The organism is Niallia circulans, assembly GCF_007273535.1.
Lineage (GTDB): Bacteria > Bacillota > Bacilli > Bacillales > Cytobacillaceae > Niallia > Niallia circulans_B.
In genome coordinates, this window is sequence record NZ_RIBP01000004.1 from 2,469,304 (window position 1) to 2,526,974 (window position 57,671).

Here is a 57,671-nt window from a genome sequence, read left to right on the forward strand (position 1 = left end):
TACAAAAGGAGCGTGATTCCTGTGAAGCCACCCTCTGCCAAGTTATTTTGCATATTAAAATGTACAATTCCAAAAGAAAAGATAGCCGAACCGAGCATAATGAAGAAAATATTTTTGAGCTTTAACGTCTTAAACATCTTTTCGCCTGCTTTCTATGTATAGCTGTCATTAATATAGCCTTAGTATGGACCATTTATGTTGGAGCCTATCCATTATATCGAATAGGTGTTGTATGAGCAATCTCCTATTGCTAAAAAGCAAGATTGCTGATAGCTTCATATAAAAGGTATTTTTCCCGTAAATAATAATCAAAAACATTTGTAAAAAAAGAAAATGTTAGCTAACATGAAGGGGAATAGGAAGAATAATGCAACTTTGAGGTGAAAAGGTTTGAAAACAATGCAAGAGCTTCAAAAAGAAGTGGATGACTATATCGGACAATTTAAAGAAGGCTATTTCAGCCCACTAGCCATGATGGCAAGGCTCACAGAAGAGCTTGGAGAGCTGGCCCGTGAAATAAATCATTATTATGGCGAAAAGCCTAAAAAAGCTTCTGAAAATGAAAAGGAAATTGCTGACGAGCTTGGTGACATGATGTTTGTGCTTATTTGCTTGGCAAACAGTCTAAACATCGATCTCGAAGAATCTCATAATAAAGTGATGCATAAGTTTAACACGAGAGATAAAGACCGCTGGACTAAAAAAGACGAATAGGTATGGCGGAAACAAAACTTTTATTGATATAAATATAAAATACATATAAGAAAAGCTATAAAGGAGCGTACGAATAGTGGAAAAAGTAAAAGTAGTCATTGCAGGACCAAGAGGAAGAATGGGCAAGGAAGCGGTTTACCTGACAGGACGTACTGATCATTTCGAATTAGTTGGCGTTTTGGATTATAAGCATGAGGGGAAAAGATTAAATGAATTAGAGGATTTCACATCACCTGCTTATGATGTACCAATTTATACAGATATCGAAAAATGCCTGCAGGAAGTTAAGCCAGATGTATTGATTGATTTGACAACTCCGGAGTTTGGCATGTTTCATGCTAAGACAGCTCTTCAATATGGAGTCAGACCGGTTGTTGGGACAACGGGCTTCACGAATGAAAACCTAGCAGAGCTTGAGGCGTTATGTGAAGAGATGGATAGAGGCTGCATTATTGCACCGAACTTCGCGTTAGGCGCTGTTTTGATGATGAAGTTTTCAAAGCTTGCCGCTAAATATTTTGATGATGTGGAAATTATCGAACTGCATCATGACCGCAAGCTAGATGCACCGAGTGGCACAGCTGTTAAAACGGCTGAATTAATTGCAGAAGTAAGAAAGCCGAAAAAACAAGGGCATCCTGAGGAAAAGGAAACGATTCCAGGTGCTAGAGGAGCAGACTTTGACGGTATGCGCATTCACTCGGTCAGACTTCCAGGATTAATTGCCCACCAGCAGGTAATGTTCGGTGCTGATGGTGAAACTCTTACATTAAAGCATGATTCATACAACCGTGCCTCCTTTATGTCGGGTGTTAGGTTTGCTGTTGACGAAGTACTTAAAGCAAATGTGCTTATATATGGTCTTGAAAATATAATGGAGTAGAGGTGTAATTAATGAATATTGCATTAATAGCTCATGATAAGAAGAAAGATGATATGATTCGTTTTGTTGTTGCTTATAAAAAGATTTTTGAAAAGCATTCCTTGTTTGCTACAGGTACTACTGGAACAAAGATACAAGAGGCAACTGGATTGGATGTACATCGCTTTTGTTCAGGGCCATTAGGAGGAGACCAGGAAATAGGTGCATATATCGCCAACAATAATATGGACATGGTCTTTTTCTTTCGCGATCCATTAACTGCACAGCCTCATGAACCAGACGTGACAGCACTTCTCCGCTTATGTGATGTTTATTCTGTGCCATTGGCAACAAATATGGGAACAGGAGAAGTGCTTATAAGAGGTCTGGAACAAGGGGATATAGATTGGAGAAACATTGTACATGGAGATACAGACAGAGTTACAGACATTTAATATACAAAATGTAGATATATTGGCAATTGGCGCCCATGCGGATGATGTTGAAATCGGCATGGGTGCAACCCTTGCTAAATATGCAGCTGCAGGCAAAAACATTGTTATATGTGATTTAACACATAGTGAGCTTTCTTCCAACGGCACAGTTGAAATCAGACAGAAAGAGGCACACGCTGCGGCAGAGCTGCTTGGCATTAAGGCTCGTCTTACCCTTGACATAAAAGACAGAGGGCTTTGGAATGTAGACGATAATATTGCAAGCATAGTGGAGGTTATCAGAACAGTTAAGCCGAAAATCGTTTTCGCTCCATACTGGGAGGATCGCCATCCTGATCACGGTAACAGTTCCAAATTAATTGAAGAAGCTGTATTTTCGGCAGGTGTTCGCAACTTTATTGTAAAAGACACGGAGTCTCATCGGGCAAGCAGCCTGTATTTTTATATGATAAATGGGTTTCATAAGCCTGATTTTGTGATTGATGTCAGCGAATATATGGAAGTGAAAAAACAAAGCTTAAATTGTTATGCAAGTCAGTTTACAAAAGCAGAAGGCAGTGTGGAGACACCGCTAGTCAACGGCTATATTGAAACCGTTGAAGCAAGGGAACGGCTTTTTGGAAAAGAAGTCGGAACGAGCTATGCGGAAGGCTTTAAGACAAAGAAGCCGATAGTTATACATAATGATTTATTGGGTGGTAGTTTATGAAAAAGCTGAAGATAGGAATAACTTGTTACCCGACTGTTGGGGGATCTGGCGTCGTCGCGACAGAATTAGGGAAGCTGCTTGCCGAAAAAGGACATGAAATACATTTTATTTCCTCAAGTATGCCTTTCCGCTTGAATAAAATGTACCATAATATATTTTTTCATCAAGTAGAAGTCAGTCAATATTCTGTTTTTCAATATCCACCATATGATATTGCCTTAAGCAGTAAAATGGCGGAAGTGATAAACAGAGAGGAACTCGATCTTCTGCATGTTCACTATGCAATTCCACATGCTGTTTGTGCCATTTTGGCAAAACAGATGAGCGGAAGAGATGTTAAGATTGTGACAACACTGCATGGAACAGACATCACTGTTTTGGGCTATGATTCATCACTTGCTGACAGCATCCGTTTTGGTATTGAAAAGTCGGATGTAGTAACAGCAGTGTCAGAATCTCTTGTTAAGCAAACTTATGATGTAATTGGTCCGACAAAAGACATAAAAACTGTTTATAACTTCATTGATGAACGTGTATATCGCAAGGTTGATTCCTCTCATTTGAAAAAGGAATTTGCCATTCATCCAGACGATAAAGTCATCATTCATGTCTCTAATTTCCGCCCGGTGAAGCGTGTTACAGATGTTGTGAAAGCATTTAAAGGGATAGCTGACAAGATGTCTGCAACCCTTCTGTTAGTTGGAGATGGACCTGAAATGTCGAATGTATGCAAGCTTGTCGACGAGCTCGGCTTAAAAGGGCAGGTTCGCTTTTTAGGAAAGCAGGAAAACCTTGAGGAGCTTTACAGTATAAGTGACTTGATGCTGCTTCTATCAGAAAAGGAAAGCTTTGGTCTTGTTGCACTTGAAGCAATGGCTTGTGGCGTACCTTGTGTCGGCACAAATGTTGGTGGAATTCCTGAGGTGATTGTTGATGGTGAGACAGGTTTGATTTGTGAGCTGGGCAATATTAACGAAATAGCGGAAAAGTCGGCAGCACTTCTTCTTGATGAGCATAAGCATAGGCAGTTTGCTGCTAACTCAGTTGTAAGAGTGAGAGATCATTTCCGCGGTGAAACGATTGTCAGTCAGTATGAGAAGATTTATGAGGAATTAATTCTCTCTGGAGAGTATATATGAAACAGCCATTTCTATCTGCCATCCCGATCATTGAGGCAATCGAAAAAGCAGGTTTTAAGGCCTATTTTGTCGGCGGAGCGGTAAGAGACTATTTGCTGAAGAAACCAATTCATGATATTGATATTGCGACATCTGCAACACCAGATGAGGTAAAGAAAATCTTTCCAACAACAGTGGATATCGGGATAGAGCATGGTACGGTTATGGTAATATTTGAGAATGAGACATATGAAGTAACAACTTTTCGTACTGAAAGCGAATATGAAGATTTCAGGCGGCCAAAGGATGTAGCATTTGTCCGAAATCTGCGCGAAGATTTACAAAGAAGAGACTTTACAATGAACAGCTTGGCCATGGATAAAAATGGCACCATCATTGATTATTTTGATGGGAAAACAGCTATGTCCAAGAAATTGATTGAAACGGTCGGATCAGCTGATGAGCGGTTTAGAGAAGATGCACTACGCATAATGCGTGCGATTCGGTTTGTCAGCACACTTGGCTTTAAGCTAGAAGACCGAACGAGACTCGCAATTGAGGGTAACAGGCATCTCCTTGAAAAGATTGCAGTAGAAAGAATTACAGCAGAATTTGAGAAATTACTGCTTGGAAAAGCAAGGGATGAAGCAATTTTGTTGATGGTTCAAGCGGGCATTTACGAACACCTGCCAATGCTGAAATCACACCGAGATGGCTTGATGCTGTTGTCATCCTTTCCCTTGGAGAACTTGAATATCGAAGAAATGTGGTCTGCCCTCTTAATTGCCTGTAATGTCTCAGCAAAAGAAGCAGACGCTTTTCTGCGTAAATGGAAACTTCCTGTTAAGCGGATTAAAACAGTTCAACATATTATGAAGAGTGTGCTTCTTCTTAAAGAGCAAGGGCACTGGACAAGCTTGCATTTATTTCATTCTGGCTTAAGTGTGGCGATAAGCGCAGAAAAGGTGTTCAGCGTTATAACAGCAAAACAGCAGGATGTTGCTTCAGTAAAGAATGCCTTCGCTGCACTTCCGATTAAAGGAAGAGACGAGCTGCAAGCAACAGGACGTGATCTTTTACAGTGGAGCGCAAAGCCTGCCGGTCCATGGATGAAGGAAACTATTGCTACAATTGAAAATGCTGTTGTGGAAAAGAAGCTTACTAATGATAAACAGGCTATAAAGGAGTGGCTTAAGCAGTGGGAAATGATTTAAGAACAAAGCTGTTGCAGGCCTTTGCCGACAGGCCAAATGAATATATATCTGGCCAAGAACTGGCCGAGGTTCTCGGCTGTTCAAGAACGGCTATATGGAAACATATTGAAGAGCTGCGTAAGGACGGTTTTGTGCTTGAGGCAGTAAGGAAAAAGGGCTATCGAATTGTTGAGGTGCCTCATAAAATGATACCAGATGAAATTAGATTTGGTTTAGAAACAAAACAATTAGGAAGAAGCATCCATTACGAGGAAACAGTCGATTCTACCCAACGAATTGCTCAAAGACTCGCATATGATGGAGCTGCAGAAGGAACGATTGTCATTGCCGAGGAGCAGCTTGGCGGAAGAGGGAGATTAGAGCGATCTTGGCATTCCCCAAAGTACAAGGGGATATGGATGAGCATCCTTTTGCGCCCTCGCATTCCCATTATGCAAACGCCACAGCTGACATTATTGATGGCTGTTGCTGCAGTTAAAGGAATAGAGCAGGCAACTGGATGTGAGCCTGGTATAAAATGGCCGAATGATTTACTGCTGAATGGAAAAAAAATCAGTGGGATTTTAACAGAGCTCCAAGCTGACAGCGACCGCATTCATTCTTTAATTATTGGAATTGGCATTAATGTTAATCTTGAATTAGAGGATTACCCAGAAGAGCTCCGTCATACAGCTTCCTCGCTGTTCATTGAAACAGGAAAGGAATGGGACAGGGCGACAATTGTGCAAAGCATTTTACTGGAGCTTGAGAAGCTGTACAGCCTGTACCTAGAAAACGGATTTTATCCGATAAAGCTTCTTTGGGAAAGCTATGCAGTCAGTATTGGCAAACGAGTGAAGGCGACAACCTTGAATGGCAGCTATACAGGGATTGCTAAAGGGATAACAGATGAAGGAGTTCTGCTTCTTGAAGATGACGATGGCAAAGTCCACCACATTTATTCTGCCGACATACTGATCGAATCTTAATGTTTTTAGTAGTAAGACATTTAGGAGTCTGCTATAATGCTATTGCTGGGCGGTATCATAAGAACCGCACCATAAAAGGCAAGCAAAAAAAGTTAGATATTATAATGATGTATCTGCCTAGATCCAAACAAATTAGGACAAGGACAGAGGGATAAAAAATAAACAAGTAACAGTATCCTTCTATATTTTTTTAGAGGGATTTTTTTGCTTTTTTTACGATTCCCCTCTTCCAATCAAAGGAGGAAAAAGAATTGAAAACAACAAGCGATTTCATCAAGATGAAAAATACAGAGAAAATTAGCATGGTGACCGCATATGATTATCCGTCTGCCAAGCAGGCAGAGCTTGCAGGTTGCGACATGCTGCTTGTCGGTGACTCTCTTGGCATGGTAGTGCTCGGCTATGAGTCTACTATTAATGTGACAATGGAGGATATGATTCATCATGGAAAAGCGGTCAGACGCGGGGCGAAAAATAGCTTTATCGTCATTGACATGCCCTTTATGAGCTATCATCTTTCAGACAGAGACACTTTACTAAATGCAGCAAGGCTTATCCAGGAAACAGGTGCAAATGCTGTCAAACTGGAAGGCGCAAATGATGTTTTTGATAAAATTCGATTGCTAACAAATGCAGGAATTCCGGTGATGGCACATCTTGGCTTAACACCCCAGTCTGTCGGTGTATTAGGTGGCTATAAAGTTCAAGGGAAAAGCAGGAAAGACGCTTTAGAATTGCTTGAGAATGTGAAGAAATGCGAAGAGGCAGGAGCATTCTCCGTCGTTTTAGAATGTATTCCAATGCAGCTTGCAAGAGAAGCAGCAAAAGCAATTGATATTCCTACTATAGGCATTGGAGCAGGTGCCGACACAGACGGTCAGGTTCTCGTCTACCATGACATTCTCACATATGGTGTCGACCGGGTTGCGAAATTTGTTAAGCAATACACAAATATAGATGAGCCGATTGCACAGGCGCTTATAAAATATGTGCAAGAAGTAAAAACAGGGACATTTCCGGAAATAAAGCACAGCTATACAATGAATGAAGGCGTATTGGATGGCCTGTATGGAGGAAAACGATGAAAGTTATTACAACGAAGGCAGAACTGCAGGAATTAACATTAAGTTTTAAGCAACAGCAAAAAACAATCGGATTCGTACCAACGATGGGATTCTTACATGAAGGTCATCGTGCATTATTAAAGGAAGCGAGAAAAGAAAATGACATTCTAATCTTAAGTGTCTTTGTCAATCCGCTACAATTTGGTCCAAATGAAGACTTGGACTCGTATCCAAGAGATATAGAGCAGGATAAGCTTACAGCAAAGAATGAGGGTGTAGACTTTTTGTTTATGCCAGCAACAGAAGAAATGTATCCAAGCTCTCCTTCTGTCACAGTCCATGTGCAAAAAAGAGCAGATGTATTATGTGGCAGAACAAGACCGGGCCATTTTGACGGTGTTGCGACCGTTTTAACTAAGCTGTTCCATCTTGTTCAGCCCGATAATGTTTACTTTGGAAAAAAAGATGCACAGCAAGTTGCTGTAGTTGATGGCTTAATACAGGATTTTCATTTTCCAATTACTCTTCATGCCGTTCAAACGGTCAGGGAAGAGGATGGACTTGCGAAGAGCTCAAGAAATGTGAAGCTGTCCCTTAATGAAAGGCAAGAAGCAGGCATCCTCTATCAAACACTATCCATGGCAAGAGAAGAGCTAATAAAGGGCAATCACGATGCCCAGGCTATTACGGATTCGTTAAGTAAAAGGATTGAGTCAAGTACGAGCGGTAAGGTTGATTATCTGGAAATCTTGACATATCCTGAGCTGCAAGAACCGAGCCAGTGGGAAGGTTCGTTTATCATTGCGGTGGCTGTCCGTTTTAATAACGCCAGATTAATTGATAATATTATCTTTGATTTAAACGAAATGGTTAGTGGAAAAGGAGCAAGCACATGTTCCGAACAATGATGAATGGGAAAATCCATCGAGCTATAGTGACAGAAGCAAATTTGAATTATGTTGGCAGTATTACAATTGATGAGGACATCCTAGATGCAGTGGATATGCTTCCAAATGAAAAGGTACAGATTGTTAACAATAATAATGGCGCTCGCCTGGAAACATATATCATTCCAGGAAAAAGGGGCAGTGGAACGATCTGCCTGAATGGTGCAGCGGCAAGATTAGTGCATGTTGGTGATACAGTTATCATCATTTCCTATGCAGTTATGACAAATGAAGAAGCACATCATCATAAACCAAAGGTTGCTATCATGGGCAAGAACAACCAGATTGCAGAACTGCTGAGCCAGGAGCCAGAAAAGACAATCATGTAAAGATAAGAGGCTTTTTGTTATAATTCTGCGCATTAGTAAAAGCTATTAATGCGTGAGAAGAGGAACAAAAAGCCTTTTTGCTGCTTGTGTTAGCATTTCAAGTGGAAATGCACGCGGTGCAATACCGGATATAACACTTTTAAAGGTATTATTGGAGAATAAATATGCAGTATTTTCTTTTCCTTTTCTTGATTTTATGATACCGTTTGAATGACTGAAAGTTAGAGGTGGATGTAATGGGGAATAAATATGTGGTGGTCGATTTGGAAACAAACGGGAATTCACCAAAAAAAGGAGATCGAATCATTCAGTTCGCGGCAGTCGTGATCGAGGATGGGAAAATAGTAGAGGAGTATTCCTCCCTGTTGAATCCTCTGCAGCCAATTTCTCCCTTTATAGAGGAACTGACTGGCATAAATGATGAGATGGTGGAGTCGGCGCCATTATTTGATGAAATTGCAGAAAAGGTACATACCTTACTTAAGGATGCCTACTTTGTTGCACATAATGTAATGTTTGATCTGTCATTTTTGTCAGATGAATTGGAACAGGCCGGTTTTGAAGCGTTTTATGGACCGATCATTGACACGGTCGAAATGGCCAGAATTTTGTTTCCAACAGCGGACAGCTATAAGCTGACAGATTTGGCAATTCAGGAAAACATCGAGCATGACCGTCCACATCAGGCTGATAGTGATGCGTATGTAACAGCAGAGCTGCTGCTTATTATGTTAAATAAAATAGAACAACTGCCTCTGCAAACAATTAGACAATTAGAAAGCTTAAGCGGTGCATTAAAAAGCGATCTTGACCAGCTGCTTGATCAAATAGCTACTAAACAGCAGAAAAAGAATTCTTTTCTGCGTGAAGGGCTGGAGATATACAGAGGGTTGGCGCTCAAACTAGAAGACACGGAAAAAGCTGCAAGAAAAGATCGGCAAGATTACATAGAGCTTAACGAACAAGACATTGAAAATAGAATGAGGCAAGTGTTGCCGAATTATGTGACAAGAGCTGGGCAGCAGGAAATGATTCAAGACGTTATCCATTGTTTTAATGGAAACACGCATGGGCTTATCGAGGCTGGAACGGGTATTGGCAAATCATTGGCCTATCTGCTTGGAGCAGCCTATTTTGCTAAAAAGGAAAAGAAGCAGATTGTTGTCAGCACCTTCACAACACAGCTGCAGGAACAGCTTACTCACAAGGATTTACCAATTCTTGAAAGTATTCTTCCTTTTCCTATCATGTCTACTGTGCTGAAGGGAAGAAACCACTATATCAGCTTAGATAAGTTTGAGGTTTCTTTAATGGAGCAGGATGACAACTACGATATCGTGTTAACGAAAATGCAAATTTTAATTTGGCTGACAGAAACGCAGACAGGCGATAAAGATGAACTGAATCTGTCGAGCGGGGGACTTAAGTTTTGGCATAAGATAAAAAACGACGGCAACTTTTCCTTGCCCTTTTCGAAAGAATGGGCGCCAAAGGATTTTTACAGACGGACAAGAAATGCGGCACAAAAGGCAGATATTATCATCACAAATCATGCATTAATGCTTAATAATCTTACAGCAGACAAGGGGCTTCTGCCTAATTATGAATATGCGATCATTGATGAAGGACATCATTTTGAAAAAAATGCCATAAAGCATTTTGGGCATCAGTTTTCCTATGTCAGCGCAAAGCTTAGCTTCCAAGCTATTGGAACATACGAGCAGAAACAGCTGCTTTATAAGCTGCTCTCCAATTTTGATGTGGTTCATGACGAAAAAAACAAGCTGAACAGATTGATAGCAGATTTGCTATTGGAGCTTGATGAGCTGTTTAGAACGATCTTAAGATATGTGAAAAGGACCGCAAATAAGTCCTCTAGTAAAGCAAGCATTCGGATTAAAAGAGATGGGTCTATTCAGTGGAATCAAATCGAAATTGTCGCAGAGCGATTTATTTTTTTACTGAAGGATTGTAAAAACGCGCTTGTACAATCACTTGAAGCCTTTTATGGAAGTACAGATATCTCTTCACTTCCTACGAATCAAGTGATGGCAGCGGACAGAATCAAAGGAATTCTTGACGAGTGGGATAAATTATTGCTGACATTGCGCCATATTTTTCTGCGAGAGGAAGAAAATATAACTTGGCTTGAGCTAGATTGGAAGAGCTTTCCTCATCAAGCAGTGCTTTACGCCCAGCCCCATTCCGTGTCAGAGCTGCTGTTACAGCATTTGTTCGCAAAAAAGAAAAGTGTTGTGTTTGCGTCTGCAACATTAACTGTAAATAACAGTTTTGATTATTATGTTAAGGCATTAGGGCTTGCTGAAATAAACCATGTAGAAAAGCAGATTCCTTCTCCGTTTCAATATGATAAGCAGGTCAGGCTGATCGTACCAGATGATGTGCCGGAGATTAATAATGTGCCGCTTGATGAGTATATAAAGGCAGTCACAGGACATATTGTGTCAATCGCCCAGGCAACCAGCGGACGTATGTTGATTTTGTTCACATCAAATGAAATGCTGAAGAAAACATATGAGCTTATAAAAGAAAAAGGAAGCCTTCCTGATTATGCTATTCTTGCACAAGGCATTACGACTGGAAGCAGAATGAGGCTGACAAGAAACTTTCAGCGATACGATAAAGCCATCCTTCTTGGCACGAACAGCTTTTGGGAGGGTATAGATATTCCAGGTGAAGATTTGACCTGTTTAATTATTGTCAGGCTGCCATTCTCTTCACCGGATGAGCCTTTGAATGAAGCCAAAAACGAACGCATCAAAGCATTGGGAGGCAATCCGTTCCTTGAAAACAGCTTGCCTGAAGCGGTACTGCGCTTCAAGCAAGGCTTCGGCAGACTGATTCGGACTGAAACAGATAAAGGATTCATTGTGATACTTGATAGAAGGATTTTGACAACAACTTATGGGGAGACGTTTTTGAAATCAATTCCCCATGTGCCGTTGATTAGAAAGAAACTCAATGATATTGAATTTTTTATTAAGGAATGGATTTAATGCTTTTCGTCTTGTGTTAAAATAATAGACGAAATATACAAGTAGTCCGTATACTAAGGATTAGAAAGTCTTAGTAACTAAAAAAACATAAACAAAGAAGTGATAAAATGAAAAAGTGGATTTGGTCTTTTGCCGGTCTTGTCGTGATTGTGCTGAGCTTTGTCGTCTATACATATGTAACAGCATATAAGCCTGTATCAAAGGCGGAAGTGACCGCAGAAAAAATCGCAAAAGAAGAAGCTGGGGTTGTAAGTATTGATAAATTTTCGCTTTATAACGGTAATGATAGCTACTATGTTGTAGAGGGGAAAAACAAGGATAAAGAAGATGTAATTGTTTGGATTGAAGAGAAGACCCATGGTGTTACGGTTGAGAACAAAAAAGATGGGCTGACAAAACAAGCGGTTATTAATAAAATATCAGCGGAGAGAGAACTCAAAGAAATTAACACTGTCCGACTTGGAATGCTTGAGGGGATTCCTGTGTGGGAAGTATACGCACATACCGATGATGATTTAATAAATTATTTTTATTTTGACTTTGAAACAGGAGAATTACTTAGAAATATTGAAAATATTTAGACAGATGCTAACCCAAGCATCTATAATTTAATCATCCTGACCGACTCTGTTTTGTCAGAGTCTCGCTGGAATATATCGAATTATTCGGAGAATGGATATTTGGAGGAGAAAAACAATGAATGTTCAATTAGCAAAAAGAGTCAATGCGTTAACACCATCAACAACTCTTGCGATTACAGCAAAAGCAAAATCCTTGAAAGAAGAGGGGCATGATGTAATCGGTCTGGGGGCAGGCGAACCAGATTTTAATACTCCTCAAAATATCATTGATGCTGCTGTAATAAGCATGAATGAAGGTCATACAAAGTATACGCCGGCAGCAGGTTTGCCGCTTTTGAAAAAGGCAATTATTAATAAGCTTCAAAAAGATCAGGGTCTTGCTTATGAACCTAATCAAATCATCGTTACAAATGGTGCAAAGCACGGTTTGTATACTTTATTCCAAGTGCTGTTAGATGAGGGCGATGAAGTCATTATTCCTATCCCTTACTGGGTAAGCTATCCGGAGCAAGTAAAGCTTGCTGATGGTGTGCCAGTGTATGTGGATGGACTGGAAGAGAATGAATTCAAAATTACTCCTGATCAGCTAAAATCAGCCATTACTGCAAAAACAAAAGCAGTTATCATTAATTCACCAAGCAATCCGACAGGTATGATTTATACGAAAGAAGAATTACTTGCACTTGGAGAAATTTGTCTTGAGCATAATGTTCTGATTATTTCAGATGAAATATATGAAAAGTTAGTCTATGGGGAAAATGAGCATGTTTCCATTGCTTCGCTTTCACCGGAGCTTAAAGAAGCTACAATCGTTATTAACGGTGTGTCTAAATCACACAGCATGACAGGTTGGCGCATTGGCTATGCTGCAGGAAACAAAGCGATTATATCTGCGATGACGAACCTTGCAAGCCATAGCACTTCTAACCCGACAACACCTTCCCAGTATGCAACAATTGAGGCATATGAGGGACCACAGGATTCTGTTGAGGAAATGAAGGGCGCATTCAGCCAAAGGCTTGATATAATTCATCAGAAATTGAATGCTATTCCCGGTGTAACCTGCCTTAAGCCAAAAGGAGCTTTCTATTTATTCCCGAATGTGGAGAAGGCTGTGAAATTGACAGGGTACGCAGATACAGATGAATTTGTAAGTGCCCTGCTTGAAGAAGCTCTTGTAGCTGTTATTCCAGGCTCTGGTTTCGGTGCGGACAATTATATTCGTTTATCTTATGCAACAAGCTTGGAGCTGCTTGAAAAAGCAGTGAGCAGAATTCATCAATTTGTTGAAAGCAAAGCAGCAAAAGAGACAGTATAATACAAAAGATGCGGCAAGCGGAGTCTTGCCGTTTTTTTTATTGTAAGAACAGAATTTTCTCAAAATGCGCTCCTGTTTGCGATTATGTTGATTGTGATACTTAAGAAGGGTATAATGTAATGATAGATAGCAAGTGAAAATTATGTAGAAAAAAGATTTCTTATCTGCAAAAAAATGTTGCTTTTTTAGCAATACTGCCTTGAAGGGAAGGAGTCAAATTATGACTTTTTTTTCTTTTAAAAAAAGGTTTGATTAAGGCTTTGCTATTACATATAAAATTTTGATTTTATCGGTTTTGGAGGAGTATATTGTGATTAAATCAACTATAGCTGAATTACCTAAACATGTTGATAAAGAAGTAAAAATCGGCGCTTGGATTGCCAATAAACGTTCAAGTGGAAAAATCGCGTTTTTACAGCTGCGTGACGGTACTGGATTTGTACAAGGTGTAGTCGTAAAAAGTGATGTGCCAGAAGAAGTTTTTCAAGCAGCTAAATCTGTAACACAGGAATCTTCCGTTTATGTGACTGGAAAGGTGCAAACAGACGAGCGTTCTCCATTCGGATACGAGCTTCTTGTATCAAGTGTTGAAGTGATCCATGCATCTGTCGACTATCCAATCACACCAAAAGAACACGGCACAGAATTTTTGATGGATAATCGTCATCTGTGGCTTCGTTCTAAACGCCAGCATGCGGTTATGAAGATTAGAAATGAAATCATCCGTGCGACATATCAGTTCTTTAATGAAAATGGTTTTGCGAAGGTGGATCCGCCAATTTTAACAGGCAGCGCACCTGAAGGAACAACAGAGTTATTTGCAACAAAGTATTTTGATGAGGATGCATACTTGTCTCAAAGCGGACAGCTTTATATGGAAGCTGCTGCAATGGCATTAGGAAAGGTTTTCTCCTTTGGTCCGACATTCCGTGCGGAAAAATCGAAAACTCGCCGTCACTTGATTGAATTCTGGATGATTGAGCCGGAAATGGCTTTCTATGAATTTGAAGATAATCTTGTAGTTCAAGAAGAGTATGTTTCCTTTATTGTTCAATCTGTTCTAACTAATTGTCAGCTTGAATTAAAAACATTAGGAAGAGATTTGTCCAAGCTTGAGCAAATTAAAGCACCATTCCCGCGAATCAGCTATGATGACGCTATTAGCTTGCTTCATGAAAAAGGCTTTGATGATATTCAATGGGGAGATGATTTTGGGGCTCCGCATGAAACAGCAATTGCAGAAACATACGATAAGCCTGTGTTCATTACGCATTACCCAACTTCATTAAAGCCATTCTATATGCAGCCAGACCCGAACAGGGATGATGTTGTTTTATGTGCTGACTTGATTGCACCTGAAGGCTATGGTGAAATTATCGGCGGTTCTGAACGTATTCACGACATGGACTTGCTTGAACAGCGTGTACAGGAGCATCAATTGGATGCAGAAACATATAAATGGTATTTAGAGCTTCGTAAATATGGCTCTGTTCCACATTCAGGCTTTGGATTAGGCTTGGAAAGAACAGTTGCTTGGATTAGCGGTGTGGAACATGTTAGAGAAACAATTCCATTCCCAAGATTGCTGAACCGTTTGTACCCATAATATAAAAAACTGATAAGGGCAGAATGCATCTATTGAATCATTAAGATTATATATGCATTCTCCCTTTCCTTTTGTCTGTTATTAGGAAGCAAAATCCAAAATATTTCCTTCAATTGCCTGTGAATCCATGATACAAGCAATCTAATGAATTTGGTATACTAGATTAGAGGTGTTTATATGAATAAATCAGTAATGTTAAAATGGCTTCAAGAAGGAAACATCCATATTCCAACCACACTTCTAACCCATTATCACACACTTAAACTTAATGAAAAGGAACTAGTTCTTTTGCTCCAAGTTCTAGCTTTTTTGGACAAAGGCAAGGAATTTCCTACCCCTTCTGAAATTGCCGCAAATATGTCCATAGACTCAGTTGAATGCCATGAATTGTTAAGCCAGCTTATTCGTCGGGGCTATATTACGATTATTGATGGTGTTAATGAATTTGGCATCCGCTTTGAACGATATTCTATTGACCCACTTTGGGAAAAATTAATTGATCAATATATAGCGGCAGACAGAAAAGAAGAAGTAGAAGTCGACCATAAAAAAGAAACTGACTTATATACATGCTTTGAACAGGAATTTGGCAGACCGCTGTCTCCATTTGAAATTGAAACATTAGGAATGTGGCTTGACGATGATCATCATGATACAGTCATCATTAAAGCTGCTTTAAAAGAGGCAGTTATCTCCGGTAAGCTGAACTTCCGTTATATTGACAGGATATTATTCGAATGGAAAAAGAATGGAATTAAAACGATTGAACAGGCACAGAATCATGGAAAGAAATTCCGTTCCTATCAAGGAAGTAATAAGGAGCAAGAGCCAGAGGCACCAAAAACAATATCCGTGCAATTTTATAATTGGCTGGAGCAGTAAAAAAGAAAAAGGGGGCTGTTGGAATTCTCTTTTCCTATTGTAGTGTAAGGAGAAGGGCGTGGCAGTCTCTTCTTTTTTTATAAGAAAAAATAGTAGAAATTATCTATAGCCAAAGAGTTGAGTTGCTTCTTTGGAAAAACTAGCAAAAAGGGCTGAAGAAAATGCTGAAAAAAGATCAGATTAGACATTGTCTTGATGTAATGGGGGAAATGTTCCCTGAAGCACATTGTGAGCTTGTGCATGCAAACCCATTTGAACTAGTAATTGCGGTTGCTTTATCCGCCCAATGCACCGATGTATTAGTAAATAAAGTAACGAAAAACCTCTTTCAAAAATATAAAACACCAGAGGACTATTTAAGTGTGCCAATAGAAGAACTGCAAGATGATATTCGTTCTATTGGTTTATATCGCAATAAGGCAAAAAATATCCAAAAGCTGTCGCAAATGCTTTTAGAAAAATACAATGGTGAGGTTCCAAAGGATAGAGATGAGTTGATAAATCTTCCCGGGGTTGGAAGAAAAACAGCGAATGTTGTTGTGTCTGTTGCCTATAATATTCCGGCGATTGCTGTCGACACACATGTGGAAAGAGTTAGCAAACGATTAGGTTTTTGTCGTTGGAAGGACTCTGTGCTTGAGGTGGAGAAAGCACTTATGAAAAAAGTGCCAGAAGAGGAATGGTCTGTTACACATCATCGCATGATCTTTTTTGGCAGATACCATTGCAAGGCCCAAAACCCGCAGTGCGAGGTATGCCCACTTCTAACAGAATGCAGAGAAGGCAAAAAGCGCATGAAAAAAGCCGGTGTTCTTGTATGACAAACACGATTCTCCTTGATATTCCTAATGAATTGAAGCATCAATCCTTCAAGTCAGAAAACGAAAACATCGAAGTGATCTGTGCAGAATTCTTTCAGGCAGAGCGTCCATTTATGCATGAGACAGCCTTTTATCATGGCTTAAAAACAATGCACCCTTGGCAAGCAGAGAATATAAAAGAGTGTGTTTCTGCTGTATTTATCTTGTGGAAAGGTATAAGAACAGAAGTGGAGGCTGCCGTTAAAAGCAAGGATAGAACCAGTACAGTTGTTCATATGGAAAAAGGGATCTGTTTATTTTTGGAATGCTTGTATTGGTCTAATGATATGCCTGTTAACATTAAAGATGGTCTATTCGCACAAGAACTGAAGATAAAGCCTTTTAACGGTCTTGAGAGGCTTTTATACATCCTCTCAAGACCAGGGGGCTATCATTCCTATCGCCAGCTAGATGAGTTATTTAAAGAGCTGGAAAAACAGTTTGCCATTAAAATGATTAAGCGTAAATAAAAAAAAATCGTTCCCCCTATAAAGGAGAACGATTTTTTTTATGGTGTTGTGCTTTGTTGAGATTGGTCAGCAGCATCTTCTGTCTGGGTTGATTCATCAGCCTCATTTTCATCTGGCTCATTTTCATTCTCATCAGGTTCATTTTCGTCTGCTTCTTCATCATCTTTATTGTTGCCATTACCATTACCATTGTTGCCATTGTTGCCATTGTTGTTTCCGTTGCCGTTATTGCTGTTGTTGTTGCCATTACCATTGCCGTTATTATTGTTCTTTTTATCCTCTTCAGTGCCTGTATTTTCGTCATCTGTCTTTGTGTCATCGTCGACCGTTTCATTTTCATCGGTCGCAGGCTGTTCCTCAAGCTTAGCAGGAACCTTAACAGATGCGGTGACAGCATCACTTGTCATACTGCTGCTCTTCGCTGTAATCGTGAAGGTGTAAGTACTGTCAGGATCTGGTTTAGCGATCTTGAGACTCGTATCAGATGTGGTTGTCAGCTGCTCTGCAGCACCGCCATTAATGCTAACACTCACATCAAATTTCACATCACTTGTATCTCCATAGCTCCATGTCAGATTTACGGCATCATTATCTTTATCATAAGAAGCTTTTGCATTTTTGGCTGGATCTAACTTATTGTATTTCTCCGAAACCTTTTGAACAATATTGCCCTTAACCGCATACTCAGATATAATTTGGCTGCTTGGTGTGTAGCTGCTTGCCAATCTTGCCGGGTATGTGCCTTTTTCAATGCTGACCTTTTCTACGCTGTCAGGCATTTTGAAATCGGCTGTTTCCACATCTTGCGAAATATATTGCATGATGTTTTTAAAGAGCAGCTGGGCAATTCTTTGGTCGTTGCTGACCGTATTTGAACGTAAATAGTTCTGTCTTTTTGCGTAACCGGTCCAAACTGCCATCGTATAATTCGTTGTATAACCTGCAAACCAGGCGTCAGGTGAAGCACCTGCTGGAATATTGTACTTCTGGATATCATCAGCAGAATAGTTTGTCGTACCTGTTTTACCTGCCATCGGCAAGCCAGGAACGTTTGCAGTTGATCCTGTACCATATGCAGAGTTAACAACACTTTTCATCATATCTGTAACCATAAACGCTGTATAATCCTGCATTGCCACTTCTGATTCAGGCTCCATATTAATCTTTGTGCCATCATTTAATGTAAAGTAGCGGACAGAGTGTGGCGCATTGTAAACACCTTCATTACCAAATGCACTATACGCTCCGGCAAGCTGAAGACTTGTAATTCCTTCGTCTTTACCGCCGAGTCCACCGATAGAATAGGATTCGTACATTTCATTAAGTTTAATCCCCAAGTTGCTTGCGAATTCCTGCGCGTTATCTGCTCCAGCAGCACGGAATGCTTCTAATGCTGGAATATTTCTGGATCGTGCCAATGCCTCACGAATGGACATGGAACCAAGGAACTTGTTATCAAAGTTATTAATAGGCGTTTTGGCCGTATCATTATACGTTGTCGGCTTATCCTCAACCGTTTCATATGTGCCCCATTTTAAATACTCAATGGCAGGACCATAGTCAAGGATTGGTTTAATTGTTGAACCTGGCTGACGCGGATTTTCTGTCGCGTAGTTAAAGCCGAGCTTCACATCAGGATCACGGTCACCGCCAAGTGCGAGAATTCCGCCTGTTTTCGTATCAAGCAAGCTGATTCCTGCTTGGAAATCCTCATCAGGAAATTCGACGACATTACCTTCATACATGACTTTATCGACATAATCCTGTGCCTTTGTATCGAGTGTTGTGTGAATTTCCAATCCATCTGTATACACATTCACATCTGGATATTTATCTTCAATTTCTGAAATGACCTGCTTAATGAATGGATCGTATTTCATGTCAGAAGTTTCTCGTTTATCTTCTGCTACAATTGATTCTGTTAATGAGGCAGCTTGTGCTTCCTTCATTTCTGAATCAGAAATATATCCATGCTGGTTCATTAATGATAAGACAATATTACGACGCTTTTCTGCTCGATCCGGATTTTTAAATGGATTGTATGCATTAGGTGCCTGTGGCATACCTGCAAGCATTGCCGCTTCTGGTAGTGTTAGTTCATCTAAGTCCTTATCAAAGTAAACCTTTGCAGCTGTTTTAACACCGCTCATGTTCTCTGACATGAATATTTTGTTCACATACATTTCAAATATTTCCTGCTTCGTATACTTACGCTCAAGCTGAATAGCAAGCCAAGCTTCCTGAGCTTTACGAGACAGTGTTTTTTGCGGCTGGTTAAAGAAGAAGTTTTTCACAACCTGCTGTGTGATTGTACTTGCTCCTTCAGATCCAAAGCCATTTGTAAAGTTGGCAATAACCGCACCGCCTAAACGAATTGGATCAATCCCATGATGCTTGAAGAATCGCGAGTCCTCTGTGGCGATAAACGCATCCTTAACAAGATCGGGAATATCTTCATACTTAACATAATCCCTGTTAACAGCCCCAATCTTTTCAATTGGTTTATCATCCATGTCATAAATAGTCGAGGAAATGGAGTCCTTCAAAACGTTTGCATCAAGCTCAGGAGCATCCTTTACCATCACCGCAAAGGTAATGGCACCTGCGATAATCCCAATGATACCAAGGCTGATTAGCACGAGGAAAATGCGTTTGAAGATTTGTTTCGCGCCTTTCTTTTTGCCCTTTGGCTTTTTTTCCTTCGGCTTTTTATTATTATTCTCTGATTGGAGCTGCTTACGGCGCTCCTCTCGCGTTTGGTATTTATCTGTCATACTAGTTCCTACCTTTCTTTTCCAAAAACAAAAGCAAAGAAATCCCTTAATTGAAGCTATAAAGATAATCTATTACTCTAATATAGTCAATCCTCGCCTGAAAGCCAAGTGCTATCGGATGGGCATTTTGATTGAGCTCATCCTTTGTTATGGACTTTCTTCCTCCCTCTATCATTCTATCCCAAAAGAGGAAGAGCTTTTCTGCCTCTAAATAGAATATCTCATCTGTAGCTGAAAATCGAATAATAACAAAACAGATTCCATTTTGATCGCAAATCGAGCGCATATGCTTGATTTGATGATCATGGAAGTTATTGAGCGGGAAGGATGTGCTGTGCTTTGTTTCCTTCGCTTCAAAATCAATGTATTTGCCATTATATACCCCATTATAATCCGTTGTAGACGCTTGTTTAAAGTATGCCTCTTTTATGACAGCGGCACTCCTTTTTGGGTAATCTACTTTAACAATTTGGACAGGAGTCGGCTTTTTATGGATGACTGCTTTGCCAAGTTCCAAATAGTATTGGTTGGTTATGTTAATGTCTTCTTCTAGTGTCATGCCCCGATTGCTGTAGCTTTGTTTTTTTATAGAAGGGCTTATTGATTTTACAGCAGGGATGTATTTTTTTCCGTTTGGATAATGAAGTTTCACCTTTTCACCTCGCAACTTAACCTTAAAGAATAACTTCGTGATAACAACAAACAATATAACATAATTTCTGAAAAAGAAGGTGTCTTTTGTGATAGGTATAAATGAGCATTTCTTAACAGTCGAAGAGAAGCAACTTATAAAAGACATACGCTACTTAACAGAAAAAAATAACTTGGATAATATATCAAGAACAAATTGTTATCTCGAGTATTATACCATGAACAAAGAAATCCATTGGTCCTTACTTGCGAGCCTAGTGTCACGTAATGCTGGCTGGAATATGTGTGATTTGGCAGGTACTTGGTTTCCTTTGTCTTTAAACGAGCAAACTAGACTCAATTTATTTGCCACATACGAACGGGCAAACTGGATGATTTTTCAGGATGCATACCCACAACTGCTCCTCTATCAGTATTCGACGAAAAAGAATGCGCCAATGTTTCATTTACTGCAATATTTTTCTGTTTCTTCATTTATGGAAAAGGAATGGCTGCACTTTTGGCGCTATCAAAATAAGGAAAGGCTTGTCTATAGTCTTATCATTAACGAACAAAATGTGATTGAGGAGCCAATAATAAAAAATAAGCTGTTTCAAAAAGAGGTTTTTCATACATTGGCTTACAGGTTTCAAGATTTGCTTCATTTTAGCTCTGTGTTTTTTCCAACTTTAAATGGTGACATATATGGAAGAAGTGTTTCTTCCTTCCGTTCACTGGACCGCAGGATAGAGCTTGGCAAAGAACTGTATATGATTCTCTTTCAAGAGAATCTGCATCCTTTGTTTTTAGAGTTTGCTTTACAGGTTACTCACACTGGCTCGAGGGCGGATTATGAAAAATACGTTTACCCTAAACACCGCAACAACACACCAATGCTGCGAATGAGCTATCCAGTAATGGCACAAAAGCCATTTATAAGTGGGGATTGGAGCAAAACAACAAAAGTGAAAGCAAAGTGGAAAAAACATGTACGTCCACCTAAAGAAGCTATTTTAATGACAGACTGGTATAAAAATAAACAAGAACAGCTTCATGCCCTCATTAAGCTAGAAACAGTTATTTTACATTGGAAAAAAAGGTGAATGTCGAATTAATGAAGGGGGAATGGGGAATTCTTGCTTTCTTTGACGAATCACTTCTAGTTTTGTCATGTGTGCAGGACTTAACAGGAAAAAGGAGAAATCAGTATACACAAAACGGAGCTTGGAGGGGATTAAATGTCTGTTTATAATAAAGAGGAATTGCTGAAAATGCTGGAAGGAATTCAAGAGGATGTGGAAGGGCTCGATTTTTTATTAAGAAACAGAAACGAAAAAGTTAAGCAGGATATTATTAGGCATGAAAGAACTCTAGATCATTTGGAAAAAGAGCTAACAGCTTTAGAAAGCAGATGCTTTAACACGCAAGAGGAAAAAGAGTATGTAACAACCATCTTAAAAAGGCCAGTATCTTTAAAGCTTGAACTAGGATCATAAAAACAATAGAATAGAGACAAAACAGGTATTACATGTAATGGAGTGCAGTTATGATAAATAGTCAACGTTTGAGAGAATTAACAGAAGAATTACATGCTTGTGCTGATTATTTGGTTGACGTTTTCCAAAATGTCAAAGCAAGCCAGGAAAGCAAGGATTTTTACGAGGTAGTTAGACCATATGCAAACAAGGTGGCAGAATTGAATGCAGAGTGGAAGGAAATAGCAGACTTATGGGTCAAAACGGAAAAACCGCTTTATCTTCACCCGAGCCAAATTAGCACAGCGTCTGATCATTTGGAGGTTATTTCAATCCAAGCCTTTTATAAGGAAACGAGCAGAAAAAGATTTATGGATTCAGCCAAGTCAGTACAATATATATTACAGACTGTTTTAGACAGACTATAAAAATCAGCATAATGTTTCTGGCATTGATGGTACTCTTGTACCTAGCCAAGGAAGCATTATTTTTTTTTGATTCCTACAATACCAATTAGGCACCTTTGGGCACATTTTTCATAAGATAAAAAGGGAGTATGAATAGGAGGGGTTTCAGATGAACCAAAAAATAAATAGGCATGTACCATTCGAGTATGCCTACATGAACAGCCATGCTTCATACCCCCAAGACATTCACTTTCAGCAGCATGGCCGCGCTTTCCACCCATACATGAATATGAATCAAGGCTGGAATGGAATGATGAATCAGAATCATGCCGCACAAATGTACGGCAATGAAAATAATCAACCGTATTATCAGCAGCAACAAGCTTATTCTGGTTATGAGCAAAATCAAAATTATTTCCACCCGCAAAACGCCTATAAGCCGAATCATCAGAATGTGTTTCAGAATCCGCTGCAACAGCAAGAAGAGGTATATCAACCCTTGATGCAAAATCAAAATATGCAGCAGCAATACATGAATCCTTATCCGAAGCAATCATTTATTCCGAAAAAACAAGGCAACATGAAAGGGTTAATGAATTCATTTAAAACACAGGATGGCACTTTTGACTTCAATAAAATGATTGATACTGCAGGAATGATGATGAATGCGATGAATCAGGTTACAGGTGTGGTCAAGGGGGTAGGAGGAATATTCAAAGTATAGCAGGCAGGTTAGAATATAAAAAACTTGCTGCCAAAAGCAGCAAGTTTTTTGCCTTTTCTTTTTTCTTACCAGCGATGGGCTTTTGCATTGCTTCGCAAAATAAGATTATTCCTAGAAATTTCCGTATGTCCATTTACTTGAGACTTGGAACGTTTAGGTCTAGTCCAATTGTGATGAAAAAGCTCAGAATGAGAATCCAAATTATCTTTGTAGCTCATCAAATCACCTCTTAGCAAGATTTAAAGAAAAAGGAATGTCCAAAAAGGAGTGAACCTTTGTGGAACATCCTTTAGTATGTGTCAATTATCATTTATTTACTCTTAGACTGGATTTTTATATTACGAATGGATGCTGATTTTTTTGCCTTTTTGTTTTATGACAGTAATTGTCAACAGTCCATTTTGATAAACCGCTTTTACTTTGTTTTCGTCGACAGGATAGGGGAGAGCTATTGTTCTTGCGCTTTGCTTGTATGTTTGGCTTTTATGAATGATTTGCTGCTTATTGTTTTCCTCTTGAACAAGCTCTAAATGGGTGACACTAATGGTGATGCGGTAATCAATGATATCAATGTGAATTTGTTCCTTGTTTACACCTGGCAGCTCTGCTGTGATGACATGTTCGTTCTCTGTTTCCTTAACAGAAACAGGAAAGGACATATTTGGAAAAGGGCTGCTGAAAAAATCATCCATTGATTGCAGGAAGTTCTTCACAGGTTTTTCTTGGAGAAATTGGTTCATAGATTTTTTGAAAAATCCAAAGCTGTCCTGACTGGTAGAATCGTTTTTTCTAGGGTCTGTTGGAAATAGTGACATGCTTGTGATATCCTCCTTTTTGTTTAAGCATTTGTAATTTAGTTTATGCACGTATGAAAAGTGGGTGCTTATCCGATAAAATTGGTTAAAATAAACTTGAGAATTACCTATATGAAAATAATCAAGAAATAGCTAAAATAAAATTAAAAACGAAGCATATAAGGAGCTAATAGTTATGGAAATAGTAACGATAGACAATCGGGAGCTGGCATATGTGGAACAAGGAAAAAGCCAGGCAAACACAGTTGTCCTAATTCACGGATTTTGTGGAAGTTCTGATTACTGGAAAAAAATAATCGAACCATTGTCTAATACATATCACATAATTGCGATTGATTTGCGTGGCCATGGTCGTTCAACCTTTGATGGAGCAGCATTTGAAATGGAGGATTTAGCGAAGGATGTAAAAGCCCTCTTAGACAGGCTTGGATTACATTCTGTGTATCTTTTTGGCCACTCGCTTGGCGGATATGTCACATTGGCATTTGCAGAGCTGTTTCCTGAAAGCCTGAAAAAATATGGGCTTATTCACTCGACAGCTTATCCAGACAGCGATGAAGGGAAAGCAGGCAGGCTAAAAGCAATTGAAAAGATTCAAGATTTAGGAATACAAGCATTTATCGATGGGCTTATTCCTAATTTGTTTGCTGATAAATATTTGGTTGAAAATCCCACAGATGTTGAAGACATAAAGGAAATCGGATATAACACAGATCCCCTTGCTGCAATGGAAACATTGGCAGCAATGAGAAAGCGCCCAGATCGGAATGCAATAATCGATATTCAAGAGATCCCTTTTCTGCTTGTGCAAGGACAAAATGATAAGGTTGTTCCTAAAGACAGGGCAGTAAACTCCTCAGCACCATTTGTAATGGTGAAAGACCTTGATGCAGGACATATGGGCATGATTGAAAACCCAGACGGCCTGCTTTCTATCCTGACAGAATTTATTGGGAGCTAAAAAAGTCTAAGGTAATTGCTGGAAGGTTTTATAATCATTTTAAAGGCAAAAAACGTTAAAGTGCTTGCATGCCAACGCAATTTTAGAAGTGAAACAGATGAGAAAAGGGCTTGTTGAAGACAGGTCCTTTTTCTTTTTATTTATATGCTGGAAAACCAAACGTTTATTCGGTATATTATGTACAAGAGGTGAATGGATAAGCATGATAAGAAAAAAATCACTTTCTGAACTTATTGAAGAATTAAGGAAAAATGAAAATATCATCAACTGGCATGAGTTAGAGCCGCAGGAAGCCAAAACCCGGCCAATGCCAGAAAGTGTCGACAATAGAATTAAGCTTGCCTTGCAAAAACGGGGAATCGGCGAATTATACAGCCACCAATATTCAGCGTACGAAACATTGCAAAAGGGTGAAAATATCGTTGCAGTAACCCCAACTGCTTCAGGCAAAACATTATGCTATAACTTGCCTGTTCTTCAGTCCATTGCTGAAAATGATGCAAATCGCGCCCTTTATATATTTCCAACAAAGGCGCTCGCGCAAGACCAAAAAAGTGAGTTGAATGAAATCATCAATGAGATGGGCATTGACATTAAAAGCTACACGTATGATGGAGATACGTCACCGACAATCCGTCAAGTTGTCAGGAAAGCCGGGCATATTGTCATTACAAATCCTGATATGCTTCATTCAGCCATATTGCCACATCACACTAAGTGGGTCAGCTTATTTGAAAATTTAAAGTATGTCGTTATAGATGAACTTCATACATACCGGGGCGTTTTTGGTAGCCATGTGGCTAATGTTATTCGAAGATTGAAGCGGATTTGCAAGTTTTATGGCAGTGAGCCAATCTTTATTTGTACTTCTGCAACCATTGCAAACCCAAAAGAATTGGCAGAACAGCTGACAGGCAATTTGATGCGTCTCATTGATGATAACGGGGCACCAAGAGGCAGAAAGCATTTTGTGTTTTATAACCCGCCAATTGTAAATAAACCGCTGAATATCCGCAAAAGCGCGACAGTGGAAGTAAATCAGCTTGCGAAAAACTTCTTGAAAAACAAAATCCAGACAATTGTTTTTGCGCGCAGCAGGGTGCGAGTCGAAATAATCTTGAGCCACATACAAGAACTCGTCAAAGATAAAATTGGACCAAAGTCGATCAGAGGCTACCGCGGGGGCTATCTTCCGAAACAGCGCCGGGAAATTGAAAAGGGACTGCGTGAAGGCGATATTTTAGGAGTAGTGAGCACAAATGCTCTGGAGCTTGGTGTAGATATCGGACAATTGCAGGTGTGTGTGATGACAGGCTACCCTGGCAGTGTTGCAAGTACATGGCAACAAGCAGGACGTGCTGGCAGAAGGCATGGGGAAGCACTTATATTAATGGTAGCAAGCTCTACACCTATTGATCAGTATATTGTTCAAAATCCAGATTATTTTTTTGACAGAACACCAGAATCAGCAAGAATTAACCCAGAGAATTTAATCATTTTAGTCGATCATCTAAAATGTGCGGCATATGAGCTGCCACTGAAGGAAAACGAAGAATTTGGCCCGCTTGATGTTCAGGATATTCTTGAATATTTAGTAGAGGAAAAAGTAATCCACCAAAATGGTCATACGTTTTACTGGGCTAACCAGTCATTTCCTGCAGGCAATATCAGTCTGCGGTCTGCTTCACAGGAAAATGTAGTAATTATTGATCAATCCGATACAGCAAACCATAAAATTATCGGAGAAATGGATCGATTTAGTGCGATGACTCTTTTGCATGATGAGGCTATTTACTTGCACGAAGGTACTCAGTTTCAAGTAGAAAAGCTTGATTGGGACCATAAGAAGGCGTATGTCCGCGAGGTGGATGTTGAATACTACACAGATGCAAATTTGGCCGTAAGCTTAAAGGTTTTGGAAATAGATAAGAGTGAAGACAGGCAAAAAACAGCTATCCATTACGGAGATGTCTCCATTAATATTCTTCCTTCCATCTTTAAAAAAATCAAGCTGTCAACATTCGAAAACATCGGATCTGGTCCGATTCATCTGCCAGAAGAAGAGCTTCATACAAGTGCTGCCTGGCTTGAACTAAAAGAGATAGATGAAAGTATTGGAGAAAAGACTTTAGAACAGCTACTATTAGGAATCTCTAATGTTCTTCAACATGTAGTACCAGTACATGTAATGTGTGATCGTAATGATATTCATGTTGTTTCACAAATAAAGGCAAATCATACAGGACTGCCGACAATCTTCTTGTACGATCACTATCCTGGTGGAATTGGACTAGCAGAAGACGTGTATAAGCGGTTTGAACATGTGAAGGCCGCCGCAAAAAATCTCATCCAAAAATGCCCGTGCGACGATGGCTGCCCTGCATGTATCGGAACAGAAATAGAAGGGATTGCTGCAAAGGCAAAAAGCGTTAGAATACTTGATATGTTTTAACATAATAAATTAAGAGATTACTATGTCGTGTTTAATAGGAACTTATTATAGGAGAAAGCCATGTCTATTAAAAATAAATTGCAGCGTTTAAAACCACATTTAAATACTGGCACGAGCAGTCAGGAACCACAAATATCTGAGCTTGAGTCAAAAGGAGTAGAAATTCCTTTTTTGGATGTATGGGCAAGTGAGAATGTAACTCCTTATTGGGTGGATGATAATTACTGCCTCATACGTGAGGTCAGATATCCAATTTCCTATGAACACGGCAACTATGCTTTTCAAGATTTCTTGACAAGTGTTCATGCATGGAATCAATCTGATTATCGCCATCCGTTGTCCGCTAAAGGACACAAGGCAGAAGACCTGTTCTTTTTTGATACGGAGACGACTGGATTAGGAGGGGGAGCTGGCAATAGTATCTTTATCCTAGGCTATGCCGTTGTGAAGGATGCAGAAATCGTGCTGAAGCAGCATATTTTGCCAAATCCCGGAGCAGAGGTACCGCTGTTTAAAAGCTTTTTAGAGAATGTTGATTATACAACACTTGTTACCTATAATGGCAAAGCCTTTGACTGGCCGCAAGTAAAGACAAGGCATGTGTTCGTGAAAGAGCATGTGCCAAAGCTTCCCGAATTTGGCCATTTCGACTTATACCATGCTTCCCGAAGAATGTGGAAGCACAAACTAGAACGAACCAAGCTATCCATTGTTGAAAAGGAAGTACTTGGTGTGGAAAGACATGATGATATTCCTGGTTTTCTTGCACCAATGATTTATTTTGATTTCGTGGAAAGAAAAGACCCAGAAGGCATGCTTGGGATATTAAAGCATAACGAGATAGATATTCTCTCACTCATAACACTTTATACGCATATCAGCTTTCAATTATTAAATAAGGATGTCAATATGTCAGCAAGAGAAACTTACGAGGTCGGCAGATGGTATGCTTCCTTAGGAGAAAACGCTCAAGCTGTTGAAAGTCTGTCAGCCATTATAGATGGAAGCAGTGAAGAAAATGTTATGGCAAAATTCATCTTGGCAAAGCAATACAAAAAGGAAAAAAATTATACGGAAGCAACATTACTGTGGGAGGGTATTATTGAAGCAGAGGGCAACGCAGACAGCAAGATAGTGTTTGAGTCGTATATCGAAGCAGCTAAACTCCTGGAACATAAAACGAAGGATTTCGGCAAAGCATTAGCATATACGAAAAAAGCATATATGCTGATTGAGGGAACAGAGGATGCTGTAAATCCACGCTTAATAGCAGAGATTAATAAAAGAGAACTGCGCTTACAAAAAAAAATAGGTATATTAACCTAATTAGGGAAATTAAAAAGCCACTATTTACCTTGTTGTCTAATGAAACCTTTCCTATTAAAATAAGATAAGACTGATAATTTCATCATTTTTAAACAATATTTTACAAGTTATTGGAGTGTGCGTGTTGTATAAAGTCGTAATGTTCATGTTTTTTGTCGTTGTTTGCCTGACTGCCATTTTATTTTCGTCTTTAAAAGAAAATCTATACGCTTTATTATGAATAAATAAATTAACTTAAAAATTTAGGTGTTTGTATTAGTACAAGATAACCTCTCCCGACATAAGTTGTTACTGTAAGATAATTATACAAAACGGAGAGGAGATTTTAAAATGCATTGCAAACCTAATGTATTACCAGCAATCTGTCACCCAACTAAATGTTGCGTGAACCACACGTTCCAAAATAATATTGTTCCTCATATTCACCCAACTCATACTACTACAGTAAACCACGTGAATTATGAGCACCAACATTTCTTCCCACAATCACAATCTGTACAAAATGTGGTGACAAACACGCAAGCAAATATGGGGCCGGCACCAGTTCCATACCCAGCGCCTCAACAACCTGCTCAAACTGGTGGTGTTCCATTTACAGCTACTGGAACAGCTTTTCCTGGAGGAGCTCCAGGCGGTTTCCCAGGTGGATTCCAGGGTGGATTCCCAGGCGGTTTTCCTAGAAGATAATAACTACTAATACTTTCATGGCTGCCAATTTTCACTCGGCAGCCATTTCATATGAAGTCGAGGAAAAAAATTTCTCTTTTTGCCAAAAATGCTTATAATGGTTCATATGGGTAAAATCCAAGCCTTATTTTCAAAAAAATGTAAATAATGTGGTTATTTTTTATAAAGAACAGAATAGATTAATTAAGGTTAAATAAGTGCTGGAAACTAAGAAGTTTATAGGCAAGGGAATGGACAATTCATGAAAGTAGTAGCTATTTCAGGCTATAAGCCATTTGAAATTGGCTTATTTAAAAAAAATGATCCTGCAGTCGATTACATAAAAAGAGCTATACGAAAAGAACTGGAGCAATTGCTTGAAGAGGGGCTTGAATGGGTGCTAATAAGCGGCCAGCTCGGTACAGAGCTTTGGGCGGCTGAGGTTGTATATGACATGCAGTTAAATGGTCATTCAGAATTAAAGCTGGGAGTTGTGACTCCATTCTTAAACCAAGAGCAAGGCTGGAAGGAAGAAAATAAAGAATGGTATGAAGAGATTTTGATGCAGGCAGACTTTGTCGATTCTGTATCAAAAAAGGATTATGAAGGTCCGAACCAGCTGCGGATGAAAAATGTTTTTTTGTTGCAGAAAAGTGATGCGTTGCTGATGTTTTACGATACAGAAAAAACAGGAAGTCCTAAATATTTATACGATCTTGCAGCACAATATAAGGAAAGAAATAATTATGATATCCGGTTAATCAGTTTTTATGACTTGCAAGCAATTGTTGAAGAAGAACAATATAACAATGACTTCTTCTAGAAAAATTGACAAATCGGTAAATGTTTGAAAAAATTAATTAAATACGGCAATTGACTGAGGTGAGCGGAATATGATGCTATCAGATAAGATTAAATTAACGGCTAAGGATATTCTCGAGAAGGAATTTAAAACGGCCATGCGAGGATACAAGCCAGAAGAAGTAGATCAATTTTTAGATTTAATTATCAAGGATTATGAAACATTGCACCAAGAAATTGAGGAGCTGCAGCAGGAGAATATGCGCTTGAAAAGACAAGTGGAAGACAGCTCCAAAAGGCCGCAGACACCAACAACTACGGCTGGGACAACTAATTTTGATATTTTAAAAAGGTTGTCTAATCTGGAAAAGCATGTTTTTGGCAGCAAGCTTTACGATTGAGTTAAGGCTGTTATCCAAAATCTGCTATTGCTATTATTGTGTGGACATACTATAATAACCTTTGTAATCAATAACAACGCTTTGGTAATCGCTGCAAACATTGTTTGTAGAGGAAAGTCCATGCTCGCACAGGCTGAGATGCCTGTAGTGTTCGTGCCTAGCCAAAAAATAAGCTAGGGCAGCAATTTATTGCTGACGGCAGGGAAAATGCCTAAGTCCTTTGGATATGGCATGAATACCTTGAAAGTGCCACAGTGACGGAGCCTGTTCAGAAATGACCAGGGTGGAACGAGGTAAACCCCGCGAGCGAGAAACCCAAATTTTGGTAGGGGAACTTTCTCTGAGGAACTGAACGAGGAGAAGGACAGATTTTATAATCTGTAGATAGATGGTTACCGCCTTTATACGAGGCCTTTATAGGTCGTTACAGTACAAAGGAACAGAACATGGCTTATAAAGCGTTAATGTTGATACACTAAACATGAAAAATAGCACAAGGTGACTCGATGTTTGCACTGACTAAATCAGGTAAGCATAAAGTCATCTTTTTATTTGAAGATAAATGATATTGGCACATGCCAAATGGACATAATAGGTAATACATAATAAGTTATTTTTTAGGAAATAGGTGAAGTCATGAAACAATATTCATTAGTTGCAACGGCTGCAATGGGGCTTGAAGCAATTGTAGCAAAGGAAGTAAGAGATCTTGGCTATGAATGCACGGTTGATAACGGAAAGGTTCACTTTAAAGGGGACGAAAAAGCAATCGCCAGATGCAATATGTGGCTTCGAACAGCTGACCGCGTAAAAATCATTGTGGGCGAATTTAGAGCAACTACCTTTGATGAATTATTTGAAAAAACAAAGGCATTGAACTGGCAGGACTATTTACCAGTTAACGCTCAATTTCCTGTAGCGGGAAAATCAGTAAAATCCAAGCTTTTCAGTGTTTCAGACTGTCAGGCAATTGTTAAAAAAGCGATTGTTAACAAACTGAGCACACACTACAATAAAACTGGCTGGCTTGAAGAGAATGGCGCTATGTTTAAAATCGAGATCAGCATGTTAAAGGATGTAGCAACATTAACGATTGATACATCAGGGCATGGCCTGCATCGTCGTGGTTACCGTGTTGGACAAGGGGAAGCGCCGATTAAGGAAACTCTTGCAGCAGCTCTGATTCAGCTTACAAACTGGACACCAGACCGTCCTTTTGCTGACCCTTTCTGTGGTTCTGGTACGATTGCAATTGAAGCAGCATTAATCGGGCAAAATATCGCTCCAGGCTTTAATCGTGAGTTCATTTCAGAAGAATGGGATTGGATGAGCGCAAAAGTATGGGATGAAGTCAGAATGGAAGCAGAAGACTTAGCTAATTACGATCAGCCTCTTGACATAACAGGAACGGATATTGATCATAGAATGGTTAAAATTGCAGGAGAGAATGCCTTTGAAGCAGGTCTTGGCGAGCTTGTAACATTTAAGCAAATGCAAGTAAGAGACTTTACGACAATGAAGGAAAACGGCGTAATAGTTGGAAATCCACCATATGGCGAACGCTTAGGGGACAAGCCTTCTGTTCAAAGAATGTACCAGGAAATGGGACAAGCATTCGAACCGCTTGAAACATGGTCTATCTACATGCTGACAGCAGACGAGCAATTCGAAGAGCATTACGGCAAAAAAGCAACAAAAAAACGCAAGCTCTTCAACGGCTTCATTAAGACAGATTATTATCAATACTGGGGCAGAAGAAAACGTGATTAATTGTAAAATGCAACAGATGTAGTGCGTATAATTTCTCCATCATTTGTGTATATATAAGTCTATATGCCAGTGGTGGAGGGAAATATGATGGACAATACAATTGATTATCAAAAAATATTGAATGCAATTAACCAGTCATTAGATATTATTAGAAACGAAGATATCGGAGAAGATATGCTTCAGCCATATATAGATGCACAGCAGACAGTTATGCAAGCAATGAACTTTTCCATATCAAACAGCATCAAGTAGAAAGCCTGATGCTGTCTTTTCTTTTTTAATACTTTTTCGATTAAAAAACGCAATACATGTAAGAGGGTGCTGTGCCTAAAAAATTGGCGGCCCTCTTTTCGCTTGAAAAGTACCAATAATTTTAAATCATGTCATTCATTTTAGTTAATGGAGGCATCCTCCTTTAAAACTTGAGGAGGGTCTCTTATTTCATTTTTGCGGAGGGGTATCATGCAAAACAGCATGCCATTTGAGGTTTCGAAAACAGAGTCATTTTACGATAAATTAGGAGAATGGATTGGGGATGTGTTTTACGACATTCTTCCGGACGCAGGGTATGAGCTTCGTGATGAACAAGTGTTCATGGCATACCAGCTCGAAAAGGCATTTAAAGAGAAAAAGACGATTTTTGCAGAAGCAGGAGTCGGAACAGGGAAAACATTTGTATATTTACTTTACAGCATTTGCTATGCAAGATATGTGAATAAGCCTGCCATTATCGCATGCTCTGATGAAACATTGATTGAACAGCTTGTCAAAAAGGAAGGCGATATTGCGAAGCTGGAGCAAGCTTTAGGTTTAAAAATAGACGTACGCCTTGCGAAATCGAGAAACCAGTATCTTTGCTTAAACAAGCTTGATCAGAAAATTACTTTTGAAGATACGTATAATACTATTTACGATACATTACCTGATTTTGTTCATGGCAGTGGTTCGCTGCAGTCATTTGCACCATATGGCGACAGGAAGGATTATTCTGACTTGACGGATGAAGATTGGGACGGTGTTGCATGGGATTCGATGCAGGATTGCTTTACATGCGATAAGCGTCACCGTTGTGGACAAACCTTGCACAGAGATTACTACCGCAATGCGAAGGATTTGATCATTTGCTCACATGATTTTTATATGGAGCATATTTGGACAAAGGAATCTAGAAAAAGGGAAGGTCAATTACCACTGCTCCCAGATAGTGCTTGTGTAGTGTTTGATGAAGGCCACTTGTTAGAATATGCAGCTCAAAAAGCATTGACTTACAGACTAACTGAACAAAACCTAGAAAACCTTTTGACTAAACTCCTTGCAAATGACGTTCGAGAAAAAACATTAAATATTATTGAAGATACAATCTATCAAAACGAACAATTTTTCGCTGCATTAACGAATGCATCGTTTGAAACAGAAGGCTCGGACAAGCAGGAAATTAAAAAAACAGATACAGTCATGAAGGAAGGCAAAAGACTTGCTGGACTTATCTCTGACTTAGAAGAAGAATTAGTCTTTGAAAGTGAAATGTACGTCATTAATGAGTATGATTTAAAAGTAGTTGAAGAGTATTTAGAGCAAATCTCTCATTCGCTTCGTTTATTCTTAAGAGAAATGAATGGTATCACTTGGTTTGAGGAACACGACGGTGAGCGCACACTTGTCATCATGCCAAGACTTGTACAAGATATTATGAAGGAAGATGTATTTAGCCAGAAAAAACCGATTATCTTCTCTTCAGCAACATTATCTAACAACAAGTCATTTGAATACATGGCAAACAGTTTAGGAGCGAAAGACTTCCTATCTTTCTCTGTCGAATCTCCATTTGATTACGAAGAGAACATGAAAGTAATCATGAGAGAATATAATCACGGAGATAATGAACAGAAGCAGGAATATGTAATAAAGCAGCTAGTCAATGCTGGCGGAAGATCACTTGTATTGTTTAACAGTAAAGAAGACTTAGCCAAGTTTAAAGCAGCGTTGCCAAAGGATTTCAACATTCCGATTTATTTTGAAGGGGAAGCAGAAATAAGTGGCCTTGTTTCCAAATTCCAAAATGAAGAAGAGTCCATATTATGTACTGTTAACCTATGGGAAGGCTTAGACGTACCAGGAAGATCACTAGAAAACGTCTTTATTTTCTCCTTGCCGTTCCCGCCAAACGACCCTGTTTATAAATCAAAACGTGAAAATACAACAGATCCGTTTACAGAAGTCGATTTGCCTTACATGATACTCCGCTTAAGACAAGGCATCGGACGTCTAATCCGAACAACAGAAGACAGCGGCAGCATCCATATCTTAATGGACAAAGAAGAGAAGCAAGCTGTTAAAGAAGCAGTCACAGCAGCCTTGCCAGTAGAACCAACTGCCGTTTAATAGGAGAGTTTTTATTCGAACTTCGTTTTAATGCTGGTAAAACCCCAATCGATTTTCATTCGACTGGGTTTTTTTATTTAAAGCAGAATCACGACATAATATGTACTTTGAATTCATGAAAGGAAACATACAGCTTAGTCCAATTGTTAACACATATGTTTCTAATACAAAAACAACCAACATACACGACATATTCGTATAAGAAAATAACAAAAGATGAATGAATAAGTAGCCAACTAAAAAATATTTGTATAAGAGTCCGATTGACGAATGCGTAGAGTTTAAAAATGAGATAGTTTATTTTGTCACCTACAGCTTAATTTTATTTACATAGTAGAAAAATATGGTAAGATAGTTTTCATATCTTACTATTTTGATTTTGAGCTAATTATAAGGAGGAGAAAGCATTTGAGTCACATAAAAACAATAGAGCAGGATTTTTTAGCATATGTGAAAAAAATCGGAGCTTATAATGAAGCACTAGCACTGATATATTGGGATTTGCGAACAGGAGCACCAAAAAAAGCCGTTGATCAGCGTACAGAAGTTATAGGTACCCTATCGGCAGAAGCGTTCAACATGTCTGTTTCATCAGAGCTGGAAGGTTATTTAACTGAATTATCTGATGAAAGTATTCAGAAAGAATTATCGTTTGTAACCATAAAAACAGTTGAGGAAATGAACAAAGAGTTTGAACGTAATAAAAAAATTCCGCCAAGTGAATATAAAGAATATGTGATGCTTCAATCAAAAGCAGAAAGCGTGTGGGAAGAAGCGAAAGAAAAGTCTGATTTTTCTCTATTTGAGCCATATTTGGAAAAATTAGTAGAAACAACAAAAAGGTTTATCGGTTATTGGGGCTATGACAAAACACCGTATGATGTTCTTCTCGATATGTATGAACCAGGTGTTACAGTCCAAGTTATCGATGAAGTATTTGATGAATTAAGAAGTAAAATTGTTCCCCTTGTGCAGCAAATTGCTGATTCAACGCAAAAGATAGAAACAGACTTTTTATTTAAGCATTTCCCGAAAGACAAACAGCATGCGTTTAGTTTGGAGCTTTTGAAGCAGATCGGCTATGATTTTGACGCAGGCAGGCTTGATGAAACGGTGCATCCATTTGCAACAGGCATTAATCCAGGCGATGTGCGGATTACTACAAAGTATGTGGAATCTGATTTCCGTGTGGCCGTATTCGGCACCATTCATGAGGTTGGTCATGCCTTGTATGAGCAAAATATCTCGGAGGAACTTGTCGGAACACCGTTAGCTACGGGCACGTCAATGGGGATACATGAGTCACAGTCGTTGTTTTATGAAAACTTTGTTGGCAGAAATGCCTCCTTCTGGGAGAAGAATTACGCTTTATTAAAGGAATATGCTGACGGGCAGTTTGATAACGTAGAGGTAGCAGATTATTACAAGGCAATTAATGAATCCAAACCATCCCTTATCCGGATTGAAGCAGATGAATTAACATATCCATTGCATATTATTATTCGCTACGAAATCGAGAAGGGCTTGTTTAATGGAGATATAAAGGTTAAAGACCTTCCGAAAATATGGAATGAAAAATATAAGTCTTATTTAGGAATTGAACCAAGTAATGATGGAGAAGGGATTCTTCAGGATGTCCACTGGGCAGGGGGAAGCTTTGGATATTTCCCGTCCTATGCGCTGGGATATATGTATGCAGCCCAGTTTAAACAAACCCTATTAAAGGATTTGCCTAACTTTGACGAGCTTCTTCGGAAGGGTGAGTTGCTGCCAATTAAAAAATGGTTCAATGAAAAAGTTCATCAATTCGGAAAAACAAAAAAACCGCTTGAAATTTTAGCAGATGTGACAGGAGAAGGCCTTAATGCCCAATACTTAATTGATTATCTGTACGAAAAGTACAGCAAGGTGTATCTTCTGTAATCATGTCCAGACAAAAAGAGCAAGGAATTCCTTGCTCTTTTTTTGCTTTTCGTACGAAATGAAGCGCAATTGTCACGAAAAGCGCAGTACAGGAATATACTATTATAGAATTAATAAACTGGATGTGATAATCGATGGTACATTATTATTGCAAACACTGTCTCCTTCTTTATAAGGAAAGCACAATCTGTTCCAATTGTGGAGCGAAGGTTGAGAATAAAATAAAGATAGAAGTACAAAGCCAAAAGGAAAATGAGTGAAAAATAGCAAAAACAAAGAGTATGACGTTTGTATGCCATCTCTTTGTCAGCTTATAATCTTATACTTCAAGCATCAAAATAATATAAAGTGTGCCTGTGTCAGCTAATGTTACTTTAAGGCTTAAAGCCTTGTCAAAGCCATACATTTTTGTCTCTCCTACCAAAACCGTCGGAGGGGTAATATCCATTGCAATTCCATTTTTTGATACAAAAGTAGTCAGGTTACCTGCAATCATATTTCCAAGCTCTCCAGAAAAAGAATCAAGCATTTCTCCTTCAAGAGCCATTCCAAACATTGCTTCACCGATTTTACCGAAAACTTCTTGATTTCCATCTATAATGACTCTTCCACGGAAGTCACCTGTCAGACCAATAAGCACTCCTAAAGATTTCTGCTGATATGGTGCCGTTACTAAAGTTGGTTTATCAATTGTTAGTTCAAAGGGGATTACATTCTTAACTGAATCAATAGTCCCGTTTAATATTTCTGTTGCGCTTCTTGTGATTGTCAAAATTCATTCCCCCATACTGTAGTTATCATCATCTTATCATAGTTTATAAAAAATTTGGATAAGGAAAATTCAAAAAAACGACGAATTTCATAGTAAAAAATACCTATCTTTAGAAATGGTAATTAGGTTTAAACTACTACGTTTTTCGGTGCTGGATACTATTTACAATGAAATTTTAATTAAATCCTTTTATAATAAAGAAGCACAGCAACATCCTTCAAAACATTTCATTCCTCCTGTGAGAGGAATTTTTTTTTACTTATATTGAAAATGATTATCATTGATGATACAATGTAACTGAAATTGAAAATTACTCTCATTAAGGAAAGAGGTGCAAATAGACATGGTTATGGTCTTTATTGCTGCTGCTGCAATTACTTGCTTGTCCGTTATGAAATATGTGTTGAAAAACGTCTCACCTTCTGCAAATACAAAATAAATACATTTATTATAATCTTTATTATTTCACTTTTACCTCTTAATTTATTCTGGTAATACCTCTTTTTCATCATCTCCGCTTAAAATTCAAAATATTTTCTTTATTCTAATGTTGAAAATGGTTAAAATGGAACTAATCTACATATTAAGATTAAAGGAGTTAGTCATGCTTCCGACAACCATTTTTCAGCTAAACCACCTGACTGAATTTCATCATTTTTTAAACAAACAAAAGGATCTTACTGCAGCCGAAAAGGTGAAGGACTTAATCAACAAAATTTACAAGTGCGATTTTGTCTTTACCTTTTGTGGTCATTATTCTGCTGGGAAGTCCAGCTTAATCAATGAACTTATTGGCAAACCATTGTTACCAAGCAGCCCAATCCCGACAACAGCACATAAAATAAAGGTTTCACGAGGCAATGATGCTGTCAAAGTTTATTTCACAGCTAAACCTACGCTGTTATTTCCAAACTGTACGGATCTAAAATTAGTGGACGCAGAGCTTTTAGACAAAGATTTGATTAATGAAGTGGCTGTAAATGTAAGCGGTATCGATTTGCCGAATAATATTATGTTTGTTGATACACCTGGAATTGATAGTATAGACAAAGCTCATATGCTTGCAGCAGAATCAAGTATTCATTTGTCTGATGTACTGTTTTATGTAGTGGAGTATAACCATGTTCAATCTGAAATTAATATTGAATTTACAAAACAGCTTGTGGACAGCGGCAAAAGCTTTGTTCTTATCATTAATCAGATTGATAAGCATCGCGAAGCAGAAATTCCGTTCCAAGCATTTAAAGATAGTGTAGAGCAGGCGTTTGTTGCAAGTGGTGCAGTGCCTGAACGGATTTTTTACACGTCGATCAAAGCAATGGACAGCAGCAAAAATCAAATAAATGAATTAAAACAGTTCATCGCCGCAAAAATGACGCACAAAGACTCATTAATGGAAGCGTCTGCAGATCAATCCTTTTTAAAAATAAAAACCGATCACAGCAAGGCGATGGAATTGAAAAAGGAAAAGGAATTAGCAGAAGCAGGTGCCCCGCTTGTTAATTTGACAGCGGAAAAGCTTCACCTTTTAGAAGAAGACTTCCATACACTTGAAAAGAAGCTGCAGGCTTTGCAACAAACTAAAGTGCAGCAGGCAGAATTAGAAGCAGGTTTTCTAGCCATCATTAAAGACGCTTATATTATGCCATATGCACACAGGGAGCTTGCAGAAACCTATTTAAACGCTAAAGACAAAAAGTTTAAGCTCGGATTGTTTTCCAGTAAACAAAAGATAAAAACCGAGCAAGAAAAAAGGCTGCAGAATTTCCATAGCATTTTGGAAGAAGCCGTCCAATTACAGCTGCTTGGACCTTTAACCAAATACTTAGAAACAGCCTCTGGCAAAATGGGGGTTAATACTGCTGCATTTAAAGAGGAATATTTAACAACACCATTATTTAAACTAGAGAAAAAGGCTTTAGCGGAGCTTGTTAATCCTAATGCACAAATGTCAGAAACCTATTTGCTCCGATACTGTGAAGAAGTCGAAGATTACATAAAAAGCTCAGTGAAAAAAGAAGCAAACAAGCTGTTTTCTATTTTATCTAGTGAGCAGGATATTCACACTAAAGAGCAAGAGCGCATCATTACAGAAGACCAGCGTCGTCTTGAAACCTTACTTCATGCTAAAAAGAAAAAAGACCAAATAGCGAACAACTGGCTTAAATGGCAGGAAGCGCTCAACCAGCTCATTGAAAATAGACGTGAAAATGCGGCTGACAATTACTTGGAGCTGATTGACGATGAGACTGAGCCCGTCATTCAAGAAGTGAATGCTCAAAAACTTGTAAAGGAGCTTCAAAGGAAAAAACAAACCCAAGTCCGCAGCAAACCAGAACAAATGCTGGCAAATCCAGAGGAAATGCTGGTGCAGCTGGATTTTATATCAGCTCAATTGCAGGATTTAAAAGGGTTTAAAGAGGTTTGGCGCAATCTACAGCGGCGCACAGAAACAATACGTAATAAGCAATATACAATTTGCTTATTCGGTGCTTTCAGTGCAGGAAAATCTTCTTTTGCGAATGCCCTGTTAGGGCATCCATTGCTTCCTGTATCACCTAATCCTATGACAGCAGCAATCAATCGAATTCTGCCTGTTGATAAGGAAAACGAGCACGGAAAAATGGTGATTGTCTGGAAATCAAAAGAGGATATGTTAGGAGAGCTACAGGATTATTTGCGTGTCTTTCATGAAAACGCAGATTCACTGGAGTCTGTACAGCTTGTCATTGACCGCATAAAAAAAAGCAGTGCTCACTTCTCAGCCAGTCACCACCGTTATTTAGAAGCGTTTTTCGAAGGATTCCCTTCACACAAAGATATGCTTGGAACAGTTTCTACTGCAAGCATGGAGGAACTGGACCAGTATGTATCAGTGGAAACAGTATCGTGTTTTATTGCAAAAATCGATGTTTATTTCGACTGCAGTTTAACAAGAAAGGGCATTGTTTTAGTTGATACGCCAGGAGGAGATTCGATAAATACAAGGCATAGTGAACTTAGTTTTGAATACATGAAGGCCGCTGATTCTATTTTGTATTTGTCCTATTATAATCATGCTTTTGCAAAAGCAGACCGTTCGTTTCTTCTTCAATTAGGAAGAATGAAGGATTCCTTTGAAAAGGATAAGATGTTTTTTATTATGAATGCCATTGACCTGGCAAAGGATCAAGAGGAACTTGACCTTGTATTCAATTATTTATATGACCAGCTTGAGAACTATGGTATTAGGAATCCGCGTATCTATCCTGTATCAAGCTTATTTAGTGATAAAGAGCCATATATTGGGCAGATGGATGCTTTTAAAGAGAGCTTGCTGCAGTTTATTGAGGATGAATGGCTTCCATTTATGCTGAAAGCAGCAGAGACTGATTGTATGGCAAGCATTCAGATGCTTGAGGATTTCATTAAGTCAGCTGAAATGGAGCATGCAAAGCAAACGGAACTAATTGACGCATGGAAAAGGGAGGAGCAGGAGCTTAATTTACTCCTAGCACAGCAAAAGCATACTTATTTAAATAAGAAATTGAAAGCAGAGATAGACGAACAGGTTCATTATTTAAAGCAGCGCATATTCCTGCAATTCAATGATTGGCTGAAGGAGTCCTTCCATCCTGGACTTTTAAAGGGAGAAAATCGAAGGCAGGAGGGAGAAAAGGCGTTAGATGACTTCCTTTTTCAACTGAGTTATGAGGTGGAGCAAGAGCTCAGGGCAGTTAACTTACGATGCGAGAATTATTATTATGCACAAAGAAAAGAGCTTTATGAATTATCATTAAAAAGCATCCGTCAAAGAAATAAGGAAATGATTGTACAGCTTGATTATTCAGTAAAGCTGAGTGGGGTGATTACCCATCAAGCTCCATTTAGAACAATGGAAAGAGGATTGTTTAAAAAAGCATTGTCTTATTATAAAAATCCGAAGGCTTTCTTTGAAAAAGGAGACAGAAAATATCTTGCCGAAGAAATAAAAACAGTAATGGAAACAGAAAGCTTTCCATTCTTTGAAGATGAAAAGTCCCGATTGTTTTCATTCTTTGATGACACCTTAGAGAAGGAAAAGCTAGAAATGATCCAATCATTGCAAGCGCAAATGCAGGAGTATTACAGTGGTAAGGCTGAATTGTTCCAAAATGAGGAGATTCGTCAAAAAATGAAGGAAGCTCTTCTTACCATAAAAGACAGTAATGTATGGACATATGCAGACAGTATCTAATAGGGGAAAGATAAAGGGAGGAGCAGGACCGATGAAATTCACAGTGGAAGCCGATTGGCTTCGTAATAACTTGGCTGAAAAGGATATTAGGGTGATTGATTGCCGGTTTGAGCTGGCAAGACCTGAAGCAGGCCGAAAACAATTTGAGGCAGGCCATATCCCTGGAAGTGTTTATTTTGATTTAGAAAAGGATCTGTCAGCACCTGTGAAACAGCATGGCGGAAGACATCCCTTGCCTGAACTTGATATCTTGAAAGAGAAGCTAGAGAAAGCTGGCATAGGAAATAATACAACTGTCGTTGCATATGACAATGGTGAAGGAGCGTTTGCTGGCAGACTTTGGTGGCTGATAAGCTATATGGGGCATGATAATGTCTATATCTTGAATGGCGGAATGAAAGCATGGCTTGAGCAAGAGTACCCGCTAACAACAGAACTATCTACATATGAAACAACTTCATATATTTTTAAAATGAATCCAGAAATTGCCGCCTCCTATGAAGAAGTGAAAGCAATAGTCCAAGCGAATATTGAGGGTGTTGTATTAATCGATTCAAGAGAGTACAAAAGGTTCACAGGTGAGGTAGAGCCAATTGATAAAAAAAGCGGTCATATTCCTGGAGCGATTAATAAGGTGTGGACTAGTGGGCTGGAAAATGGCAGATTTAAAGAAGCCGGAGAACAAAAGGAGCGCTTCCGTGAGTTAGATCCTAACAAGCACTATATTGTTTATTGCGGCTCTGGCGTAACTGCGACACCTAATTTTCTAGCATTAAAAGCAGCTGGTTATCGAAATGTTAAGCTTTATCCAGGAAGCTTCAGTGATTGGATATCTTATGACGACAACAAGGTTTGCACGATAAAAAAATGATGAAGCAGTCATGATTGTCAATGGAAAAACGCACTAGCTTCTTAATGGCTGTTTTTCTGTTATAATAGAATAGATTTAATGTGAAGGAGCGATTTATTTGAACACAGAAAAACAGCCATCCCTCCTGCTTGTTGATGGAATGGCCCTTTTGTTCAGGGCTTATTTTGCAACAGCTGTTACAGGACAATTTATGATTAATTCGAAGGGAATCCCGACGAATGCGATACATGGATTTGTGAAACATTTCTTTACTGCTATTGACCATTTTAACCCATCACACGTTGCGGTTTGCTGGGATATGGGCAGCAAAACCTTCCGAACAGAAATGTATCCTGACTATAAAGCAAACAGATCAGAGGCGCCAGTAGAATTAATGCCGCAGTTTAATATAGTCAAGGAAGTAGTGGAAAGCTTTGATATCCCTAATATAGGTGTTGTCGGTTTTGAAGCAGATGATTGCATCGGCACAATCGCCAAGAAAATGAAGGGGTCTGCTCATGTAACTATATTAACAGGTGATCAAGATATTCTTCAGCTCCTTGATGATCACATCAGTGTTGCGCTTGTGAAAAAAGGATACGGCAATTATTTGGTCCACACCCCAAACAGCTTCTTTGAAGAAAAAGGAATAGCACCTAAGCAAATGATTGACTTGAAGGCGCTTATGGGTGATACAAGTGATAATTATCCAGGAGTAAAAGGCATTGGCGAAAAAACAGCATTGAAATTGCTGCAGAGTCACATGCATATTGAAGGAATTCTGGAAAACCTTGTGTCGTTGACAAAAGGTCAGCGTGCTAAAATTGAAGCAGATTTGGACATGCTACACCTCAGCAGAAAACTGGCAGAAATAAAATGTGACGTGCCAGTGGATTGTTTATTGGAGGAAAGCATTTACCGAATTGCTCCAGACAAAGCAATTGCTAAATTTAGAGAGCTTGAATTTAAGCATTTCGACACGCTTGTCCAACATAAAAACGAGGCACTTGCATAAAAATCGGTCCAGGAACATAGGTTCCTGGACTTTTTTCATTTAGTATTTTTCTTTTTTGCCGCATTTTCAAGCTTGCTTTTCGGTGCAGGTGTTTGATCTCCGCCCCCAAATCCTTGCGGGTTTACTCCACTTGCAGCTGTTCCTTTGTTTCTGTCCTTACTCATGTTAGACACCTCCTGCAGCTCCGTTTGACCATTTGGTAATAAATAATCTTCTGTAGTATTTGCATGCTAGAATAATCTAATCATAAAACATGAAAACTAATTCTTGAGGTGATGATATGAATAAGGGAGTTTACGTTGCTTTGACTAGCATCGGATTGGCTCAATTTTTGAAAATCCCAATCCATTATGTGAAAACAAAAAAATGGGATAACCGTCTTTTTTTTCAAACGGGAGGAATGCCGAGCTCCCATTCTGCAGGGGTCTCTTCTTTAACTACATTCATCGCTTTAAGGCGGGGAGTACCTACGATTGACTTTGCTTTGTCCTTAGTTTACGGACTGATTGTTATGTATGATGCCCAAGGAATTAGGCGGCAAACTGGTGAATTGACTTTGAAGGTAAATGATTTGGGAGACTTAATGGAAAAGCTGAAAACAGATGAAAAGGTCCCTTTTGAAGAAAAGCAGCCAAAGCGTTTGAAAGAGATGCTTGGCCATCAGCCTCAGGAAGTTGTTGGAGGCGCTTTACTTGGTGTTGCTATGGGAACTTTAGGCCATATTCTTCTAAAAAATGATAGAAAAATGTCGAAGAATAAAGTAACATGGAAATAAGAAGATTTTGGGAGGAATGGACGGAAGTTGAAGACATTAGAAGAGTATTTGCTGTTTCTAGAAAGCAAAGGCTTTTCATTCGGGGAAGATGCGGTTGGCTTTATTTACTTCGGAAAAGCTTATACAAATGCAGCAGATGAGTTAATTAACACAGCTATCGAGTGTACCCTAAAGATACAGAAGCATTTCGATGGCAGCTTCTATATGTCCTTGCTTGAGCGTTTTGTTAAGGCTCAGGTGAAAACGAGGAAGGAAGCGTTACGATACTTAAAAGATGAACAGTTATTCCCCCTTTAATGGGGGATTTTTTTATCCTGACTTTTGTTTCAATACCGGCATGAATTTTTGCATTGGTAATTCTGTGACAATCATGCCAAATAGAATCAAAAAACAACCAATAAATGCACTTACTGTTAACCTTTCCCCTGCAAAAATATAAGCAGTAGCTGATGCAAATACAGGCTCAGTCGCAAATATCAAGGCAACAGTACTTGCATTTGTATATTTCTGCAGCGAAGTCTGGATAACAAAGGCAAGTGCTGTAGCAAAAATAGACGTGACGAACAATGCAAGCAATACATCTGATTTAGCAAAGCTAGATATATTTAATTTGCTCCAATCTTCAAAAGACAAGCTTCCGATAAAGGATAGTGCAGAGACAGTAAATATTTGGACAATTGTCAGCAAAAGGGCAGAATGCTTGCTGCTGTATGTACCTGTTAAAACAATCTGCATCGCAAAGCCTACAGCGCATATAAGGACAAACCCGTCGCCGACATTCAATGATAAGGATGACCCAATCGTTATGGCATAGAGACCAGCTGTGGCAAACGCGATGCCTATCGTACTATTGACAGAGAGCTTGTGCTTAAAAAACAAAAGTAAAAACAATGGAACTAACACTACGCTAAGTCCGGTTATAAAGCCAGCTTTTGAAGAAGAGGTGTAAAGCAGCCCTATTGTTTGAAAGGCGTATCCTATAAATAAACAAAAACCAAGCACAACACCCGCAGCAAAAGTTGACGTATTCAGCTCTTTCAGCAGATGACGGTGAAACAAGAGCAGCCAAAGCAACAAAAATAAAAATGCAATAAAAAAGCGAACCCCATTAAAAAGGAGCGGTTCTAGAAATGAGATAGCATTTTGGACAAGAACAAAGGTTGAGCCCCAGATAAGTGCAACTGCAAGCAAGAGGATGTTTGCCTGTTTGTTTTTAGAAATCACGGCTTTGTCCTTCCGGTTTATTTTTGCGAATGGCTATTCTTGCTAGTTCATCAGCGGTTTTATTTTCTGCACTCGGAATCCATTTAATAAAGAATAGGTCAAGCTTGTCTGCTAAAAGCAGTGCCTCTTCTAGAAGTGGTGCGAACATTTTGTTTTTGGCAAAGCGCTTATCCACAGCGCTGTCGACTGTTTTAGAGTCTGTCCGAAAACTAACTGTTTTGTAGTTTTTTTCTAAACAGATTCTTAAGCCGTGAATTAACGCATAATATTCGGCTTCATGGTTGCTCATGCTGCCAAGTGGGATAGAATATTTTTCAGCACTTCCATGCCCTTTAATGAAAATACCGGCACCGCTTGGACCGGGATTTCCAGCACTTGCACCATCGATGTAGACTTCTATCATTTTAAAACCTCCAAAGTTTCTGGTATGATTATTCAGGTGATGGCAAGCTTTTTAAGCTATAAAAAGGAGCCAAACTACATAACATTATCTTATATGGATTTATTTTGGGAAGCCATTTTATTATACCCTTTACTGGTCTTGTGGGAACAGTATTTAAATAAAGGAAGGATGCTTTCATATGAAATATAAGCTTGAATATAAATACCGCGTTAAAAAAGAAGAAGTGTTTTTTACATCCGATTGGATGGTGCAATCTACGGCTATAGTAATCGGTGAAGATTTGGAGAAGAACAAGCAAGGCATTGATCTGACTTTTTATGATGAAAACGGGACAGAATGGAATTTAAAGGAGCTGATTAAGCTTCATGCAGAAGTGGAAGAGGAGCCGCATGATTTTACGATTTTCTTTGATGGCGGATATCGGAAGGAAACCAATACTGCAGGGCTTGGGGTAATTCTTTATTTTAATCAGGGCAAAAAGAAATACAGGATTCGGGCAAATGAATTGTTTCACGAGATGGAAACAAATAATGAGGCTGAATATGCTGCCCTTTATCATGCATTGAATTTATTAGAGGAATTGGAAGTCAAAGGAGTTACCTGTGAATTTAAAGGTGATTCCCAGGTTGTACTGAATCAATTATCTGGTGAATGGCCATGTTATGAGGAGGCGCTTAATAAATGGCTTGATCGGATTGAAAAAAAACTCTCCGATTTAAAAATCAATGCTATTTATACACCTATTGGTCGAAATGAAAATAAAGAAGCAGATAAATTGGCTACACAGGCCCTTGCTGAAAAAAGAATTTACAGCAAAATGCAAATTATATAATGATGACTGAAGTGATGTAAAAAGAGGAGAGATTGCTTTGTGAGCGATAGAAAGAAATGGCTGCAGCGTGCAGAAAACCTGATGAATGATTATTGTAAAGGCTGTTTTTTGTATGAGCATAACAAAACAGACAAAGGAAAAAGGCATGCACATCGGTTTTGTATATCAGAATGCACGGTTGGATTAGAAATAAAAAAATACGGTGACATGCTTGCAGGGAATATTAAAGAGGAAGATAAAAAGAGCTGACATAAGCCAGCTCTTGGATATTGTTGCTTTTCGTTTTTTTTTATAGTTTTGTAACGTTAGCAGCTTGAGGTCCGCGATTTCCTTCAACGATTTCGAAAGAAACTTCTTGACCTTCTTCAAGTGATTTGAAACCGTCACCTTGAATAGCTGTGAAGTGAACGAATACATCGTCTCCGCCTTCAACTTCGATGAATCCAAAACCTTTTTCATTGTTGAACCATTTTACTTTACCGTTTTGCATGTTAAGTTTCCTCCTAAGCCTTTCAAGACACTTTAGTGCCGAAAAATAAATATTCTCATAGAACAAAATATCATAGAAAACAATATTTTCAGAATTTTGTTAAATGATGTCTATAATATACACGAATAACCCAATAGAGTCAAGGTTTCATAGAGTTTTTTCATAAAAAGTATTTATGTGACCGAAATAAAAGAAAACGGATACACATTTCGTTTTCGGATTAGCAAGTATTATGGTAGGAGAGTATATGAAATGATTTGTCATACATAATTTTAATGTTCTACACATAACAATTGAATGACAGGTGTATCGTTTTTTGTAAGTAGTACAGTTAGTATCAAAGATGCAAAGATGTGTGCTTTTTGCTAGTTGTTTTTTTACGAAGACAATCAAAGAAGGTGATTAGTATGTATCGGTTTTCGATTGAAAATGCTAACTGGATTTTGCGTTTTTCTCCAAACATTACGTTGGATGATGAAAGCAAGCAGGCGATAGTTAGGAGCATTCTCCAACTAGGCAAGGAACTTTCTACATTTTCCCACGGAGAATCCTTTGTCATTATGAACAAGAATATCGGTTTGATTGTTTTTTTGGTTGAAAAAATCCCTTCCTTAATTTTAACTGTTGCTAATATAGTTGAAAGGGATAAATGGTATGTTCAATCCGAGAAATCTATCAAGAAATATGATGCTTGAAAGTTTAGTGTGTAGACAGTTTTTTTGTACATTAGCAGGGAGAAATTTTGTTGAGCCACAAAAAGTAAACCTTTTTGAATTGGAACTGCCTATAATTTTATAGTATTCTGTTCTTTTTTGTCACTTGTTGAAACTAGCTAAGAGCTGGTTTTTTTTGTTTGTGTACAATGAAAGGCTTACCATAAAAAAACATGTGGGAATAATGCTGGAAACCATTGAAATGTAGGTGAAAATGTGTTTTTATTAACATGATAAAAGCTGTTATTTAATCTGGATTAGATGCTCGTCCATCAAACCAAATGGAGCAAAAAATTTAAAAGGGAAGATTTTAAAAAATGATTGAAACGATTGTAAAGAACAGTCAAAGTCCGTATTATGAAATTTCCAAAGAAGATCAAGTGATATTGAGCCCGTTTGCAGGAATAGTGAAGGATGTTTTCATTAAGGAAAATGCATATTTTTATGAGTGGGAAACAATCCTGACAATTCAGACAGCTAATGGTGACTTAGAAAAAGTAGAAGTTCCATTCAGCGGTTCTGTCGTATCATTGTTTGTGCATACTGGAGATGAAATTTCAATTAATGGGAAGTTAGTTTCTTTACAGGATGATCTATTAGTTACAGGTTGTGATTAAGCATGATCATAAGCTTATTAAAAAAATATAAGATAGGCTACCGCACCTTTAAGACTGCTGTTGCAGTAAGCTTAGGGATTACTGTTGCCCAGCTGTGTAATCTGGATTTCTTCGTATCCTCTGCAATCATCACGATACTATGTGTACAAAACTCAAAAAGAAAATCGCTGCACAGCGCATTCGCAAGATTTGTGGCATGTATGATGGCGATTCCTTTTTCCTATGTGTTTTTTGAGCTGATAGGCTATAAGCCTTATGCGATAGGATTGCTGCTGTTGCTGTTTATCCCGGCGACTGTCATCTTGAAAGTAAATGAAGGGGTAGTGACTAGTACTGTCATCATTCTTCATATTTACTCGGCAGGACATATTAATATGGCCGTGATAGAAAATGAGTTTGCGCTTATTGTTATTGGAATAGGTGCAGCACTTCTAGTAAACAGCTATATGCCAAGCCTCGATAAGGAAATGAAGATTTATCAGCAGAAGATCGAAAAGGATTTTCAGGAAATGCTGCAAGGAATGGTTGAATTTTTACGCACGAATGAGCTAGCATTTGATTATAAGCAAAAGCTCACGCAAACAGCGAAGGAAGTACAAATAGCAAAATCGCTTGCATATAGAGACGTAGAAAACCATTTTACAAGAAAAGAAAACTATTATTACAAGTATTTTACAATTAGAGAAAAACAGCTTGAAATAATAGAAGGACTTTTCGCGAAGGTAACGACTGTGAGCAGTCTGTCCGAACAGCGTCATTCCATCGCTGACTTTCTGGAAGAATTGAGCCTTTGTGTCCATCCAGGCAATACAGCACAGCTTTTTTTAAGTAAACTTGAAAGGCTGGAGGAAGAAATAAGGACGCAGGATTTGCCGCAGGATTGGGATTTGTTTGCCGAACAAGCACAGCTTTATTATGTACTTAAGGAGCTTGAACAGTATTTGAAGGTGAAAAAGTCACTGAAGGTAGCGTATAATTGATATAATAGTTAGAAGGAAGATTCTATTAAACATACATGAATTGGATGTTTAATAGAATCTTTTGTTTGCTTATCGCAAACGTAACGTCATTAATTTAGACAAAGCAAATAAAAAAGGTGATAACATGAAATTGATATTGGCTGAAAAACCATCTGTATCAAAAAATATTGCAGATGCATTGAAAATAAAAAACAAGCAAGACGGCTATTTTGAAGGAAATGGCTATATCATAACATGGGCATTCGGCCATTTGCTGCAGTTAAACGATGCAAAGGATTACGACGAAAAAATGGCGACATGGAAAATGGATAACTTTCCATTTATACCGGAAAGCTTTAAATATAAGGTGAAAAGTGATCCGCGCAATCGGGAAAAGCCTGATAAGGGGGCACAAAAACAGCTGCGAACCATTCATCAGCTCATGAAAAGACAGGACGTTACTGCGATAATATCTGCCTGTGACTATGATAGAGAAGGACAAATCATTGGTGACAGTATTATTTATAATTTACGGACAGAAAAGGAAGTATATCGCCTGCTCTTAAACGAATGGACACCAGATGAAGTATTAAACGGTCTTGAACAAATTCGGGCAAACAGTGAAATGCGCCCACTTCAGGATGCAGGTGTCAGCAGACAGTGGGCAGATTGGCTGATAGGGATTAACCTTACATCTGTTACGACATTAAAATACCAAAAGGGCAAAGGGAAAGCACTTAATATCGGCCGTGTATTGCTGCCAACTTTAAAGATAATTTATGATCGGGACAAGGAGATACGAGACTTTGTACCTGAGGATTATTTTAAGCTCCAAGGGACCTTCTCAAGCACGGAAGGTAAATATACGGGGATTTATACAGTTGGTAAAGAAGACAAGTTTAAAACGAAAGAAGAGCTTGACCAGCTGCAAGCACAAATTGCCGGCAAAAAAGGATTTGTAGCAGACAAAACTGTCCAGAAAAAGAAGGAATACCCGCCATTACTGTTTAATTTATCGAATCTGCAAGGCTATATTACGAGCAAATATAAAGGCTGGACGGCTGATAAAGTTTTAAAGGTTGCCCAAGGTCTGTATGAAAAAAAATACATTACGTATCCGAGAACGGCAAGTATGGCGCTTGAGGAGAGCTTAATTGGTAAAACCGCTAAGGTCGTTAGTGCTATATCTGCAAACTTGCCATATAAAGATGATATAAAATTTTATGCATCCAAAAGAGTTTTTGATAATAAAAAAGTAGAAAGCCATAGTGCCATTATTCCGACCTATCTTATTCCGAAAAGGCTGACGAACGATGAGGAGCAAGTGTATGAGGCAATTAAGACAAGACTGCTAATGCAGTTTATGCCTGTAGCGGAATATGAGGAAACAAGAATTGTTACAAACATCAAAGATGCAAGTCTGCCTGGTGCTTTTCATACAAAAGGAAAAGTGCAGCTTGTCGAAGGCTGGAAAAAAGCAGAAAACATTAAGTCAAAGGATGTACTTCTGCCGTTTGTAGGCATTGGGGAGGAAGTGGACGTCAAAAAAATCGAAACAACCACCCATACGACACAGGCCCCTAAGGAGCATACAGAAAAAACACTGTTACGTCTCATGGAAACTTGCGGCAAAAACATCGATACACTAAGTGATACAGAAGAGGACGTTATGTCCATATTGAGTGGCTTTAGCATCGGTACACCTGCTACCCGAGCAGACACAATTAAGAAGCTAAAGGATATCGGCTATATTGAAGCAAAAGGGAAAAACTTGATTTGTACTGATTTAGGAAAAACACTCGTTGAAACATTTCCAATTAAGGAATTGTTTAACTTGGATTTCACGGGCAGGCTAGAAAAATCTCTTTATGATATCGAAAAAGGTAAATATTCTAAACAAGCCTTTTTGCAGCTTATTAGCGAATTTACAAAGAACTCTGTTGAAAAAATTAAGCATGAGCAAGATGTGACCATCCAAGAGGTCTCCTATACAAAAAGGAAAATAGAGAATTTAGGCAAATGCCCAGTCTGTGGTCATCAAGTAATAGAGGGGCAAAAGGGATTTGGCTGCAGCAATTGGAAACAGGGCTGTAAATTTGTTATATGGAAAAATGATAAGTTTTTAGCAGCACTTAAGAAAAAACCAACCAAAACGATGGTAAAGGCTATCCTGAAAAACGGTTCTGCCGAGGTTAAGGGACTAACTAGCAAAAAAGGAAATAAATTTGATGCTATTTTAAAATATGTAAAAAATACTGATAATGAGTATTTTAGCTGGCAAATGGATTTCGCTAGCAAAAAATAGCATATGACTGTTCAAAAAACAGTGGCATCACTAACAATGCTTGTTTCCATAATTTTTATATAGTAAAATGCATAAAGGATGTGCCGCTGCTCTGCTACCTGCGTTTCGTAAAATACTGGAACGTTAAGTGGAGCAAGGGGAAATCGAACGAATACAGCTCTGTTTAGCTAAACATGGCAAGTGTTTGAGAGTATATGCAAAATTAGGAGGGTCATATATGCCAACACCCAGCATGGAAGACTATATTGAACAAATTTACAAACTGATTGAAGATAAAGGATATGCAAGAGTATCAGATATTGCAGAAGCCTTGTCTGTACACCCCTCCTCTGTTACAAAGATGGTTCAAAAGCTGGATAAAGATGAATATCTTGTATATGAAAAATATAGAGGGCTGATTTTGACCCCAAAAGGTAAAAAAATAGGACAAAGATTAGTTTTCCGTCATGAGTTACTTGAAGACCTTCTGCGGATAATCGGCGTGAAAGAGGAAAATATTTACGAAGATGTAGAAGGGATTGAACATCACCTAAGCTGGGATGCAATCGATCGTGTTGGTGATTTAGTCCAATATTTTCAGGAAGATTCAAAAAGAATCGAGGAGCTAAAAGATATCCAGCAAAAAAACGAAGATCTGGATTAAAAATGGCGAGAGACATATTTTATTGCCACAAAGCAAAAAAGCGTGTCTCTATGTCTAGCCCCTCTGTATGTATGTTTTATTTAAATGATTGGAAATTCCTCAAACGTATCCTCTATTGTGATAGAAGCGCCTTCTTCTAAGTTTGTCTCTGACAACGTAACTCCGCTAAGTGAGCCATCTGCTGCTTCCATCACCGCTTTTCGGTAGGAGATAATTCTATCATCAGAAGTTTTGAAGCTTATTATTTCACCTGCATGATTTCTTTCCACAGCAACGATTGTTTCCATAATATCTATCCTTTCTTTAAAAAATTTAAAATCATCGCTTAGTATGTACGAAAAGAAACAAATTAATCATGAAACTTTTTTATCTACCATACGTATCTATAGGAAGAAAGTTTAAAAAAGAGAGGGATTCTACATATGAACAGATATACCTTGCAGGACTTTGTTAACCAAACAGAACAGCAGGATAAAGGGGAAGGCCTGTTTGAATTGGAAACACAGCGCATGCTTGAAGTGAATTTAGAGAGCAAAATTTGGGCGAAATCTGGAAGCATGGTTTCTTATATGGGAAACATTAAGTTTACAAGAGAAGGTATTTTGGAGCATGGCCTAGGTAAAATGTTCAAAAAAGCACTGACAGGTGAAGGTGCCTCACTTATGAAGGCAGAGGGTGAGGGCAAGCTGTATCTCGCAGATCAAGGGAAAAAGATCTCCATCTTAAATTTGTATGATGAATCCATTTTTGTGAACGGCAATGATCTGCTGGCATTTGAGCCTTCTGTTTCATGGGATATAAAGCTGATGAAAAAGGTTGCTGGCATGCTCTCAGGGGGCCTTTTCAACATTCATTTGTCTGGTAGAGGAATGATTGCTATCACCTCTCATTATGAGCCGCTTACCTTGAGAGTGACGCCATCAAAGCCAGTTTTCACTGATCCAAATGCAACAGTAGCATGGTCAGGAAGCCTGCAGCCAGAGTTTGTAACAGATGTATCCTTGAAAACCTTCTTCGGAAGAGGCAGTGGTGAATCTATTCAAATGAAATTCAGCGGCGAAGGCTTTGTTGTTATTCAGCCATTTGAAGAGGTTTATTTTAGCGGGGATAACAACGGATAATGATTTTTTTGAAAAAAGGGATATCCTTTCAAACTGTGTACGGAATGCATACAGTTTGGAAGCAATATCCCTTTTTTTATACTTTACTTGCCTTTCATTTCCATTCGTAAGGGGTTTCTTGGTATACATAATAGTTCAACCAGTTTGAGAACAGTAGATGTGCATGAGAACGCCACATATTTAGCGGTTTTCTGCTCGGATCATTATTCGGAAAATAGTGAAGAGGAAGATGGATATCAAGTCCCTTTTCCTTATCGCGTTTAAATTCCTCTGCAAGTGTGGAAGAATCATATTCCAAATGTCCGGTTATCATTATTTGTTTTCCATTGTTTCCACTAATAATAAGGGCACCAGCTTCATCTGATGCTGCTAGAAGCTGCAACTCTGGATGCTCATTAATTTCTCGAGTTGTGACATTTGTATGTCTTGAATGAGGTGCTACAAAGCTGTCATCAAAACCGCGAAGTAATTTTTCAGATGGCTTAAGAACCTCATGAGAATAAATTCCGTAACATTTTTGGTCAAGCTCGTATTTTTTTATTCCAAAGTGATGATACAAGGCAGCTTGTGCCCCCCAACAAATATGCAGGGTGGAGGTCACATTTGTTTTTGTCCACTCCATAATTTCGGTCAGCTCTTGCCAGTATTGGACTTCTTCAAAGCCCATCAATTCAACAGGAGCTCCTGTAATAATCATGCCATCATACTTATTTCCTTTAATGGCTTGGAAGTCTGTGTAGAATTGCTCTAAGTGATACGGACTTGTATTTTTGGAGTGATAGGATGCAGTCCGAACGAGAGAGATGTTTACTTGGAGTGACGTGTTTCCAAGAAGTCTTAATACTTGAACTTCCGTTTTCTCTTTTTCTGGCATTAAATTAAGAATTAATATATTTAATGGTCGGATATCCTGAGCCTTTGCTCTTGTTTCGTCCATTATAAATATATTTTCTTCTTCGAGAATTTCCCTTGCTGGCAGCAGCTGTGGAATTTTAATAGGCATAATGGTTCGCCTCCTGTTTTTTCCTTATTTCTGCATGTTGTGAGTTAATAGCCTTCTTGCATCGGAATATTTAATAGGACAACAAGCAAAGCTATCATAGTATTCCGGTAATTTAATTGTTGGATGTTTTAAACATATAGCCTATTATAAGATTCCTTTCGGTTTGCCGCAATACAATTGCTGGAAATGTATGAAAATAGTTTTTTTTCAGCATTTTTTGTATCATCTATTTTTTTAAGCCTTCTTTTAGGAAGAGAAAGGCGAACATTTTACTAATTTTCTTTTAATTTTATTCGTTAATCTGTAAAATAGTTTATGATAGTATACATAAAAACAGTTTAAAAGCTCTCTATTAAATAAAAACAGAGCAAATTTGTAGGAAAGGGTGCTACAGGATGAAAACGGATATTGAAATTGCACAGCAGGCAAGTATGGAGCCTGTACTGGACATAGGAAAAAAACTCGGCTTAACAATGGATGATTTGGAGTTATACGGAAAATATAAAGCAAAAATTTCTTCTGAAAAGCTGGAGCAATTAAGCGAAAATAAATCAGGGAAAATTATACTTGTGACAGCAATCAATCCGACACCAGCAGGCGAAGGGAAATCAACTGTTACAGTCGGTCTTGGGGATGCCTTACAGAAACTGGGTAAAAAAACAGCAATCGCGATGAGAGAGCCTTCACTTGGACCAACAATGGGTATAAAAGGTGGTGCAGCTGGCGGCGGCTATGCACAGGTTATGCCGATGGAAGATATTAATCTTCATTTCACAGGTGACCTACACGCCATCACAACGGCCAACAATGCATTAGCTGCACTTTTGGACAACCATATCCATCAAGGAAATGAACTGAAGATTGATCAAAGGCGTATTGTTTGGAAAAGAGCGCTTGATTTGAATGATCGTGCTTTAAGAAAAGTTGTCATTGGACTTGGTGGACCTTTACAAGGAGTTCCGCGCGAAGATGGTTTTGATATTACGGTTGCCTCAGAAATTATGGCAGTATTATGCCTAGCACATGACTTAAATGATTTAAAGGTAAGGCTATCTAAGATGGTTATCGCTTATAACATAGATAAGCAGCCTGTAACAGTCGGAGAGCTTGGTGTTGAAGGTGCACTGACACTTCTGTTGAAGGATGCAATCAAGCCGAATCTTGTGCAGACGCTTGAAGCTACACCAGCAATCATTCACGGTGGTCCATTTGCAAATATTGCGCATGGGTGCAATAGCGTAATTGCAACAGTAGCTGCCAGCAAGCTGGCTGATTATGTTGTAACAGAAGCAGGCTTTGGTGCAGATCTTGGTGCTGAGAAATTCTTAAATATCAAAGCTAGAAATGAACAAATTAACCCAGAAATTGTCGTTATCGTTGCCACAATCAGAGCATTGAAAATGCATGGCGGCGTAGCAAAGGCTGAACTGGCTGAAGAAAATATTGACGCACTGAAAAAAGGATTTGCCAATTTACAAAAGCATATTGACAGTATTAAAAGCTTCGGTTTGCCATTTGTAGTTGCCATCAATCGTTTTTATACTGACAGTGTGAAGGAAATCGAAGTGCTTGAGGAGCTTTGTGAAGCGGAAAACATTCCAGTGGCACTGACAGAGGTTTGGGAAAAGGGTTCAACTGGCGGAATCGAGCTTGCTAGCAAGGTGTTGGAAATCATCGAGCAGGACAAAAATAAGTTTCAGCATATTTATAGCCTCGATGCTTCCATTGAGGAAAAAATCCGAACAATCGCTGCAACAATTTATGGCGCAGGCAGTGTAGAGTTTAGCACAAAGGCGAAAAAGCAGATGAAGGATTTTCAGGGCTTTGGCTGGGGCAATCTCCCAATCTGTATGGCAAAAACTCAATACTCCCTATCGGATGATCCAACACTGCTTGGACGTCCACAGGATTTCTCCATCACAGTAAGAGAATTGAAGCCAAGCATTGGTGCAGGCTTCCTAGTTGCCTTGACAGGCGATGTAATGACAATGCCAGGACTGCCAAAGCAGCCTGCAGCACTAAAAATGGACGTTAATGAACAAGGAAAAGCAATCGGCCTGTTTTAAGGTACGGAACAAAGTAGCGCAAATATACCTATTTGCGCTTTTTTTAAAGGAGAATTTATATGTTTGATCCAACTGCTTACGACAACTTAAAGACAGTAATTGAAGGCTTGCTGTATGATAAGGATTTAGAGGGAGTTATTCATATCTTAGATAGAAAAGATATGCTTAACATGAGCACAATGTCTCGTGAATTCCATCTAGCCTTCGCTTTAAGTGACCAAAAAAATGCCCAATTGACGTTTTCCTTGTACGCTTCCTTAGAAAACTTAGCATCAGAGCTGCTTGAACTAGACGACAAGCTCCATTTAGTTGGTGCTAATGTAAAGTTAACAATTGTAGTAAAACACGAAAACAAACAAGAGATTATAGCGTTGCTGCAGGACATACTACAGAAAATTTGGGGAACAGAGCAAATCATCAAGCAGGAAATTCGTTATAAGCCCTTCGCATCTGATAATATAGTAACTAATCATATTACAATCGTTTTCAGCAGATTGGTCACAGAAGGCCATATAGACGATTTAGCCGAAATGACAGATTATATGCTGGCTACTTTGGCAGGCTTAAAAAGACAGAAGCTGCTGGTCGATTTAGGAAAGTGGGAAGGATAAAGATGACTGTTTATGATTTTGAAGTAAGGAAAATTAATGGAGAAGAAACGTCACTAAATCAATACGAAGGTAAAGTATTAGTTATCGTTAATACGGCAAGCAAGTGCGGATTCACTCCGCAATTTAAGGAGCTTCAATCAGTTTTTGAAGAATATAAGGAGAAGGGCCTTGAAGTGCTTGGATTTCCGTGCAATCAGTTTATGAATCAAGAGCCAGGCAGCGAGGACGAGATTCTATCATTTTGTGAAATGAACTACGGAGTAACATTTCCGATGTTCGCCAAAATCGATGTGAATGGAAAAAACGCAGCACCTTTATATAAGCATTTAAGCGAAGAAGCACCTGGTGCAATGGGTCTTAAGGCAATTAAATGGAATTTCACAAAGTTTTTAGTAGACCGCTCAGGTAAGGTTGTGAAGCGTTATTCTCCAAATG

59 protein-coding genes and 1 other RNA gene (2 of these 60 only partly in view) are annotated in these 57,671 nt (G+C 38.7%); 48 read left to right on the forward strand and 12 right to left on the reverse strand.

The features are described 5' to 3' along the window. On the reverse strand, positions 1-137 hold the beginning of the coding sequence (locus CEQ21_RS20140; RefSeq protein WP_127737628.1) for a YitT family protein. The gene continues 742 nt to the left of window position 1, outside the view; only the first 137 of its 879 coding nucleotides appear in the window; the start codon lies at positions 135-137; the stop codon falls past the left edge of the window. 262 nt (positions 138-399) lie between these two features. On the opposite strand from CEQ21_RS20140, the gene CEQ21_RS20145 reads away from it, so the two are divergent. From CEQ21_RS20145 to CEQ21_RS20225, 17 genes are all read left to right on the forward strand, one after another. Then, positions 400-714: a nucleotide pyrophosphohydrolase gene (locus CEQ21_RS20145; protein ID WP_185767350.1), complete on the forward strand. Its 315-nt coding sequence runs from the start codon at positions 400-402 to the stop codon at positions 712-714. A 76-nt stretch (positions 715-790) separates the two neighbouring features. Beyond that, the gene (gene dapB / locus CEQ21_RS20150; RefSeq protein WP_185766039.1) at positions 791-1,597 is read left to right on the forward strand and encodes a 4-hydroxy-tetrahydrodipicolinate reductase; all 807 of its coding nucleotides are present in this window, start codon (positions 791-793) and stop codon (positions 1,595-1,597) included. An 11-nt stretch (positions 1,598-1,608) separates the two neighbouring features. After that, positions 1,609-2,031 carry a methylglyoxal synthase gene (gene mgsA / locus CEQ21_RS20155; protein WP_185766040.1) on the forward strand — a complete coding sequence of 141 codons (423 nt, stop codon included), beginning with the start codon at positions 1,609-1,611 and terminating at the stop codon, positions 2,029-2,031. Then, complete coding sequence (gene bshB1, locus CEQ21_RS20160; RefSeq protein ID WP_185766041.1) at positions 2,000-2,740, forward strand: bacillithiol biosynthesis deacetylase BshB1; 741 nt, start codon at positions 2,000-2,002, stop codon at positions 2,738-2,740. The genes mgsA and bshB1 overlap by 32 nt, the downstream gene beginning before the upstream one ends. After that, a complete protein-coding gene (bshA, locus tag CEQ21_RS20165; RefSeq protein ID WP_185766042.1) occupies positions 2,737-3,879 on the forward strand; it encodes an N-acetyl-alpha-D-glucosaminyl L-malate synthase BshA in 1,143 nt (380 codons plus the stop codon). The genes bshB1 and bshA overlap by 4 nt, the downstream gene beginning before the upstream one ends. Beyond that, positions 3,876-5,072 carry a CCA tRNA nucleotidyltransferase gene (locus CEQ21_RS20170; RefSeq protein ID WP_185766043.1) on the forward strand — a complete coding sequence of 399 codons (1,197 nt, stop codon included), beginning with the start codon at positions 3,876-3,878 and terminating at the stop codon, positions 5,070-5,072. The genes bshA and CEQ21_RS20170 overlap by 4 nt, the downstream gene beginning before the upstream one ends. Continuing rightward, positions 5,057-6,040: a biotin--[acetyl-CoA-carboxylase] ligase gene (locus tag CEQ21_RS20175; RefSeq protein WP_185766044.1), complete on the forward strand. Its 984-nt coding sequence runs from the start codon at positions 5,057-5,059 to the stop codon at positions 6,038-6,040. The genes CEQ21_RS20170 and CEQ21_RS20175 overlap by 16 nt, the downstream gene beginning before the upstream one ends. Positions 6,041-6,291: 251 nt before the next feature. Beyond that, the gene (gene panB, locus CEQ21_RS20180) at positions 6,292-7,125 is read left to right on the forward strand and encodes a 3-methyl-2-oxobutanoate hydroxymethyltransferase (RefSeq protein WP_185766045.1); all 834 of its coding nucleotides are present in this window, start codon (positions 6,292-6,294) and stop codon (positions 7,123-7,125) included. Beyond that, positions 7,122-8,012 (forward strand): pantoate--beta-alanine ligase, encoded by an 891-nt coding sequence (gene panC / locus CEQ21_RS20185; RefSeq protein WP_185766046.1) that lies wholly within the window; start codon positions 7,122-7,124, stop codon positions 8,010-8,012. The genes panB and panC overlap by 4 nt, the downstream gene beginning before the upstream one ends. Next, entirely contained in the window at positions 7,997-8,380 is a 384-nt protein-coding gene (panD, locus tag CEQ21_RS20190; protein ID WP_185766047.1) for an aspartate 1-decarboxylase, read from the forward strand. The genes panC and panD overlap by 16 nt, the downstream gene beginning before the upstream one ends. A gap of 236 nt (positions 8,381-8,616) precedes the next feature. Next, on the forward strand, positions 8,617-11,397 hold the full coding sequence (dinG, locus tag CEQ21_RS20195) for an ATP-dependent DNA helicase DinG (RefSeq protein WP_185766048.1): 2,781 nt from the start codon (positions 8,617-8,619) through the stop codon (positions 11,395-11,397). 107 nt (positions 11,398-11,504) lie between these two features. Then, positions 11,505-11,978: a cell wall elongation regulator TseB-like domain-containing protein gene (locus tag CEQ21_RS20200; RefSeq protein ID WP_185766049.1), complete on the forward strand. Its 474-nt coding sequence runs from the start codon at positions 11,505-11,507 to the stop codon at positions 11,976-11,978. 115 nt (positions 11,979-12,093) lie between these two features. Next, a complete protein-coding gene (locus CEQ21_RS20205) occupies positions 12,094-13,296 on the forward strand; it encodes a pyridoxal phosphate-dependent aminotransferase (protein WP_185766050.1) in 1,203 nt (400 codons plus the stop codon). Between the two features lie 313 nt (positions 13,297-13,609). Further along, positions 13,610-14,902, forward strand: coding sequence for an asparagine--tRNA ligase (gene asnS, locus CEQ21_RS20210; RefSeq protein WP_185767351.1), 1,293 nt, complete (start codon positions 13,610-13,612; stop codon positions 14,900-14,902). 177 nt (positions 14,903-15,079) lie between these two features. Beyond that, positions 15,080-15,784, forward strand: coding sequence for a DnaD domain-containing protein (locus CEQ21_RS20215; RefSeq protein ID WP_185766051.1), 705 nt, complete (start codon positions 15,080-15,082; stop codon positions 15,782-15,784). Between the two features lie 161 nt (positions 15,785-15,945). Then, a complete protein-coding gene (gene nth / locus CEQ21_RS20220) occupies positions 15,946-16,605 on the forward strand; it encodes an endonuclease III (RefSeq protein WP_185766052.1) in 660 nt (219 codons plus the stop codon). Further along, a complete protein-coding gene (locus CEQ21_RS20225; protein WP_185766053.1) occupies positions 16,602-17,114 on the forward strand; it encodes a YpoC family protein in 513 nt (170 codons plus the stop codon). Before nth ends, CEQ21_RS20225 begins: the two co-directional genes overlap by 4 nt. Before the next feature lie 38 nt (positions 17,115-17,152). On the opposite strand, the gene CEQ21_RS20230 is transcribed toward CEQ21_RS20225, so the two are convergent. After that, positions 17,153-19,888, reverse strand: coding sequence for a transglycosylase domain-containing protein (locus CEQ21_RS20230; RefSeq protein WP_185766054.1), 2,736 nt, complete (start codon positions 19,886-19,888; stop codon positions 17,153-17,155). Between the two features lie 46 nt (positions 19,889-19,934). Beyond that, positions 19,935-20,540 (reverse strand): Holliday junction resolvase RecU, encoded by a 606-nt coding sequence (gene recU, locus CEQ21_RS20235; protein ID WP_185766055.1) that lies wholly within the window; start codon positions 20,538-20,540, stop codon positions 19,935-19,937. Positions 20,541-20,628: 88 nt separating this feature from the next. Between recU and CEQ21_RS20240 the strand changes: the two genes are divergently transcribed. From CEQ21_RS20240 to CEQ21_RS20255, 4 genes are all read left to right on the forward strand, one after another. Continuing rightward, positions 20,629-21,621 carry a DUF2515 domain-containing protein gene (locus CEQ21_RS20240; protein ID WP_185766056.1) on the forward strand — a complete coding sequence of 331 codons (993 nt, stop codon included), beginning with the start codon at positions 20,629-20,631 and terminating at the stop codon, positions 21,619-21,621. Between the two features lie 135 nt (positions 21,622-21,756). Next, positions 21,757-22,014 (forward strand): hypothetical protein, encoded by a 258-nt coding sequence (locus CEQ21_RS20245; protein ID WP_185766057.1) that lies wholly within the window; start codon positions 21,757-21,759, stop codon positions 22,012-22,014. Positions 22,015-22,064: 50 nt separating this feature from the next. Continuing rightward, positions 22,065-22,421: a YppE family protein gene (locus CEQ21_RS20250; protein WP_185766058.1), complete on the forward strand. Its 357-nt coding sequence runs from the start codon at positions 22,065-22,067 to the stop codon at positions 22,419-22,421. Between the two features lie 148 nt (positions 22,422-22,569). After that, entirely contained in the window at positions 22,570-23,124 is a 555-nt protein-coding gene (locus CEQ21_RS20255; protein WP_185766059.1) for a YppG family protein, read from the forward strand. Between the two features lie 65 nt (positions 23,125-23,189). On the opposite strand, the gene CEQ21_RS20260 is transcribed toward CEQ21_RS20255, so the two are convergent. Together CEQ21_RS20260 and CEQ21_RS20265 are read right to left on the reverse strand one after the other, a co-directional pair. After that, positions 23,190-23,342 (reverse strand): YpzG family protein, encoded by a 153-nt coding sequence (locus tag CEQ21_RS20260; protein WP_144452884.1) that lies wholly within the window; start codon positions 23,340-23,342, stop codon positions 23,190-23,192. Between the two features lie 120 nt (positions 23,343-23,462). Further along, positions 23,463-23,939: an Hsp20/alpha crystallin family protein gene (locus tag CEQ21_RS20265; protein WP_185766060.1), complete on the reverse strand. Its 477-nt coding sequence runs from the start codon at positions 23,937-23,939 to the stop codon at positions 23,463-23,465. Between the two features lie 175 nt (positions 23,940-24,114). Between CEQ21_RS20265 and CEQ21_RS20270 the strand changes: the two genes are divergently transcribed. The 11 genes from CEQ21_RS20270 to CEQ21_RS20320 all read left to right on the forward strand — a co-directional run bounded on the left by CEQ21_RS20270 (position 24,115) and on the right by CEQ21_RS20320 (position 36,621). After that, on the forward strand, positions 24,115-24,900 hold the full coding sequence (locus CEQ21_RS20270; RefSeq protein WP_185766061.1) for an alpha/beta fold hydrolase: 786 nt from the start codon (positions 24,115-24,117) through the stop codon (positions 24,898-24,900). A 205-nt stretch (positions 24,901-25,105) separates the two neighbouring features. Beyond that, the gene (locus tag CEQ21_RS20275; protein ID WP_185767352.1) at positions 25,106-27,352 is read left to right on the forward strand and encodes a DEAD/DEAH box helicase; all 2,247 of its coding nucleotides are present in this window, start codon (positions 25,106-25,108) and stop codon (positions 27,350-27,352) included. Positions 27,353-27,412: 60 nt separating this feature from the next. Then, positions 27,413-28,678: a ribonuclease H-like domain-containing protein gene (locus tag CEQ21_RS20280; protein WP_185766062.1), complete on the forward strand. Its 1,266-nt coding sequence runs from the start codon at positions 27,413-27,415 to the stop codon at positions 28,676-28,678. 330 nt (positions 28,679-29,008) lie between these two features. After that, positions 29,009-29,365, forward strand: coding sequence for a CotD family spore coat protein (locus tag CEQ21_RS20285; protein ID WP_185766063.1), 357 nt, complete (start codon positions 29,009-29,011; stop codon positions 29,363-29,365). 241 nt (positions 29,366-29,606) lie between these two features. Beyond that, on the forward strand, positions 29,607-30,167 hold the full coding sequence (locus tag CEQ21_RS20290; protein ID WP_185766064.1) for an SLOG family protein: 561 nt from the start codon (positions 29,607-29,609) through the stop codon (positions 30,165-30,167). Positions 30,168-30,240: 73 nt separating this feature from the next. After that, complete coding sequence (gene gpsB, locus CEQ21_RS20295) at positions 30,241-30,546, forward strand: cell division regulator GpsB (protein ID WP_144453398.1); 306 nt, start codon at positions 30,241-30,243, stop codon at positions 30,544-30,546. Between the two features lie 76 nt (positions 30,547-30,622). Then, an RNA gene (rnpB, locus tag CEQ21_RS20300) (RNase P RNA component class B) lies at positions 30,623-31,005 on the forward strand. A gap of 177 nt (positions 31,006-31,182) precedes the next feature. Continuing rightward, positions 31,183-32,316, forward strand: a complete 1,134-nt coding sequence (locus CEQ21_RS20305) for a THUMP domain-containing class I SAM-dependent RNA methyltransferase (RefSeq protein WP_185766065.1) — start codon at positions 31,183-31,185, stop codon at positions 32,314-32,316. An 84-nt stretch (positions 32,317-32,400) separates the two neighbouring features. Then, on the forward strand, positions 32,401-32,568 hold the full coding sequence (locus CEQ21_RS20310) for a hypothetical protein (protein ID WP_185766066.1): 168 nt from the start codon (positions 32,401-32,403) through the stop codon (positions 32,566-32,568). 210 nt (positions 32,569-32,778) lie between these two features. Then, positions 32,779-34,698 (forward strand): ATP-dependent DNA helicase, encoded by a 1,920-nt coding sequence (locus CEQ21_RS20315; protein ID WP_185766067.1) that lies wholly within the window; start codon positions 32,779-32,781, stop codon positions 34,696-34,698. 408 nt (positions 34,699-35,106) lie between these two features. Then, on the forward strand, positions 35,107-36,621 hold the full coding sequence (locus tag CEQ21_RS20320; protein WP_185766068.1) for a carboxypeptidase M32: 1,515 nt from the start codon (positions 35,107-35,109) through the stop codon (positions 36,619-36,621). A 319-nt stretch (positions 36,622-36,940) separates the two neighbouring features. Here CEQ21_RS20320 and CEQ21_RS20325 read toward each other — a convergent pair whose 3' ends face one another. Beyond that, complete coding sequence (locus CEQ21_RS20325; protein WP_127737660.1) at positions 36,941-37,393, reverse strand: chemotaxis protein CheX; 453 nt, start codon at positions 37,391-37,393, stop codon at positions 36,941-36,943. A 604-nt stretch (positions 37,394-37,997) separates the two neighbouring features. Here CEQ21_RS20325 and CEQ21_RS20330 point away from each other — a divergent pair. From CEQ21_RS20330 to CEQ21_RS20340, 3 genes are all read left to right on the forward strand, one after another. Then, positions 37,998-41,609, forward strand: a complete 3,612-nt coding sequence (locus CEQ21_RS20330) for a dynamin family protein (RefSeq protein WP_185766069.1) — start codon at positions 37,998-38,000, stop codon at positions 41,607-41,609. 31 nt (positions 41,610-41,640) lie between these two features. Beyond that, positions 41,641-42,480 (forward strand): sulfurtransferase, encoded by an 840-nt coding sequence (locus CEQ21_RS20335; RefSeq protein WP_185766070.1) that lies wholly within the window; start codon positions 41,641-41,643, stop codon positions 42,478-42,480. 139 nt (positions 42,481-42,619) lie between these two features. Further along, complete coding sequence (locus CEQ21_RS20340) at positions 42,620-43,474, forward strand: 5'-3' exonuclease (protein WP_419181624.1); 855 nt, start codon at positions 42,620-42,622, stop codon at positions 43,472-43,474. A gap of 35 nt (positions 43,475-43,509) precedes the next feature. On the opposite strand, the gene sspL is transcribed toward CEQ21_RS20340, so the two are convergent. Beyond that, positions 43,510-43,638 (reverse strand): small, acid-soluble spore protein L, encoded by a 129-nt coding sequence (sspL, locus tag CEQ21_RS20345; RefSeq protein WP_127737664.1) that lies wholly within the window; start codon positions 43,636-43,638, stop codon positions 43,510-43,512. 116 nt (positions 43,639-43,754) lie between these two features. Here sspL and CEQ21_RS20350 point away from each other — a divergent pair, with 116 nt between their 5' ends. Beyond that, entirely contained in the window at positions 43,755-44,249 is a 495-nt protein-coding gene (locus CEQ21_RS20350) for a divergent PAP2 family protein (protein ID WP_185766072.1), read from the forward strand. A 27-nt stretch (positions 44,250-44,276) separates the two neighbouring features. Beyond that, a complete protein-coding gene (locus tag CEQ21_RS20355) occupies positions 44,277-44,546 on the forward strand; it encodes a DUF6123 family protein (RefSeq protein ID WP_185766073.1) in 270 nt (89 codons plus the stop codon). Between the two features lie 12 nt (positions 44,547-44,558). Here CEQ21_RS20355 and CEQ21_RS20360 read toward each other — a convergent pair whose 3' ends face one another. Both CEQ21_RS20360 and CEQ21_RS20365 read right to left on the reverse strand, forming a co-directional pair. Continuing rightward, complete coding sequence (locus CEQ21_RS20360) at positions 44,559-45,473, reverse strand: DMT family transporter (protein ID WP_235907290.1); 915 nt, start codon at positions 45,471-45,473, stop codon at positions 44,559-44,561. Then, positions 45,463-45,876 (reverse strand): reverse transcriptase-like protein, encoded by a 414-nt coding sequence (locus CEQ21_RS20365; RefSeq protein ID WP_185766074.1) that lies wholly within the window; start codon positions 45,874-45,876, stop codon positions 45,463-45,465. Before CEQ21_RS20365 ends, CEQ21_RS20360 begins: the two co-directional genes overlap by 11 nt. Before the next feature lie 178 nt (positions 45,877-46,054). Between CEQ21_RS20365 and CEQ21_RS20370 the strand changes: the two genes are divergently transcribed. Both CEQ21_RS20370 and CEQ21_RS20375 read left to right on the forward strand, forming a co-directional pair. After that, on the forward strand, positions 46,055-46,708 hold the full coding sequence (locus tag CEQ21_RS20370) for a reverse transcriptase-like protein (RefSeq protein WP_185766075.1): 654 nt from the start codon (positions 46,055-46,057) through the stop codon (positions 46,706-46,708). Positions 46,709-46,747: 39 nt separating this feature from the next. Beyond that, complete coding sequence (locus CEQ21_RS20375; RefSeq protein WP_235907291.1) at positions 46,748-46,957, forward strand: zinc-finger domain-containing protein; 210 nt, start codon at positions 46,748-46,750, stop codon at positions 46,955-46,957. Between the two features lie 40 nt (positions 46,958-46,997). Here CEQ21_RS20375 and cspD read toward each other — a convergent pair whose 3' ends face one another. Next, entirely contained in the window at positions 46,998-47,198 is a 201-nt protein-coding gene (gene cspD, locus CEQ21_RS20380) for a cold-shock protein CspD (RefSeq protein WP_119547134.1), read from the reverse strand. Positions 47,199-47,605: 407 nt separating this feature from the next. On the opposite strand from cspD, the gene CEQ21_RS20385 reads away from it, so the two are divergent. From CEQ21_RS20385 to mntR, 5 genes are all read left to right on the forward strand, one after another. After that, positions 47,606-47,893 carry a hypothetical protein gene (locus CEQ21_RS20385; RefSeq protein ID WP_185766076.1) on the forward strand — a complete coding sequence of 96 codons (288 nt, stop codon included), beginning with the start codon at positions 47,606-47,608 and terminating at the stop codon, positions 47,891-47,893. A 335-nt stretch (positions 47,894-48,228) separates the two neighbouring features. Then, positions 48,229-48,528 (forward strand): hypothetical protein, encoded by a 300-nt coding sequence (locus tag CEQ21_RS20390; RefSeq protein WP_185766077.1) that lies wholly within the window; start codon positions 48,229-48,231, stop codon positions 48,526-48,528. Positions 48,529-48,530: 2 nt separating this feature from the next. Further along, positions 48,531-49,508: an aromatic acid exporter family protein gene (locus CEQ21_RS20395; protein WP_185766078.1), complete on the forward strand. Its 978-nt coding sequence runs from the start codon at positions 48,531-48,533 to the stop codon at positions 49,506-49,508. Between the two features lie 124 nt (positions 49,509-49,632). Continuing rightward, positions 49,633-51,792 carry a type IA DNA topoisomerase gene (locus tag CEQ21_RS20400; protein ID WP_185766079.1) on the forward strand — a complete coding sequence of 720 codons (2,160 nt, stop codon included), beginning with the start codon at positions 49,633-49,635 and terminating at the stop codon, positions 51,790-51,792. A 217-nt stretch (positions 51,793-52,009) separates the two neighbouring features. After that, complete coding sequence (mntR, locus tag CEQ21_RS20405; RefSeq protein WP_185766080.1) at positions 52,010-52,435, forward strand: transcriptional regulator MntR; 426 nt, start codon at positions 52,010-52,012, stop codon at positions 52,433-52,435. A gap of 80 nt (positions 52,436-52,515) precedes the next feature. Here the strand turns inward: mntR and CEQ21_RS20410 are convergent, their stop codons facing one another. Next, positions 52,516-52,722: a DUF3892 domain-containing protein gene (locus tag CEQ21_RS20410; RefSeq protein ID WP_185766081.1), complete on the reverse strand. Its 207-nt coding sequence runs from the start codon at positions 52,720-52,722 to the stop codon at positions 52,516-52,518. Positions 52,723-52,857: 135 nt separating this feature from the next. On the opposite strand from CEQ21_RS20410, the gene CEQ21_RS20415 reads away from it, so the two are divergent. Continuing rightward, positions 52,858-53,556, forward strand: a complete 699-nt coding sequence (locus CEQ21_RS20415) for an AIM24 family protein (RefSeq protein ID WP_185766082.1) — start codon at positions 52,858-52,860, stop codon at positions 53,554-53,556. A 94-nt stretch (positions 53,557-53,650) separates the two neighbouring features. Here CEQ21_RS20415 and metA read toward each other — a convergent pair whose 3' ends face one another. Further along, the gene (gene metA, locus CEQ21_RS20420; RefSeq protein WP_185766083.1) at positions 53,651-54,559 is read right to left on the reverse strand and encodes a homoserine O-acetyltransferase MetA; all 909 of its coding nucleotides are present in this window, start codon (positions 54,557-54,559) and stop codon (positions 53,651-53,653) included. Between the two features lie 395 nt (positions 54,560-54,954). Between metA and CEQ21_RS20425 the strand changes: the two genes are divergently transcribed. The 3 genes in view from CEQ21_RS20425 to CEQ21_RS20435 are tightly spaced (at most 59 nt apart) and all read left to right on the forward strand, a layout consistent with a single transcriptional unit that may run on beyond the window. Further along, positions 54,955-56,625 (forward strand): formate--tetrahydrofolate ligase, encoded by a 1,671-nt coding sequence (locus CEQ21_RS20425; protein WP_185766084.1) that lies wholly within the window; start codon positions 54,955-54,957, stop codon positions 56,623-56,625. Positions 56,626-56,684: 59 nt separating this feature from the next. Next, positions 56,685-57,236, forward strand: coding sequence for a hypothetical protein (locus CEQ21_RS20430; protein ID WP_185766085.1), 552 nt, complete (start codon positions 56,685-56,687; stop codon positions 57,234-57,236). 2 nt (positions 57,237-57,238) lie between these two features. Then, positions 57,239-57,671, forward strand: the 5' portion of a protein-coding gene (locus CEQ21_RS20435) for a glutathione peroxidase (protein WP_185766086.1). 44 nt of this gene lie beyond the right edge of the window; the window shows 433 of its 477 coding nt (coding positions 1-433); the start codon lies at positions 57,239-57,241; its stop codon lies off the right edge, out of view.

What these genes read in the sequence shown, in the direction of transcription:
- CEQ21_RS20145 (WP_185767350.1), top strand. Translation starts at nt 400, where the DNA reads ATGCAAGAGCTTCAAAAAGAAGTGGATGACTATATCGGACAATTTAAA.
- mgsA (WP_185766040.1), top strand. Translation starts at nt 1,609, where the DNA reads ATGAATATTGCATTAATAGCTCATGATAAGAAGAAAGATGATATGATT.
- bshB1 (WP_185766041.1), top strand. Translation starts at nt 2,000, where the DNA reads ATGGAGATACAGACAGAGTTACAGACATTTAATATACAAAATGTAGAT.
- bshA (WP_185766042.1), top strand. Translation starts at nt 2,737, where the DNA reads ATGAAAAAGCTGAAGATAGGAATAACTTGTTACCCGACTGTTGGGGGA.
- CEQ21_RS20170 (WP_185766043.1), top strand. Translation starts at nt 3,876, where the DNA reads ATGAAACAGCCATTTCTATCTGCCATCCCGATCATTGAGGCAATCGAA.
- panC (WP_185766046.1), top strand. Translation starts at nt 7,122, where the DNA reads ATGAAAGTTATTACAACGAAGGCAGAACTGCAGGAATTAACATTAAGT.
- panD (WP_185766047.1), top strand. Translation starts at nt 7,997, where the DNA reads ATGTTCCGAACAATGATGAATGGGAAAATCCATCGAGCTATAGTGACA.
- dinG (WP_185766048.1), top strand. Translation starts at nt 8,617, where the DNA reads ATGGGGAATAAATATGTGGTGGTCGATTTGGAAACAAACGGGAATTCA.
- CEQ21_RS20200 (WP_185766049.1), top strand. Translation starts at nt 11,505, where the DNA reads ATGAAAAAGTGGATTTGGTCTTTTGCCGGTCTTGTCGTGATTGTGCTG.
- CEQ21_RS20205 (WP_185766050.1), top strand. Translation starts at nt 12,094, where the DNA reads ATGAATGTTCAATTAGCAAAAAGAGTCAATGCGTTAACACCATCAACA.
- CEQ21_RS20215 (WP_185766051.1), top strand. Translation starts at nt 15,080, where the DNA reads ATGAATAAATCAGTAATGTTAAAATGGCTTCAAGAAGGAAACATCCAT.
- nth (WP_185766052.1), top strand. Translation starts at nt 15,946, where the DNA reads ATGCTGAAAAAAGATCAGATTAGACATTGTCTTGATGTAATGGGGGAA.
- CEQ21_RS20225 (WP_185766053.1), top strand. Translation starts at nt 16,602, where the DNA reads ATGACAAACACGATTCTCCTTGATATTCCTAATGAATTGAAGCATCAA.
- CEQ21_RS20230 (WP_185766054.1), bottom strand. Translation starts at nt 19,888, where the DNA reads ATGACAGATAAATACCAAACGCGAGAGGAGCGCCGTAAGCAGCTCCAA.
- CEQ21_RS20245 (WP_185766057.1), top strand. Translation starts at nt 21,757, where the DNA reads ATGTCTGTTTATAATAAAGAGGAATTGCTGAAAATGCTGGAAGGAATT.
- CEQ21_RS20250 (WP_185766058.1), top strand. Translation starts at nt 22,065, where the DNA reads ATGATAAATAGTCAACGTTTGAGAGAATTAACAGAAGAATTACATGCT.
- CEQ21_RS20255 (WP_185766059.1), top strand. Translation starts at nt 22,570, where the DNA reads ATGAACCAAAAAATAAATAGGCATGTACCATTCGAGTATGCCTACATG.
- CEQ21_RS20260 (WP_144452884.1), bottom strand. Translation starts at nt 23,342, where the DNA reads ATGAGCTACAAAGATAATTTGGATTCTCATTCTGAGCTTTTTCATCAC.
- CEQ21_RS20265 (WP_185766060.1), bottom strand. Translation starts at nt 23,939, where the DNA reads ATGTCACTATTTCCAACAGACCCTAGAAAAAACGATTCTACCAGTCAG.
- CEQ21_RS20270 (WP_185766061.1), top strand. Translation starts at nt 24,115, where the DNA reads ATGGAAATAGTAACGATAGACAATCGGGAGCTGGCATATGTGGAACAA.
- CEQ21_RS20280 (WP_185766062.1), top strand. Translation starts at nt 27,413, where the DNA reads ATGTCTATTAAAAATAAATTGCAGCGTTTAAAACCACATTTAAATACT.
- CEQ21_RS20285 (WP_185766063.1), top strand. Translation starts at nt 29,009, where the DNA reads ATGCATTGCAAACCTAATGTATTACCAGCAATCTGTCACCCAACTAAA.
- CEQ21_RS20290 (WP_185766064.1), top strand. Translation starts at nt 29,607, where the DNA reads ATGAAAGTAGTAGCTATTTCAGGCTATAAGCCATTTGAAATTGGCTTA.
- gpsB (WP_144453398.1), top strand. Translation starts at nt 30,241, where the DNA reads ATGCTATCAGATAAGATTAAATTAACGGCTAAGGATATTCTCGAGAAG.
- CEQ21_RS20305 (WP_185766065.1), top strand. Translation starts at nt 31,183, where the DNA reads ATGAAACAATATTCATTAGTTGCAACGGCTGCAATGGGGCTTGAAGCA.
- CEQ21_RS20310 (WP_185766066.1), top strand. Translation starts at nt 32,401, where the DNA reads ATGATGGACAATACAATTGATTATCAAAAAATATTGAATGCAATTAAC.
- CEQ21_RS20315 (WP_185766067.1), top strand. Translation starts at nt 32,779, where the DNA reads ATGCAAAACAGCATGCCATTTGAGGTTTCGAAAACAGAGTCATTTTAC.
- CEQ21_RS20330 (WP_185766069.1), top strand. Translation starts at nt 37,998, where the DNA reads ATGCTTCCGACAACCATTTTTCAGCTAAACCACCTGACTGAATTTCAT.
- CEQ21_RS20335 (WP_185766070.1), top strand. Translation starts at nt 41,641, where the DNA reads ATGAAATTCACAGTGGAAGCCGATTGGCTTCGTAATAACTTGGCTGAA.
- CEQ21_RS20340 (WP_419181624.1), top strand. Translation starts at nt 42,620, where the DNA reads ATGGCCCTTTTGTTCAGGGCTTATTTTGCAACAGCTGTTACAGGACAA.
- sspL (WP_127737664.1), bottom strand. Translation starts at nt 43,638, where the DNA reads ATGAGTAAGGACAGAAACAAAGGAACAGCTGCAAGTGGAGTAAACCCG.
- CEQ21_RS20350 (WP_185766072.1), top strand. Translation starts at nt 43,755, where the DNA reads ATGAATAAGGGAGTTTACGTTGCTTTGACTAGCATCGGATTGGCTCAA.
- CEQ21_RS20365 (WP_185766074.1), bottom strand. Translation starts at nt 45,876, where the DNA reads ATGATAGAAGTCTACATCGATGGTGCAAGTGCTGGAAATCCCGGTCCA.
- CEQ21_RS20370 (WP_185766075.1), top strand. Translation starts at nt 46,055, where the DNA reads ATGAAATATAAGCTTGAATATAAATACCGCGTTAAAAAAGAAGAAGTG.
- cspD (WP_119547134.1), bottom strand. Translation starts at nt 47,198, where the DNA reads ATGCAAAACGGTAAAGTAAAATGGTTCAACAATGAAAAAGGTTTTGGA.
- CEQ21_RS20385 (WP_185766076.1), top strand. Translation starts at nt 47,606, where the DNA reads ATGTATCGGTTTTCGATTGAAAATGCTAACTGGATTTTGCGTTTTTCT.
- CEQ21_RS20390 (WP_185766077.1), top strand. Translation starts at nt 48,229, where the DNA reads ATGATTGAAACGATTGTAAAGAACAGTCAAAGTCCGTATTATGAAATT.
- CEQ21_RS20395 (WP_185766078.1), top strand. Translation starts at nt 48,531, where the DNA reads ATGATCATAAGCTTATTAAAAAAATATAAGATAGGCTACCGCACCTTT.
- CEQ21_RS20400 (WP_185766079.1), top strand. Translation starts at nt 49,633, where the DNA reads ATGAAATTGATATTGGCTGAAAAACCATCTGTATCAAAAAATATTGCA.
- mntR (WP_185766080.1), top strand. Translation starts at nt 52,010, where the DNA reads ATGCCAACACCCAGCATGGAAGACTATATTGAACAAATTTACAAACTG.
- CEQ21_RS20410 (WP_185766081.1), bottom strand. Translation starts at nt 52,722, where the DNA reads ATGGAAACAATCGTTGCTGTGGAAAGAAATCATGCAGGTGAAATAATA.
- CEQ21_RS20415 (WP_185766082.1), top strand. Translation starts at nt 52,858, where the DNA reads ATGAACAGATATACCTTGCAGGACTTTGTTAACCAAACAGAACAGCAG.
- metA (WP_185766083.1), bottom strand. Translation starts at nt 54,559, where the DNA reads ATGCCTATTAAAATTCCACAGCTGCTGCCAGCAAGGGAAATTCTCGAA.
- CEQ21_RS20425 (WP_185766084.1), top strand. Translation starts at nt 54,955, where the DNA reads ATGAAAACGGATATTGAAATTGCACAGCAGGCAAGTATGGAGCCTGTA.
- CEQ21_RS20430 (WP_185766085.1), top strand. Translation starts at nt 56,685, where the DNA reads ATGTTTGATCCAACTGCTTACGACAACTTAAAGACAGTAATTGAAGGC.